General features: G+C 47.9%; 62 protein-coding genes and 1 pseudogene (2 of these 63 only partly in view). 18 read left to right on the forward strand and 45 right to left on the reverse strand.

Features of this window, described 5'->3' with window-relative positions; all coding sequences use genetic code 11:
• The 9 genes in view from rfbB to NYE28_RS19735 are tightly spaced (at most 27 nt apart) and all read right to left on the reverse strand, a layout consistent with a single transcriptional unit that may run on beyond the window.
• Nucleotides 1-596: the 5' portion of a dTDP-glucose 4,6-dehydratase gene (gene rfbB / locus NYE28_RS19695; RefSeq protein ID WP_160242398.1), read on the reverse strand. Its footprint begins 352 nt before the window's first position; 596 of the gene's 948 nt are visible here — the first part of the coding sequence; the start codon lies at nt 594-596; its stop codon lies beyond the left edge, outside the window.
• Between the two features lie 2 nt (nt 597-598).
• On the reverse strand, nt 599-1,336 hold the full coding sequence (locus NYE28_RS19700) for a sugar phosphate nucleotidyltransferase (RefSeq protein WP_012118722.1): 738 nt from the start codon (nt 1,334-1,336) through the stop codon (nt 599-601).
• 27 nt (nt 1,337-1,363) lie between these two features.
• Entirely contained in the window at nt 1,364-2,368 is a 1,005-nt protein-coding gene (locus NYE28_RS19705) for a glycosyltransferase (RefSeq protein ID WP_160242399.1), read from the reverse strand.
• Nucleotide 2,369: 1 nt separating this feature from the next.
• Complete coding sequence (locus tag NYE28_RS19710; RefSeq protein WP_168984750.1) at nt 2,370-3,110, reverse strand: spore coat protein; 741 nt, start codon at nt 3,108-3,110, stop codon at nt 2,370-2,372.
• Nucleotides 3,103-4,224 carry an N-acetylneuraminate synthase family protein gene (locus NYE28_RS19715; RefSeq protein WP_012118725.1) on the reverse strand — a complete coding sequence of 374 codons (1,122 nt, stop codon included), beginning with the start codon at nt 4,222-4,224 and terminating at the stop codon, nt 3,103-3,105. Before NYE28_RS19715 ends, NYE28_RS19710 begins: the two co-directional genes overlap by 8 nt.
• Nucleotides 4,224-5,087, reverse strand: coding sequence for a GNAT family N-acetyltransferase (locus tag NYE28_RS19720; protein WP_059367570.1), 864 nt, complete (start codon nt 5,085-5,087; stop codon nt 4,224-4,226). Before NYE28_RS19720 ends, NYE28_RS19715 begins: the two co-directional genes overlap by 1 nt.
• Complete coding sequence (locus tag NYE28_RS19725; protein ID WP_012118727.1) at nt 5,088-6,257, reverse strand: DegT/DnrJ/EryC1/StrS family aminotransferase; 1,170 nt, start codon at nt 6,255-6,257, stop codon at nt 5,088-5,090.
• Nucleotides 6,258-6,279: 22 nt separating this feature from the next.
• A complete protein-coding gene (locus tag NYE28_RS19730) occupies nt 6,280-7,704 on the reverse strand; it encodes a CDP-glycerol glycerophosphotransferase family protein (protein WP_076424702.1) in 1,425 nt (474 codons plus the stop codon).
• A 4-nt stretch (nt 7,705-7,708) separates the two neighbouring features.
• Nucleotides 7,709-8,479: a glycosyltransferase family 2 protein gene (locus NYE28_RS19735; RefSeq protein ID WP_015240806.1), complete on the reverse strand. Its 771-nt coding sequence runs from the start codon at nt 8,477-8,479 to the stop codon at nt 7,709-7,711.
• Between the two features lie 280 nt (nt 8,480-8,759).
• Here NYE28_RS19735 and gerQ point away from each other — a divergent pair, with 280 nt between their 5' ends.
• A complete protein-coding gene (gene gerQ, locus NYE28_RS19740) occupies nt 8,760-9,305 on the forward strand; it encodes a spore coat protein GerQ (protein ID WP_007614539.1) in 546 nt (181 codons plus the stop codon).
• 46 nt (nt 9,306-9,351) lie between these two features.
• On the opposite strand, the gene NYE28_RS19745 is transcribed toward gerQ, so the two are convergent.
• The 8 genes from NYE28_RS19745 to NYE28_RS19780 all read right to left on the reverse strand — a co-directional run bounded on the left by NYE28_RS19745 (nt 9,352) and on the right by NYE28_RS19780 (nt 14,734).
• Nucleotides 9,352-9,723, reverse strand: coding sequence for a DUF423 domain-containing protein (locus NYE28_RS19745; protein WP_003150969.1), 372 nt, complete (start codon nt 9,721-9,723; stop codon nt 9,352-9,354).
• Between the two features lie 63 nt (nt 9,724-9,786).
• A complete protein-coding gene (locus NYE28_RS19750; RefSeq protein ID WP_012118730.1) occupies nt 9,787-11,106 on the reverse strand; it encodes a purine/pyrimidine permease in 1,320 nt (439 codons plus the stop codon).
• An 18-nt stretch (nt 11,107-11,124) separates the two neighbouring features.
• Nucleotides 11,125-11,547 carry a YwdI family protein gene (locus tag NYE28_RS19755; RefSeq protein ID WP_015387535.1) on the reverse strand — a complete coding sequence of 141 codons (423 nt, stop codon included), beginning with the start codon at nt 11,545-11,547 and terminating at the stop codon, nt 11,125-11,127.
• Nucleotides 11,548-11,606: 59 nt separating this feature from the next.
• Nucleotides 11,607-12,290, reverse strand: a complete 684-nt coding sequence (locus tag NYE28_RS19760; protein WP_012118732.1) for a uracil-DNA glycosylase — start codon at nt 12,288-12,290, stop codon at nt 11,607-11,609.
• A gap of 14 nt (nt 12,291-12,304) precedes the next feature.
• Nucleotides 12,305-13,111 carry a glycosyltransferase family 2 protein gene (locus NYE28_RS19765; protein ID WP_007407698.1) on the reverse strand — a complete coding sequence of 269 codons (807 nt, stop codon included), beginning with the start codon at nt 13,109-13,111 and terminating at the stop codon, nt 12,305-12,307.
• 84 nt (nt 13,112-13,195) lie between these two features.
• On the reverse strand, nt 13,196-13,723 hold the full coding sequence (locus tag NYE28_RS19770) for a hypothetical protein (RefSeq protein WP_052827981.1): 528 nt from the start codon (nt 13,721-13,723) through the stop codon (nt 13,196-13,198).
• A gap of 44 nt (nt 13,724-13,767) precedes the next feature.
• On the reverse strand, nt 13,768-14,403 hold the full coding sequence (locus NYE28_RS19775) for a permease prefix domain 1-containing protein (protein WP_132105616.1): 636 nt from the start codon (nt 14,401-14,403) through the stop codon (nt 13,768-13,770).
• Entirely contained in the window at nt 14,396-14,734 is a 339-nt protein-coding gene (locus NYE28_RS19780) for a PadR family transcriptional regulator (protein ID WP_003150960.1), read from the reverse strand. The genes NYE28_RS19775 and NYE28_RS19780 overlap by 8 nt, the downstream gene beginning before the upstream one ends.
• A gap of 149 nt (nt 14,735-14,883) precedes the next feature.
• Here NYE28_RS19780 and NYE28_RS19785 point away from each other — a divergent pair, with 149 nt between their 5' ends.
• Nucleotides 14,884-15,696, forward strand: a complete 813-nt coding sequence (locus NYE28_RS19785; RefSeq protein WP_003150959.1) for a bifunctional hydroxymethylpyrimidine kinase/phosphomethylpyrimidine kinase — start codon at nt 14,884-14,886, stop codon at nt 15,694-15,696.
• A gap of 31 nt (nt 15,697-15,727) precedes the next feature.
• Here NYE28_RS19785 and NYE28_RS19790 read toward each other — a convergent pair whose 3' ends face one another.
• From NYE28_RS19790 to NYE28_RS19810, 5 genes are all read right to left on the reverse strand, one after another.
• Nucleotides 15,728-16,003 carry a hypothetical protein gene (locus NYE28_RS19790; protein WP_042635591.1) on the reverse strand — a complete coding sequence of 92 codons (276 nt, stop codon included), beginning with the start codon at nt 16,001-16,003 and terminating at the stop codon, nt 15,728-15,730.
• A 63-nt stretch (nt 16,004-16,066) separates the two neighbouring features.
• Complete coding sequence (locus NYE28_RS19795) at nt 16,067-17,506, reverse strand: sucrose-6-phosphate hydrolase (protein WP_337681133.1); 1,440 nt, start codon at nt 17,504-17,506, stop codon at nt 16,067-16,069.
• Nucleotides 17,503-18,885 carry a sucrose-specific PTS transporter subunit IIBC gene (locus tag NYE28_RS19800; protein WP_007614557.1) on the reverse strand — a complete coding sequence of 461 codons (1,383 nt, stop codon included), beginning with the start codon at nt 18,883-18,885 and terminating at the stop codon, nt 17,503-17,505. Before NYE28_RS19800 ends, NYE28_RS19795 begins: the two co-directional genes overlap by 4 nt.
• 218 nt (nt 18,886-19,103) lie before the next feature.
• On the reverse strand, nt 19,104-19,934 hold the full coding sequence (locus NYE28_RS19805) for a transcription antiterminator (RefSeq protein WP_007407705.1): 831 nt from the start codon (nt 19,932-19,934) through the stop codon (nt 19,104-19,106).
• Between the two features lie 23 nt (nt 19,935-19,957).
• Nucleotides 19,958-20,272 carry a hypothetical protein gene (locus NYE28_RS19810; protein WP_012118738.1) on the reverse strand — a complete coding sequence of 105 codons (315 nt, stop codon included), beginning with the start codon at nt 20,270-20,272 and terminating at the stop codon, nt 19,958-19,960.
• Nucleotides 20,273-20,797: 525 nt separating this feature from the next.
• Here NYE28_RS19810 and NYE28_RS19815 point away from each other — a divergent pair.
• The gene (locus NYE28_RS19815) at nt 20,798-23,209 is read left to right on the forward strand and encodes a S8 family serine peptidase (RefSeq protein ID WP_136396703.1); all 2,412 of its coding nucleotides are present in this window, start codon (nt 20,798-20,800) and stop codon (nt 23,207-23,209) included.
• 41 nt (nt 23,210-23,250) lie between these two features.
• Here the strand turns inward: NYE28_RS19815 and NYE28_RS19820 are convergent, their stop codons facing one another.
• From NYE28_RS19820 to NYE28_RS19835, 4 genes are all read right to left on the reverse strand, one after another.
• A complete protein-coding gene (locus NYE28_RS19820) occupies nt 23,251-24,252 on the reverse strand; it encodes an LLM class flavin-dependent oxidoreductase (RefSeq protein WP_059367565.1) in 1,002 nt (333 codons plus the stop codon).
• Between the two features lie 161 nt (nt 24,253-24,413).
• On the reverse strand, nt 24,414-25,163 hold the full coding sequence (nfsA, locus tag NYE28_RS19825; RefSeq protein WP_007407708.1) for an oxygen-insensitive NADPH nitroreductase: 750 nt from the start codon (nt 25,161-25,163) through the stop codon (nt 24,414-24,416).
• Nucleotides 25,164-25,265: 102 nt separating this feature from the next.
• Nucleotides 25,266-26,453: an FtsW/RodA/SpoVE family cell cycle protein gene (locus NYE28_RS19830; protein ID WP_007407709.1), complete on the reverse strand. Its 1,188-nt coding sequence runs from the start codon at nt 26,451-26,453 to the stop codon at nt 25,266-25,268.
• A 201-nt stretch (nt 26,454-26,654) separates the two neighbouring features.
• Entirely contained in the window at nt 26,655-27,113 is a 459-nt protein-coding gene (locus tag NYE28_RS19835; protein WP_042635595.1) for a GNAT family N-acetyltransferase, read from the reverse strand.
• 293 nt (nt 27,114-27,406) lie between these two features.
• Between NYE28_RS19835 and ywcE the strand changes: the two genes are divergently transcribed.
• Entirely contained in the window at nt 27,407-27,667 is a 261-nt protein-coding gene (ywcE, locus tag NYE28_RS19840; RefSeq protein ID WP_003150937.1) for a spore morphogenesis/germination protein YwcE, read from the forward strand.
• A gap of 43 nt (nt 27,668-27,710) precedes the next feature.
• On the opposite strand, the gene qoxD is transcribed toward ywcE, so the two are convergent.
• From qoxD to qoxA, 4 genes are read right to left on the reverse strand one after another with little or no spacing between them, the layout of a single operon-like run.
• Complete coding sequence (gene qoxD / locus NYE28_RS19845; protein WP_007407711.1) at nt 27,711-28,079, reverse strand: cytochrome aa3 quinol oxidase subunit IV; 369 nt, start codon at nt 28,077-28,079, stop codon at nt 27,711-27,713.
• Between the two features lies 1 nt (nt 28,080).
• On the reverse strand, nt 28,081-28,695 hold the full coding sequence (qoxC, locus tag NYE28_RS19850; RefSeq protein ID WP_003150930.1) for a cytochrome aa3 quinol oxidase subunit III: 615 nt from the start codon (nt 28,693-28,695) through the stop codon (nt 28,081-28,083).
• 14 nt (nt 28,696-28,709) lie between these two features.
• Nucleotides 28,710-30,659 (reverse strand): cytochrome aa3 quinol oxidase subunit I, encoded by a 1,950-nt coding sequence (gene qoxB / locus NYE28_RS19855; RefSeq protein ID WP_012118743.1) that lies wholly within the window; start codon nt 30,657-30,659, stop codon nt 28,710-28,712.
• A gap of 27 nt (nt 30,660-30,686) precedes the next feature.
• The gene (gene qoxA, locus NYE28_RS19860; RefSeq protein ID WP_087920812.1) at nt 30,687-31,652 is read right to left on the reverse strand and encodes a cytochrome aa3 quinol oxidase subunit II; all 966 of its coding nucleotides are present in this window, start codon (nt 31,650-31,652) and stop codon (nt 30,687-30,689) included.
• Between the two features lie 503 nt (nt 31,653-32,155).
• On the opposite strand from qoxA, the gene NYE28_RS19865 reads away from it, so the two are divergent.
• Nucleotides 32,156-32,401 (forward strand): GlsB/YeaQ/YmgE family stress response membrane protein, encoded by a 246-nt coding sequence (locus NYE28_RS19865; protein ID WP_003150926.1) that lies wholly within the window; start codon nt 32,156-32,158, stop codon nt 32,399-32,401.
• An 18-nt stretch (nt 32,402-32,419) separates the two neighbouring features.
• Here NYE28_RS19865 and galT read toward each other — a convergent pair whose 3' ends face one another.
• From galT to NYE28_RS19885, 4 genes are all read right to left on the reverse strand, one after another.
• A complete protein-coding gene (gene galT, locus NYE28_RS19870; protein WP_326142831.1) occupies nt 32,420-33,961 on the reverse strand; it encodes a UDP-glucose--hexose-1-phosphate uridylyltransferase in 1,542 nt (513 codons plus the stop codon).
• Nucleotides 33,951-35,135, reverse strand: a complete 1,185-nt coding sequence (locus NYE28_RS19875) for a galactokinase (protein ID WP_007407714.1) — start codon at nt 35,133-35,135, stop codon at nt 33,951-33,953. Before NYE28_RS19875 ends, galT begins: the two co-directional genes overlap by 11 nt.
• Nucleotides 35,136-35,186: 51 nt before the next feature.
• The gene (locus NYE28_RS19880; protein ID WP_032869853.1) at nt 35,187-35,573 is read right to left on the reverse strand and encodes a GtrA family protein; all 387 of its coding nucleotides are present in this window, start codon (nt 35,571-35,573) and stop codon (nt 35,187-35,189) included.
• Nucleotides 35,574-35,652: 79 nt separating this feature from the next.
• A complete protein-coding gene (locus tag NYE28_RS19885; RefSeq protein ID WP_015240820.1) occupies nt 35,653-36,276 on the reverse strand; it encodes a TetR/AcrR family transcriptional regulator in 624 nt (207 codons plus the stop codon).
• A 335-nt stretch (nt 36,277-36,611) separates the two neighbouring features.
• On the opposite strand from NYE28_RS19885, the gene NYE28_RS19890 reads away from it, so the two are divergent.
• From NYE28_RS19890 to NYE28_RS19900, 3 genes are all read left to right on the forward strand, one after another.
• On the forward strand, nt 36,612-36,773 hold the full coding sequence (locus NYE28_RS19890) for an anti-repressor SinI family protein (RefSeq protein WP_003150917.1): 162 nt from the start codon (nt 36,612-36,614) through the stop codon (nt 36,771-36,773).
• 215 nt (nt 36,774-36,988) lie between these two features.
• Nucleotides 36,989-37,669 (forward strand): class I SAM-dependent methyltransferase, encoded by a 681-nt coding sequence (locus NYE28_RS19895; RefSeq protein ID WP_337681131.1) that lies wholly within the window; start codon nt 36,989-36,991, stop codon nt 37,667-37,669.
• The gene (locus NYE28_RS19900) at nt 37,669-38,343 is read left to right on the forward strand and encodes a glycosyltransferase family protein (protein WP_342490227.1); all 675 of its coding nucleotides are present in this window, start codon (nt 37,669-37,671) and stop codon (nt 38,341-38,343) included. The genes NYE28_RS19895 and NYE28_RS19900 overlap by 1 nt, the downstream gene beginning before the upstream one ends.
• A 20-nt stretch (nt 38,344-38,363) precedes the next feature.
• Here the strand turns inward: NYE28_RS19900 and NYE28_RS19905 are convergent, their stop codons facing one another.
• From NYE28_RS19905 to NYE28_RS19930, 6 genes and pseudogenes are all read right to left on the reverse strand, one after another.
• The gene (locus NYE28_RS19905; RefSeq protein ID WP_326146375.1) at nt 38,364-38,966 is read right to left on the reverse strand and encodes a DsbA family oxidoreductase; all 603 of its coding nucleotides are present in this window, start codon (nt 38,964-38,966) and stop codon (nt 38,364-38,366) included.
• An 85-nt stretch (nt 38,967-39,051) separates the two neighbouring features.
• Nucleotides 39,052-40,308 (reverse strand): iron uptake transporter deferrochelatase/peroxidase subunit, encoded by a 1,257-nt coding sequence (gene efeB, locus NYE28_RS19910; protein WP_059367556.1) that lies wholly within the window; start codon nt 40,306-40,308, stop codon nt 39,052-39,054.
• Nucleotides 40,309-40,326: 18 nt separating this feature from the next.
• A pseudogene (locus NYE28_RS19915) lies at nt 40,327-40,616 on the reverse strand (Efem/EfeO family lipoprotein); the annotation flags it as partial.
• Nucleotides 40,617-40,721: 105 nt separating this feature from the next.
• Nucleotides 40,722-41,396, reverse strand: coding sequence for a thiamine phosphate synthase (gene thiE, locus NYE28_RS19920; RefSeq protein WP_039063815.1), 675 nt, complete (start codon nt 41,394-41,396; stop codon nt 40,722-40,724).
• Nucleotides 41,393-42,211 carry a hydroxyethylthiazole kinase gene (thiM, locus tag NYE28_RS19925; RefSeq protein WP_167340923.1) on the reverse strand — a complete coding sequence of 273 codons (819 nt, stop codon included), beginning with the start codon at nt 42,209-42,211 and terminating at the stop codon, nt 41,393-41,395. The genes thiE and thiM overlap by 4 nt, the downstream gene beginning before the upstream one ends.
• Nucleotides 42,212-42,213: 2 nt before the next feature.
• Nucleotides 42,214-43,122 (reverse strand): LysR family transcriptional regulator, encoded by a 909-nt coding sequence (locus NYE28_RS19930; protein ID WP_003150908.1) that lies wholly within the window; start codon nt 43,120-43,122, stop codon nt 42,214-42,216.
• Between the two features lie 106 nt (nt 43,123-43,228).
• On the opposite strand from NYE28_RS19930, the gene NYE28_RS19935 reads away from it, so the two are divergent.
• The 5 genes from NYE28_RS19935 (at nt 43,229) to NYE28_RS19955 (ending at nt 46,406) form a co-directional block, all read left to right on the forward strand.
• Nucleotides 43,229-43,615: a CidA/LrgA family holin-like protein gene (locus NYE28_RS19935; RefSeq protein ID WP_007407725.1), complete on the forward strand. Its 387-nt coding sequence runs from the start codon at nt 43,229-43,231 to the stop codon at nt 43,613-43,615.
• On the forward strand, nt 43,597-44,277 hold the full coding sequence (locus tag NYE28_RS19940; RefSeq protein ID WP_015240826.1) for a CidB/LrgB family autolysis modulator: 681 nt from the start codon (nt 43,597-43,599) through the stop codon (nt 44,275-44,277). Before NYE28_RS19935 ends, NYE28_RS19940 begins: the two co-directional genes overlap by 19 nt.
• Before the next feature lie 128 nt (nt 44,278-44,405).
• Nucleotides 44,406-44,600 (forward strand): YwbE family protein, encoded by a 195-nt coding sequence (locus NYE28_RS19945; RefSeq protein ID WP_003150901.1) that lies wholly within the window; start codon nt 44,406-44,408, stop codon nt 44,598-44,600.
• A gap of 155 nt (nt 44,601-44,755) precedes the next feature.
• Nucleotides 44,756-45,517 (forward strand): MerR family transcriptional regulator, encoded by a 762-nt coding sequence (locus NYE28_RS19950; protein ID WP_132106644.1) that lies wholly within the window; start codon nt 44,756-44,758, stop codon nt 45,515-45,517.
• A 46-nt stretch (nt 45,518-45,563) separates the two neighbouring features.
• Nucleotides 45,564-46,406 carry a DUF2268 domain-containing putative Zn-dependent protease gene (locus tag NYE28_RS19955; RefSeq protein ID WP_342490228.1) on the forward strand — a complete coding sequence of 281 codons (843 nt, stop codon included), beginning with the start codon at nt 45,564-45,566 and terminating at the stop codon, nt 46,404-46,406.
• Nucleotides 46,407-46,488: 82 nt separating this feature from the next.
• Here the strand turns inward: NYE28_RS19955 and NYE28_RS19960 are convergent, their stop codons facing one another.
• A complete protein-coding gene (locus NYE28_RS19960; protein WP_007407727.1) occupies nt 46,489-47,676 on the reverse strand; it encodes a class I SAM-dependent rRNA methyltransferase in 1,188 nt (395 codons plus the stop codon).
• A gap of 94 nt (nt 47,677-47,770) precedes the next feature.
• Between NYE28_RS19960 and NYE28_RS19965 the strand changes: the two genes are divergently transcribed.
• Nucleotides 47,771-48,154 (forward strand): VOC family protein, encoded by a 384-nt coding sequence (locus NYE28_RS19965; protein WP_012118757.1) that lies wholly within the window; start codon nt 47,771-47,773, stop codon nt 48,152-48,154.
• Between the two features lie 28 nt (nt 48,155-48,182).
• Here NYE28_RS19965 and celB read toward each other — a convergent pair whose 3' ends face one another.
• On the reverse strand, nt 48,183-49,517 hold the full coding sequence (gene celB / locus NYE28_RS19970; RefSeq protein ID WP_088461850.1) for a PTS cellobiose transporter subunit IIC: 1,335 nt from the start codon (nt 49,515-49,517) through the stop codon (nt 48,183-48,185).
• A 161-nt stretch (nt 49,518-49,678) separates the two neighbouring features.
• On the opposite strand from celB, the gene NYE28_RS19975 reads away from it, so the two are divergent.
• Nucleotides 49,679-51,424, forward strand: coding sequence for a S8 family serine peptidase (locus NYE28_RS19975; protein WP_342490229.1), 1,746 nt, complete (start codon nt 49,679-49,681; stop codon nt 51,422-51,424).
• Between the two features lie 54 nt (nt 51,425-51,478).
• Here the strand turns inward: NYE28_RS19975 and NYE28_RS19980 are convergent, their stop codons facing one another.
• From NYE28_RS19980 to NYE28_RS19990, 3 genes are all read right to left on the reverse strand, one after another.
• A complete protein-coding gene (locus tag NYE28_RS19980; protein WP_342490230.1) occupies nt 51,479-52,339 on the reverse strand; it encodes a glycosyltransferase family 8 protein in 861 nt (286 codons plus the stop codon).
• A gap of 259 nt (nt 52,340-52,598) precedes the next feature.
• Nucleotides 52,599-53,231 carry a GTP pyrophosphokinase family protein gene (locus NYE28_RS19985; RefSeq protein ID WP_007407732.1) on the reverse strand — a complete coding sequence of 211 codons (633 nt, stop codon included), beginning with the start codon at nt 53,229-53,231 and terminating at the stop codon, nt 52,599-52,601.
• Between the two features lie 131 nt (nt 53,232-53,362).
• Nucleotides 53,363-54,298 carry a 1,4-dihydroxy-2-naphthoate polyprenyltransferase gene (locus NYE28_RS19990; RefSeq protein ID WP_007614633.1) on the reverse strand — a complete coding sequence of 312 codons (936 nt, stop codon included), beginning with the start codon at nt 54,296-54,298 and terminating at the stop codon, nt 53,363-53,365.
• A 443-nt stretch (nt 54,299-54,741) separates the two neighbouring features.
• Here NYE28_RS19990 and NYE28_RS19995 point away from each other — a divergent pair, with 443 nt between their 5' ends.
• The 3 genes in view from NYE28_RS19995 to dltB are tightly spaced (at most 15 nt apart) and all read left to right on the forward strand, a layout consistent with a single transcriptional unit that may run on beyond the window.
• Nucleotides 54,742-54,891, forward strand: coding sequence for a teichoic acid D-Ala incorporation-associated protein DltX (locus NYE28_RS19995; RefSeq protein WP_003150882.1), 150 nt, complete (start codon nt 54,742-54,744; stop codon nt 54,889-54,891).
• A 15-nt stretch (nt 54,892-54,906) separates the two neighbouring features.
• Nucleotides 54,907-56,418, forward strand: a complete 1,512-nt coding sequence (gene dltA / locus NYE28_RS20000; protein WP_342490231.1) for a D-alanine--poly(phosphoribitol) ligase subunit DltA — start codon at nt 54,907-54,909, stop codon at nt 56,416-56,418.
• A protein-coding gene (gene dltB / locus NYE28_RS20005; RefSeq protein ID WP_012118762.1) for a D-alanyl-lipoteichoic acid biosynthesis protein DltB crosses the window boundary here: on the forward strand, nt 56,415-56,773 show its beginning. 823 nt of this gene lie beyond the right edge of the window; the window shows 359 of its 1,182 coding nt (coding positions 1-359); its start codon is at nt 56,415-56,417; its stop codon lies beyond the right edge, outside the window. The genes dltA and dltB overlap by 4 nt, the downstream gene beginning before the upstream one ends.

Consider the following 56,773-nt stretch of genomic DNA (forward strand, 5'->3'; position numbering starts at 1 on the left):
GCATGCCTGATAATGGTCGGAATCATTTTCTCGTGATGCTGGTACGGCCCGTAATTGTTGCTGCATCTTGTAATGATGGCAGGAAGCTTATGGGTTCTCACGTAAGACATGACGAGCAGGTCTGAGCTTGCCTTGCTGGCCGAATACGGATTGTTCGGAGAAAGCGGCGTCGTCTCCGTAAAAGCGGGATCATCCGGCGCCAAATCTCCGTACACCTCATCTGTGGAAATGTGAATCAGCCTGCCGGCTTTTCCCTGTAACACCGCGTCCGCCAGTCGGTATGTGCCCATCACATTTGTTGTGATAAACGGCTCTGCCTGATTTATGCTTCTGTCCACATGGGATTCAGCCGCAAAATGAATGACAGCGTCATACATTTGGGAAAAGACTTTGTCAATGTCCTCTTTTTCAGAAATGTCACCTTTGATAAAACGGAAACGGCCGTTCTTTTTCAAGGCTTCTATTTCAAGCGGCCTGCTTGCATACGTGAGATTATCCAGGACGGTAATCTGCGCGTCCGTTTCTTTCAGCATCATCTTTGTAAAGGTAAGGCCGATAAATCCGGCGCCCCCTGTAATTAAATATGATTTTGGCATGATTAATGCTCCTGTCCTTTCTGTAATGCCTGATGCGCCAGGCTTCCGGCGAGGTAGAGCGATTCATGCGTACCCGCATCCACCCACCAGCCCGTTAACACATCATACGTCAGCTCACTGTGTTCAATGTATAAATTATTGACATCCGTAATTTCCAGTTCGCCGCGTTTTGAAGGGGAAATTTGTTCAATATAGGAAAACACTTCTGCGTCGTACATGTAGATCCCTGTGACGCATAGTCTGGTCGGCGGCTGCTCCGGCTTTTCAATGATCGACTTGATCCGTTTGTTTTTCTCATCAATCTCGGCGATGCCGAAGCGCTCCGGATCGTCCACTTCTTTCAGCAGCACTTTCGCTCCTTTTCCCTGCTTTGCGAAACGCTCCGTATAAGGTTTTAATGAATCTTCAAAAATATTATCTCCCAAAAGCAGAACGAACGGATCGCGCCCGGTAAACCGCTTTGCGTATGATAAACCGTCGGATATGCCGGATGCGGCGGGCTGAACCTGATATGTGATTGAGACGCCGAGCTCTTCTCCGGTTTCGAGAAGTTTATGAAATTGCGGAATATATTCTTTTTGCGTAATCAGCAAGATATCTGTAATCCCCGCTTCTTCCAGCTTCATGACCGACCAGTAAATCATCGGATATGGACCGACAGGGAGTAAATGCTTATTGACCGCTTTTGTCAGCGGCATAAGGCGTGAGCCGGTGCCTCCGGCTAAGATAACACCTTTCACATGAACACTTCCTTACGTGTGGTTTTATCACAAATCATAAAGAATCGCCGCAGCCCGTTTGATGCCCCTGCCGTCAACCAGCGGCTTTCCGTTTTGATGAAGTCCGGTCCGCAGCGGATAATCAGCGGCCATGTCAGACATATGCCGTGCGAGAACGTCCGGTGATATGCATTCACCAAGGCCGAGATGAACGGCGGCCCCCCGTGCGGCGAATTTTTCCGCCGTCTCAGTTTGATGCTCCACTTGAGAAAGTACGATGCAGGGCACACCTGTACAAATGGTTTCATATAAAGTGATCCCGCCGGACACGACGGCCATATCAGCCCTCGAAAGAAGCGCGGCCATGTCATTTGTCTGCCTTACCATTTCGGCATAAGGCATTTGTGTAAGATGCGCGCGCACGTCGTCAGCATGAGGCGCGGCGCCGCCCATGACGATGATCACTCGTTTTCGATGAATGTCGGGGATGCGGCGGCATGCTTCCATCACTTTAAAGACAAGCTTCTTCGGGTCGCTTCCTCCTAATGAGACCAATATGGTCCGGCATTCTTTTCTCAGCTGATAGAGCTGTTTGGCTTTTTCAAAACCCGGATGAAGAATCATATATTCCGGGCCTTCATATACAGCGGCGCTGCCCATTTGGACCGTCCGGCTTTTCAGCCCGCCGTAAATGCCGTTTATAACGGCATCGCATAAATGAATGACATGTTCCCGTTTTTCTTCAAATAAGACGATGCGTGCCGATGAATGCTTTTTGACTTCCTCTAACCAGTCACACGGCATATCGAGCAGATCGAATATGAGAAGGTCAGGAGCCTGCCTGTTTATTTCCCGGACAATAAATTCCTTCTGTCCCTTGTCAGGCTTGATGATCACTTCCCATTGATCAGAAGACAGATAAGAAGAAGCCTCTTTATTTGTGCAGAACGTTATTGAGCAATTGTTCTTAATGGCACCGGCAAGCAGCTTCATCCGGACCGCGTGCCCCATGCCGATGTCACGGCCCCCGTCCGCGAAAATCAAAATCCGCATGCTAATCAGCCTCTTTTTGCCGGATCATTTGATTAATGGCCCTGAGCTCCGGATCACTATTCAGCAGATGGATCAATTCTTTTGCCGGAATATCAGGACGCGAGCCCGCTTTTACGTACAGCTCGCGGGCCAGCCTGTAGTCCTCTTCTGTATCGACGGTCATCCGCAAGTGAGGAGCCCGGAGTTCCTGCGGAGGCTCAGGAAAGAGAAGCCGGTACTTCCCAGGAGATTCTCTTATTAAAAGCGTGACATGCTCCTGGTATTTGTCCGCCAGCGTTTTGTCGGCATTGATCTCCGTTAAAAGGCGCGCGTTTACCGCCTCGCCGCCGATGCCGAGCGGTGTACCGCAAATATACGTGTAGTCTGCGTGCTGATCTAAATGCGATTGAATCAGAAAATCAAGCAGCGAAGGGTCGACAAACGGGTTATCCCCCGTCAGTCTGACTGCGATGTCCGGTTTAACTTGTTCGATGACTTGTGCAAACCGGTCAAGCACGCGCTGCTCGCTGCCGCGGTGCACACGGTAGTTCTTGCTGATGCAGTGCGCAGACAGAATGTCGTCGGTCTTGCTGTCAGACGAGGCGACGATCAGATTATCCCGCGATTGATCATAATACGCGCTTTGCCGAACCCTTTTGACAATCATATCGAGGATCGTATACCCGCCGATCGGTTTCAGCACTTTACCGGGAAGACGCCCGCTTCCCATCCGCGCCTGAATGATAAACAAAATGTCAGTCATCATATGGGCTGCCTTTCGTCAAAAGGTCATCCCAAGTGATGCCCGTGTCGGCGGGGATATCCCTGACCGCACGCGCGCCGTCAGTTAAAAGCTCAAAATATCTCGGGTGGAGCCCCTGCGGTTTTTGGCCGGGACGAAGGACGGCAAGGTTTTCCGCCGTAAAACATTCGCCTTTTTGAATCGGCGCTGTTGAAAAAATGCCTCTGTAAGCGAACCTTCTGATATCCCCTTCAATCGGTGTCGTCGTTTTATGGGAACTTCCCGACAGCACTTCCGGCACCGGAGCGTGATGCCCCTGCCGCAGCTCCGCTTCAACTGAGCGGATCGCCGCAACCATTTCTTTTAATTCATCCGGATTGAGGGCGAAGGAGTGATCAGCACCGGGCAGGTTTTTATCGATCGTAAAATGCTTTTCAATCAGTTTCGCTCCGAGCCTGACAGCCGCGCACGGCACATCATACGGATGGGCGCTGTGATCGGAGAAACCGATCACAGCATCCGGGAATGCGGCGGCAAGCATGGGAATGACGCTCAGATTGCTGTATTCAGGCGGCGCGGGATATTTCGCCACACAATGCATGATCGCAATTTCTGTGTTCCCCTCGCCGGTAATGGTTTGATAAGCCTCCTGAATATCTGAAATATCAGCGCCAGCGGTGGAAAAAATAATCGGTGTCTTCAGCCCCGCGACATATTTCAATAACGGCAGATGGTTCAGCTCGTAGGAGGCGATTTTAAAGGCTGAAGGGGAAGTCGCATACAGTAAGTCGGCAGAGCCTTCGTCACATACCGTGCTTAAAAACAGCACGCCTTTTTTCTTACAATATTCAAGCAGCGGTTCGATCCACTCGGCGGGCATTTCCATTGATTGCACCAAAGAAAAAATAGAGACGTTTTTTCCCGCAGCGGTTTTGTACAAGCCGGGGTCTTTCTGATACATTTTGTCAGCCTGAAACATTTGGAACTTGACCGCGTCCGCGCCGGCCTCACTGGCCGCATCTATCAATTCAAACGCCTGGCTCAGTTTTCCGTCATGATTAATTCCGGCTTCGGCGATGATGAATACGGGCGAACCTTCGCCGATTGACTTCGTTCCGATTTGGCATGATGCCATCAGTCCGCCTCCTTCCCGGGCCACACATGATAGTAGTAATAGGACGCATCCGCTTTAAATCCCATTCTTTCATACAGGCGGATGGCTCTTACATTGTGGAGCTGCGTTCCCGCTGATACAGTCTTATGCTGAAAGCGCAATGATTGTTCAATCACGTGCGCCGCTAAATGGAATCCCGCTCCCTTTCCTTCAAATCCCGGCTTTACCGCCATCAGATCAAGGACGAATTCATCGCCTTTAGACAGCCCCTGAACAAAGCCCACAGTCTCTCCCTTATATGTGGCGGCGAATTGTAACGAAGCTCTGCCTTCCGCATTATTCCGCGCCCACTCTTCAAACAGGCGGTTTGCACTTTCATAGCTGAGATGGGGGTCTTGGTAATACCTGCTTTTTGTAAAGGCGTCGCGGGCCAGCCGGCTGATCGCTTCCGTGTCGCCGGGTCCGGCTTCTGTAATCTCAAACGGCGGCGTGCTGTTATATACACGCACCGGACTGACGAGCTTGAGCAGACTCCCTACAAAATAAGCGTTCGGAAGCTGCTGAACGACCTGCATCGCGCCGATATCTTCAGCCGGTATTTTAATAAATATAAAATCAGTGCCTGCCGCCCGCCTTGCCGCGTAAAATTCCTGAAACAGCCTTTTGAGCTGTCCGGCGCTGTTTGCGGCTGCAAGCTTCACATTGATGATATTTTTTCGGAACAATTGACTTTCCCACGAAGAGTTTTCATATAAAATCACGCCTTGAAGGCTGTTTTCTCCCAATAAACAGAGCGACGATTCATAGGCTTCCGGCTGGATGCCCTTCTGATGCAGGAAGGTATGAATCATGTCCTGCGCAAGATTTTCCCTCAGTCTGTACACCTAATCAGCCCCTTTGACGATATCCGTAACGGCTGCAATGACGTATTCAACGTCGTCATCTGTCATTGACGGATAAAGAGGGAGTGACACGGTGCGGTGATAATACGCGGCCGCGGCCGGAAAGTCAGTTTCCTTATACCCGTACGTTTTTTGATAATACGGATGGAACGGAACCGGAATAAAATGAACACTTGTGCCGATATTATATTGGTCTTTTAAAGCAGAAATCAGATCGTTCCGGCTGACCCCGGCCTCCTGCTCCTCTATTTGAAGAACATACAGATGCCATGCATGCCGCCCGTCATCACTGACATGCGGGATGGTCAGCCCTTTCATGTGTCTGAAGGCGTCCTGGTAGCGGCTCGCAATGTCGGCTCTTCTTTGCTGCATGCTGTCAATCCGTTTCAGCTGATGAAGCCCAAGCGCTGCCTGAAGATCAAACATATTCATTTTATAGCCGGGCGTTTCGACCTCGTAGTACCAGCTTCCGTTTGAAGAATAGCGGTTCCACGCGCCTTTGCTCATGCCGTGAAGGCTGAGCACCCTGATCTGATCGGCAAGCCCGTCATCGTCCGTCGTCAGCATGCCGCCTTCACCGGTTGCCAGGTTTTTTGTCGCGTAGAAGCTGAATGCCGTCGCATCACCGATTGATCCGATCATTTTCTGTTTGTAAGTGGTATACACGGCATGTGCGGCATCCTCTAAGACAAATAACTGATGCTTTTCGGCAATGGCCAGAATCTGATCCATATCACACGACTGGCCGGCGAAATGAACGGGTACAATCGCCTTTGTCCGCGGGGTGACGGCCGCCTCAATTTTTTCAGGGTCTGCATTCAGCGTAAGCGGATCGATGTCAACAAACACCGGAACGGCGCCTGTGTGCACGATTGTATTGGCTGTTGAACTGAACGTCACGGCAGAAGTGATGACCTCGTCGCCGGGACCGATCCCTTTCGCCTTCAGGGCCAAAAACAAAGCGGCGGTACATGAGTTCAGCGCGATCGCGTGCTTTGCCCCCGTCCAGGCGGCAAAGGCTTTTTCAAACGCCTCTACTTTCGGTCCCTTTGAAAGCCAGCCCGATTCAAGCGTATCAATAACCTCCTGAATTTCGTCCTTCCCGATCATGGGCAATGAATAGGGAAGAAAAGCTGATCTTTTTTGCACCATTTTCTTTGCGCTCCTATCTTTTTTATGAAGGGTCAACCCGTCTGAAGCTGACTCCGGTTTTTTCCTGAAGCACTTGGCATAAAGCGGCAAGCGAATCCTGAACCGGGTAGTTCGCGGCGACAAAAGCACGGCGCGCCTGTTCCGCTTTTTGATATTCTGCGGGGCTTTCGCATATCCGGATTAATTCCTGAGCGAGTGCCTGCGGGTCCTCAAAGACAAATTCTCCAAGTGAGTGATAATAAGGGTATCTGCGGGTTCCCGCTGATTTTCCGATCAGCACGGGCTTTTGAAACAGCATCGCTTCAAGACCGACCGTTGATGTCTGTGTCACCGCAGCGTCAACATACGGGAGAATATCATACAGCTCCATCTCTTTTTTGATGATTTTGCCTGCTTTATATTTCCGCAGCACCTGATTGTAAGCATCCAGCTTGTTTTTGCCGATTTCCCATGGATGCGGTTTAATAATGAGCTGCATGTTCTTTTGGCCGGCAAGCTCTTCAAGCACGCCCGTATAAAATTCATCAGAAAACGGCTGCGTGGCGATCAGCACCGTCCGCTGTGACGGGAGAAAAGAAAGTTTGCGGTAAAACGTGTCCTGATCTATCGGCTCTCTTGAGAAAATCTCGTCGAAACGGGGATGCCCCGTGATGATGATTTGTTCATCCCTGCAGCCTTTTGCTTTATACCACTCCGCTTCATAAACCCCGAATACGGCCTGATAGTCCGTAAATACGGGCAGAAACGCTTCATCTCCCATGAGCGCTCCGTGCTGAAGACAGATGCTGACGGCGTTTTTTTTCGCGGACATCAGCGCCAGCACACGGCTGTAAATATCCTCCGTCGTGCCGACTACAACGGCGGAAATCTTTTCGGCCGTAAACAAAATATCAATGGCGTCAATCGCTTCAATAAATAACGGGATGTCTTTATACAAACGTTCCTGAAATTCTCTGTTTCCGAAAGCGGGATGGCTGTGAAGCTCTTTCAAAATGGAATGGGCTTTTTCAATATAAGGGACGGGGTTCCCTTTTTGCCCCATTCCCGTCAGCTCCAATTTGCAGATAACGGGCAGCCCGTAATGGTCAGGCAGACTCCATCTGGCCAGTACCGCTGTTTTTGCCGGGTCAAACTGCCGGTAGTTTCCCTCGGTGAACCGAAGATGATCGAAATGCAGAATGACTTTTCCGTTTACCGGTTTCTCATCTGTTTTCTTAATGTTTTGCCTTTTTTGATCATAATATGGCTGTATACCGGCTTCAGGAATATGCTGATCAGCCGGACCGAAAAGCTCTGGGTTCTGCTCCATGCTCTCCCGAAGCGCCGGACTGATATATTGATAAAAATTACTGATCAATGCGAGCGGGATGTCTTTGTAGCGAAGTGACTGAAAAAGGTCAATATACTGCCGGTACAGCACCCAATAGTTCGCTAAGTATGCCGACAAGCCCTCACCCCTTTCCAAGCTTTTTTAATGATTCCCTCAGCTCCCGGCACGTGGTCTGCTGCGGAAGGCTGTTCACAAACTCGTTTTTCTCCGCCGCGAAAAGCTGATAATGGATGGATTGATCGGTAATATAATTGATATCAAGCTCCTCAGAAATCGGGTAAAACGGATAAAAATGATTCACTCTCCAGAAGAAACGGGCGTCACCGATCCGGTAAAACGCGGGGCTTTCATCCCAATAGGAACCGAATGCCGATTTGACCTGTTCCAGCACGGAAAACCGGTGCATGACCGAACAATGGTCAATGGCGCACGGCGCGTTCCACACGATCCGTTCGGCGGGCCTGGCCGTCTCCTTCACCGTCTCTTTCCGCTGATTCAAATGATAGGTTTTGGAACTTGAATACACGACGGCTTTTTCCGGGTCTTCATCAAGCTCTTTCACCATTTTCTCAAGCCGTTCCGGCACATACGTGTTGTCGTCGGTCGCATACGTCACGTACTCGCCCTCCGCCATTTCTATTGCCTGATTAATCAAGGCGGCGTAGCGTGTTTTTTCCGTTCTTTCTTTGACGCCCGATACATCGCTTTGATAAAACCGGATGCGGTCATCCGTGAGAAAAGGACGTATTTCCGCCAATGTCGCTTCATTTGAGTTGTCATCCATAATGAACAGCTCAAAGTCCGTAAACGTCTGAGACAGAATACTTTTAATAGAGCGGGCCACATAGTCACTTTTGTTATAGCTCGTCATGATCACTGACACTTTAGGCAACTCGTCACCCCCTTTTCGCACCTGAAACTACCGCTATCATATGTTCCTTATGCGGAAGATGCGCTAGGAATACAGACTATTATGTGAAAAGTCAGCATTGCGCGCACAAAAAAAGCCGGCTCTGATGCCCGGACTCATTGGAGCGTATTTTCTTTTTTCGCATAAATCTTTCTTTGGGCTCATATGGTGGAATAGATAAAAACAGCAGCCGCTCTGTCGGCTGTCTGATACTTGTCAGGAGGTTTCAGCATCAAGAGGTTTTCATCAAAGGAGGAACAATATGAAACCGAAAAAGAATCAATATCAGCAAATGCAGGGGATGGGGATGGGAATGGATATGCAAGGATACCAGCCGCAGCTCGGGCCTAATCCTTATCCGCAGCCTCAGGGCCAAGGATCACAAATGATGCCGATGCAGCAGCAAATGACAATGCCGATGCAGCAAGGCCAGCAGAGCTTCGGCGGGGGGTTCCCCGGCCAGCCGCAGCAGCAGGGCGGCGGCAGCTTTCAGATTCCGTCAGGCCCATCATCGTCACAAAACGTTCCCGGCATGCTGCCGATTGAAGAGTCATACATTGAAAATATTCTGCGGTTGAACCGGGGCAAAACGGCGACGATTTATATGACATTTGAAAACAGCAAAGAATGGAATTCAAAGATTTTCCGCGGTGTGATTCAGGCGGCGGGACGTGACCATATCATCATCAGCGATCCGAAAACGGGCACCCGCTATCTGCTTCTGACCATTTACCTTGATTACATCACGTTTGATGAGGAAATCGCTTATACTTATCCGTACTCCATGTCTTCTTATTCTCCGAGATAAATCAAAAAGCCAATCGCTCACTTGACAGAGGATTGGCTTTTTTTCTTTATAAATATTTGACGGCCGCGACGATAATCATAATCCAAGAGATGATAAACGCCACGCCGCCGAGCGGTGTAATCGCGCCGAGAATGGAAATCTGCGTCACGCTCAATACGTACAGGCTTCCTGAAAACAGAACGATGCCCGCAAACATCAGCCAGCCCGCAACAGAAACACTGCCTGCGCCAGAAAGCTTTTCGGCCAAAAACGCGACAGCCAGAAGACCGAGCGCGTGATACATATGATATTGCACGCCTGTGTGCCACACCTGCAAATATTTATCGGGGATTTTCCCTTCAAGCCCATGCGCGCCGAAAGCGCCCAGCGCCACGGCCAATAAAGCGTTAATCGCACCAAGAATAATAAACACTTTCATCTATTTTTCTCCCGCCTTTTCGTTAAAGTTTCCAATTCAATCATAACCCAACATCGGCAAAATTCAACGTCCGCCGTCCGATGACACGAGATTGTCGGATTTTTTCTTTTTGATAAGCTGGATTCGGTCAATCGCTATCGCCAGCAGCGTTCCGAGCACAAGACCGTTGCTTAAGAGCGAAATCAGGATCGGATGCATCCCCGATAACGCGCTCTCCGGCACAAACATTACACCGACCCCCGTCAGGAGCGCCAGACCGATAATGGAGCGGATTCGTTTTTGCTCCTCTCTCTCATAAGAGTCAAACTCCGTAAAGGCGAGACCGGCCATCGTGGAGAAAACGACGAAGTTTACCGCAAAGCCGACCGGTGAGGGCAGACTCGCAAACGCATTCATAAATAGCGGAATCATACTGATGATCACGACAAATACACTTCCCAAAAGAAACGGCTTTTTCGAAGGAAGCTTCGTCGTCTCAATAAAACCGGCCGCCCCTGAAATCGGCACAGGCGCAATGCCCCCTGACAGTCCGCTCAAAAGGTGGCTGATCGAAGCCGCAAACCCAGCCGGACGCTCACGCCGTTTCCCGACGGTGCCGCCGAATTTTTTCACCGCCGCTTCTACAACCCGGATGCTCGCGAGCATGTTGACAATCAAAAGCACGGTAATGAAGAGTGACGTAATAATCAGGCCGCTGTCAAACACGGGTTTTCCAAACGGAAAAAGAGCCGGCAGCTGAATCACGCGGTCCGGTATTTGAATCGGTTTGGCAGCGCCGAAGACGGCGAATAAGATCCATCCGCCGGCAAGCGAAAGGAGAATCGCATACTGTCTTAAGAACGTAACATTCGATCGGGACATGATGAACATCGCCGCCGTCACAACCATGGCGAGCCCGAATACAAGGCCGTCGACGCTGTTTTTTAAATAGCCGATGCCCAAAAGGCCTTTCACAATCGGCTGACTCAGCTGCATGACCAACAGCAGCAGATACACACCGGTCACAACCGGCGTAAACAGCACGGCCAGCCGTTCAATCACTTTAAAAAGACTGAACAAAAAGAAAAAGACAGCGCTTAATAACAGCGCCCCCTGCAGCGCCCGCAGCGTCTCGCCGAATGTCGCGAACACCGTGCCAGTCAGTCCGCCGTAAATCGTGTATACGCCCCACCATAAACCTGCCGGGCTTTCATTAATCGGCAGACGATGTCCCTGGAGACATTGGATGACCGCGGCGACGCCAAGCACAAAAAATGTGCTCTGAATCAATGCGGCAGAATCGGCATGGTTCAAGTGAAATGATTGTGCGATGGCGACAGGAACTACAATCGCAGCCGCAATCATAAATGCCGTCCATTGCAAACCCCCGAGTATCAGTTTCAAGTCAATCAACCTCTCCTGTTAAAAATCGAAAATGGAATCCCCGTTTCCGTCTTCCTCACGTTCGTCTTTCGCTTTTTTCTGATATTGGTTCAGCCCGGCGCTGCCCATCATTTTTTCAAGCAGCAGCGGGTCTGTCGAAGGAGACGCGGAAGGTTTCGGCGCCGCTTTCGGAATCGGATTCTGCACAGGCGCCGGAGCGGTGTGCGTCTGAGTGCCGAGCACGACATCACACAGAGAGCGGATGGCGGCCGCGTGCATTTTGACCTCCTCGGTGCGGGTCGCCGTTTTCGCCTGCCTCAGTTCTTCTTCCATCTTCTGAATCAAAGCAGAGATATGTATGTTCATGAGTAAATCCTCCAGCAGTAATTTGTCTTCTTCCTGCATTTTATCAAATTTCTGAGCGAATCGCAGAATTGAGTTTGTTATTTTTTCTGACGGCATACCGCCCTGAACGTCAAAAAAGACGCTTCCGCCGGGCGGAAGCGCCTCAAAAAAACCGTTTATTGCGGCAGGTCGGGGATGCACCAATCGATCGGCTGCTCCCCCATTTTTTCAAGGGCGGCGTTTGTACGGGAAAACGGTCTGCTCCCGAAAAAACCGTTCCTTGCCGAAAACGGGCTCGGATGAGTCGATTCAATAATAATGTGTTTCGATGTGTCAATGCGCTCTTTTTTCATCTGCGCGTGACGCCCCCATAGGATAAAGACAATCGGCTTCTCTCTTTCATTCACCACATCAATGATGCGGTCAGTGAGCCGCTCCCATCCCTTGCCTTTGTGGGAATTGGCCTGACCGCGGCGAACCGTAAGCACTGTGTTTAACAAAAGCACTCCCTGCTTCGCCCAGCTGACGAGCGATCCGTGGTTCGGTACGGAGCAGCCGATATCGTCCTGAAGCTCTATGAAAATATTTTTCAAAGACGGCGGCTGCCTGACCCCGGGCTGAACGGAAAAACTAAGCCCGTGCGCCTGTCCTGGCCCGTGATACGGGTCCTGTCCGAGAATGACCGCTTTTACATCCTCATAGGGCGTATAATGCAAGGCGTTAAAAATATCATGGCTGTCAGGATAAATCGTTTGGCTGCTGTATTCTTGTTTCAGCATTTCTCTCAGCTCTTGATAATACGGTTTGTCAAATTCATCTTTCAGCTGATTCCACCAGCTGTCTTTTAAAAGCTGCTTCAAACTGTCCGTCCCCCTTATGAACTGTGCAGTCTTGAATGGACGGGCTTTCCGTCCCACACAATGTCAGTCGGCGCCTCCCGCCTCTTCATGTCCGGCTCTTCAAGAAGAACCGCGAAGTTTTTCGTCGGGAGCTCCCCAAGCCCGTGCTTTTCGCTTAACCGGTCTAAGTACCTCTTCCGTTTGCCGCCGAGATCCGCGGACTGATTGCCGCCTCCCTCAAAAAACGCATATATGACGCTCGCGCAAGGAACACGCTTCACACGGTGCTGTTTTGCGGCGCGCAAATAAAAGTCCCAGTCCCAATAATTATGGACATCCGGATCAAAATACCCTAACGTGTCATGCAGAGAACGCCTGTACATGCTGCCTGACGGAACGTACGTGGAAAATACCCGCATATCCGCATAATCCGCCGTATAGGCGAAAGGCTTTCGTGACACCGGGTATCTCGTGCCGCCCCGTTCTTCAAATGACACAATTTCCGCGTCAGAATGGACAAAATCCGCATCAGCAAGTGCAGCCGCCATTCTTTCCAAATGGCCCGGCGTAATGAAATCATCATCATCGCACAGCATGATACAATCACCCGACGCTTTTTTCACACCTGCGTTCCGAGCTTCCACATGTCCGGCATTCTGTTCTAAATCAATAATCTGAATCGGCAGATCGCTGTACAGCTGCTTCGCTTGTTCGACCGATTCTCCGGCATCATTTACAATGATCACTTCATAAGGCTTTATGGTCTGCATGGAAATCGACTCCAGCAGTTCACACAAAGCCGGAATCCGGTTATACGTGACTATGACAATTGATATATTCATGACCCGCTCCTTCTGCTTTTTCTCATGTTCTATTAAAACATAAAGCGGCGGAGAGATCAGGGGGGATTTTTGATTTCGGCCCATTCAGAAACAAATCCAGGTCATGCCCGCCAGCAAAACGAGAATGATCAGAAGGTCTCCCCAAACAGTGCATACCGCCTTGGCATTAAGTCTGCCCGCCTCCATGGCGTTCCAAAGTTTTGATTGATAAACAGGCACCAACACCATCGCATAGCATGTGCATAAACAGACAAAAGCCGGCGGGACAAGCGCACATCCATCCTCATTCCAATCATGAATCAGTTCCGGTATACTCACCCCGCTGTCAATGTACAAGTATAATATACCCGCCAGCGGAATGAGCGAACTGATCTGCAGCTCGAAAAGTTTCACCTTCCACTCACGCGCAAACGAAACGGCCCAAATCCATCCCAGCGCATAAAATAATAGAAGAAGCAAAATACTGAAAACAACAAAAATAGCGTCTTGCATCCCATTCAGAACCATAATAAAAAGACTTACAACGGGCAATGCAAGAACCAAGCCGCAGACGGTAAATACGGTAACGGCTATTTGGGCGCACGCGCCGTACATCCACGAACCTAATCTCATTTTAACACCCCTATATAGATTCCCTATGTATATAGTGAAAAAGATCAGGCAAGCCTCTGCCTGCCTGCGTAAAAACCTAATTTGCCGCAAAACGGAAAACATACCGTCACAACGGCGCATACTGCCGCAAAACTCGGTGTGACCGCCGAAGGAAACAGCCCAGCCGGAACCAGATTGAACAAAAAGACAAACATAAAACATAGATTCGGCACCATTGAAGCCCATACCGTCCGCTCAGCAAGCTTTTTGCCGCCAGCCCCGAACTCTTTGCCAGCTTGATAGCCGATTTGGAACCAATACAGCACATAACCGATCATAATCAGCCATACTGACACGGAAATCCCTTTCCACAGCGCGTCAACAGCGGGATGAATCCTCCACGCGTGCATCATCGTAATCATCGCCCCCATCACAAAAAGACCGCAGTTGCAGAACAGATAAAAGAGCATAAAAGTCCGCGCGGGCACCGCCGAAGCTTTTTGAAAAGCAGAGATAATCTCAGACGGAGTCCCTACTTCCCGCAGAATAAGCGCCATCGCTTCGCTTTCGGTTTTGCCTTTTTCCAGATGATCACAAATGGCATGATGAATATGGCTTTCGATTTCTTTTAATAATTCACGGCTTCCGGCCTTGCCTTCCAGCCCTTTTCTGATTTCCTGCACATAAAGGTCTTTATCCATTCTGCCCGCCCCGCTTCAGCATCCGGTCCATCAGAGCAGAGAACAGATTCCATTCCTTCGTCCGTTCGGCTAGAATGTTTTTTCCTTCATCGGTGATCCGGTAATATTTTCGGTCCGGCCCTTTGGTCTGCTTTTCCCAGTAAGAAGAAATATAGCTTTGGCGTTCAAGCTTATGAAGCGATGGGTACAGCGTGCCTTCCTTCATTTGCAGTTCATTCCCGCTTCTTTTCTCCATTTCTTTCACAAGTTCATACCCGTACATGGGCCGTTCATTCAGCAGCGTCAGCACCAGAATGACCGTGCTTCCCTTTACAAGCTCCCTGTTGAGCATTTATTTTCTCACCCTTACCTAGTAATCTTATGTAGGTATTGTACGCACATCCTCCGCGGCTGTCAAATCATTCCTCCAAGCCTTCCGTATTGTGATCGGAAGAAAATCTAACTATAATGAGATATAAAACACTGATGGAGGCCATTGATATGTCAATGCACAAAGCACTTACTATTGCCGGTTCTGATTCCAGCGGCGGCGCGGGAATTCAGGCCGATTTAAAAACATTTCAAGAAAAAAACGTATACGGAATGACGGCTTTGACCGTGATCGTAGCGATGGACCCGGAGAACAGCTGGGATCATCAAGTATTTCCGATCGATGCCGATACGATTCGCGCACAGCTGGCGACGATTGTTGACGGAATCGGCGTAGACGCCATGAAAACGGGAATGCTCCCTACCGTGGAGATCATAGAGCTTGCGGCGAAAACGATTAAAGAAAAACAGCTGAAGAATGTCGTTATCGATCCTGTCATGGTCTGCAAAGGAGCGAACGAAGTGCTGTATCCGGAGCATGCCGAAGCGCTTCGCACCCAATTGGCGCCTCTGGCAACCGTCATCACGCCAAACCTGTTTGAAGCAAGCCAGCTGAGCGGTATGGATGAATTAAAAACGGTGGAAGACATGAAAGAAGCGGCCAAGAAAATTCACGAACTCGGCGCGAAATATGTATTGATTACAGGCGGAGGCAAATTGAAACATGAAAAAGCGATCGACGTGCTGTATGACGGAGAAACCGCGGAAGTATTAGAAAGCGAAATGATTGATACACCTTACACGCACGGAGCCGGATGCACATTCTCCGCCGCCGTGACGGCAGAACTGGCCAAAGGCGCTGAAGTGAAGGAAGCCATCTATGCGGCAAAAGAATTTATCACCGCGGCAATCAAAGAATCCTTCCCGCTGAACCAATACATCGGACCGACTAAACATTCGGCGATGCGTCTTAGCGGAAAATAAAATAAATATCCCCCTCATTACCCGAGGGGGATTATTTCATTTTTTTCGCGGATGACCGCAAAAACATCTCAATAGACTGCACAAACAGCGCATATTCCTTCATCTGTTCATATGTATGCATCAGCCGATCACTCCATTCATTGTGCGGCTCAGCTCTCTTGAGCATGCGATTCAGCTGAAGCAATACTTCTTTATATTCTTCCCGCTTATCTTCCACTTGCTCTGCGGCTTTGACAAGTAAACATTTCGGCGTCATCTTCTGATTTTTCAAAACTGAGAAAACAACTCCTTTTATTCCTGGAATCATTGGCTTTCGTTTGAAGAATAGCACAGATGGCATAGGTTTCACATAAGAAAAAAGAACGATTTTCTACAAAAGTGTCCAAATTGAGCCATTTATTTCCGTTTTTCCTGCCGAAGTGACGGTTACGTCATCATTTCCCGGGAAAGGAAAATATCTGGCGCTGAATACCTCTTCTCCATCATTCAAAAACAATTCAATCGAGGATGCATCCAGAAAGAGCTGCACGGAATGCACCTCGCTGATGGCGCAGCTTCTCTTTTCTTTTTCTTCTCCGCTGAAAGCGGTGCGCTCCAGCACAGCCAGCCCCTCTTCCTGATGAAATATAAACCGGGCTGCGCCCCGAATTGAGATTTCAAAACCAGATTCGCAAGTGATGTCCTCCAGCAGCACTTCAGCCCGGGACGCATCTTTCACCGGGAGGCTTACAGACGAGCAATTCAATTGAAGACGGTGCTTTTGTTCATCCGTGCGGCGTGATTTCATTTCCGAAAGCGGGCGCTGTATGATTCTGCCGTTGGACAGTGACAGCTGTCTCGGCATCGTTAAGCAGTGAATCCAGTGATACGCATGGGTCGGATGTTTGTCCTCATGCTGATCCGGAACGCCCATCCACGCGAACAGAATTCTCCGTCCCTTATCATCTTCCAGCGTCTGCGCCGCGTAAAAATCAAATCCTCTGTCAAGCTCCGTAAATTCACCGTGCTTAAATTCTGGCGGCTCTGTATGCAGCCTGCCGAGGAAATAGCCCGCCTGGTGGCTGTTATGATATTCTATCCCGTCGGCTTCAAGCCCCTGCGGACATACGAGCAGCACGTCGGTTCCGTCAAGGGAAAACAGGTCGGGACATTCCCACATATAGCCGACTGACCCGAGACCGCCGGAGTCCGCCCCCGCAATCGCACCGAGAAACGTCCAATCCGTCAAGTTCTCTGATGTGAACAACACAGCGCTTCCGGTGAGCTTTTCTGTCTGCGCGCCAAGCACCATGTAATACGCTCCGTCTTTCTTCCAAACCTTCGGATCACGGAAATGAGCGGTATAGCCTGCCGGGAGACGCGCGACAACTCCTTTTTTTTCAAATACGATCCCGTCTTCGGATACGGCGAGGCATTGATACGTTTCCCGATTGCCTTCTCCGTCACGGACATTGCCTGTGTACATCAGGCAGAGCCGCCCGTCTTTTTCGATGGCGCTTCCGGAATAACAGCCGTTTTTGTCATACCACTCACCCGGCGCAAGCGCGATTTCTTCCTCTTTCCACTCAACGAAATCCTTCGTCGTCACATGCGCCCAAAATTTCGCGCCATGCCCCGTATGAAATGGCTGCCATTGAAAAAACAAGTGATATACGCCGTTCCATTGGATCACGCCGTTCGGATCATTTAAAAGCCCGACCGGCGCCATAATATGATAGTTCTGGCGGTATGGATCTGACGCGGCTGTTTCTCCCCGCTTCTTTTTCGCTTCCTCAGCCTGCAGGCGCAGCTCTTGATCCGGTGTCCTCATTTGACGGCCTCCTTTTCTTTAGCTCCCATAATGTAAGCGGCAATAAACGCCGAGACAGAGGCGATGCCCATTCCGATCAGATAGTTTATAAGATTTCCTAAACCGAGCGGAGCCGTGATGGCAATCATCGGAATTCCGGTCAGACCGTAGGCATTGGCGGCGACGCCGGTCACCACGACATAGGCTCCTCCCAGCGCTCCGCCAATCATTCCCGCGATAAACGGCTTACGGTACCTTAGGTTCACACCGAAAATGACTGGTTCGGTTACACCGAGAAAAGCGGAAAATGCGGCCGGCAGAGCGATTTCTTTCATTTTCGCTTTTTTCGTCAGGAAAAATACAGCCAGTCCCGCCGCACCCTGAGCGACATTCGCCATCGACCAGATAGGAAGGATATAGTTTCTGCCCAAATCAGCGATGAGGCCGGCCTCAATCGCATGAAAGCTGTGATGCACACCGGTAAGCACAATAAGCGGATAAAGACCGCCGAAAAGCAGTCCGGCAACAATTCCCGCATGATCATACACATATGTCAGCGAGACGGTAATGCCTGATCCGATCGCCCTGCCAAGCGGACCGATTGCGATAAAGGTGATAAATCCTGTGACAATCACCGTGACAAACGGCGTGACCAATAAATCGAATGCGTGAGGCACAATTTTTCTCGTGCCCTTTTCCACTTTGCTCATAATGTAAACGGCTAACAGTACGGGGATGACCGTCCCTTGGTAGCCGAGCAGCGCAATGTCGAAGCCGAAGAGCTGCATAAAATCAGGCGATGCATCCGCAAGCCCCCATGGATTCAAAAGCGCCGGATGGATCATAATTCCCCCGAGCACGGCACCGAGATAGGCATTACCGCCAAATTCCTTCGCCGCGCTGAACCCGATGAATACGGGCAGGAAGATAAACGCCGCGCTTGAAAACATGTCTAAAAGCTTAAACAGTGACGATTGTTCAGACACCCAGTGAAAAGCCTTCATCATGCCAAGCAGCCCCATTAAAAGTCCGCTTGCCACGATAGCCGGAATGATGGGAACGAATATGTTAGACAGTGTCTTCGCAAATCTTGCGGCCGGATTCAGCTTTTTTTTCGCTGCGTCCTGATGTGTCTCACGATCCTCCCGCCCCAAATCGGCTTCTTTTGAAAAAGCGTCATACACTTTATTCACAAGGCCGGTGCCGAATATAATCTGATATTGCCCCGAGCTGCTGAAAGCCCCTTTTACGCCTTCTATTTCTTCAATGCCGGCCTGGCTGATCTTCTGTTCATCTTGAATGACGAGCCTGAGCCGCGTCGCGCAATGTGTCGCGCTGATGATATTTGATTCCCCTCCGATATGTTTGATAAGCTGTTTTGCCGTTTCTTGATAATTCATGATGTATCCCCCTTTCTAAAATCAAAAAAGACCTAAAATTCGCCAACGAAAAAGGTCAGCATAATCCCTTTTTCATGTACGCAAATTTTAGGTCTTGCCTGCATTACCAGTCACAATCCCGCCGGATTCAGTTTTTTAATGCGCTTTCATTCTATTCCATGATAGCGCTTTCGTCAATATGTTTTCAAAAAAAAAGTCTGTTTCTCGAAACAGACGCGTTATTCCGGGTTTTTTTGCAGACGCTGGACATGCAGCGTGATATAGCCGGCCTCGGATTCCGGCAGTTCCAAATCATATTCAGTTTTTAAAAACGCCGCCAGTTCAAGCGCACACCGATAAGCAAACGGATACTTTTTTTGGATGAAATAAAGCATCTCCTCGTCCATGGAATGGAGTGCTTCATTTGAGTCCAACCGGCTGACCGCATACCGTAAGTGCGTGACGAGGCGCTGATAGGAAATACTGTCTTCATCCACCTTCTGTTCGAAAAAGGATTCGATCTTTTCGATCATTTCTTTGATCATGGTTGTATGCTTCATCGCCGAATACATGCTTTTGGCATCCGCCTTGGCAGTGTGGATATGAAGCGCGATATACCCCGCCTCATCATCAGGCAATGATATACCGAGGGTTTGTTTCACGTGTTCAACCGCCCAGCGGCCGATCTCATATTCTTTTTTATAAAGCGCCTTAATTTCATGAAGCAATCGGTTATGCACCTGAAGGCCGTTTTGAATCCTTTCGATCGCAAAGGATAAATGGTCCGCCAGCGCAATGTGGATGTGATCGCTCAAAGGTGCCGCAAGCTCTCCCTCCGCATGGCTGATGATATCTTCAGCCGCCTCTATATGCTCTTCGGGAAGCGTTTCTAACACTTGTTTGAACTTTTCATTTTCGTCGTGCACGACAAATATTTTTTCAATTTTATGTTTTTGAATCACATCATTTTTTCTCTTTTGAAAAGCGATTCCCGGACCCATTACGATCTTTTCCCGTCCGTCTTCTTTTATTAACGCCGCATTGTTATTTAATACTTTGTCTATTCTCAAGAGGTTCGCTCCCGTTCATATGTTTAGTGGGATTGTACCCTCTTTTTCATATGATGTAAAGTTGCCGGACCCGCGCGCTCCCGTTTCGGCAATTCTTTGCGAACAGGCATCCATCGGTTTTTATCCAGCCTGCCGCGGGCCGATTTCGTTTCATCGGTCAAATCCGCCGATCGGACATGGCTCACAAACGAAAAAGCCCCAGCCGTCCGCTTCGCTTTCTTATGATAAGCCGCTTGGTTTCCGTACACGGCGGCTAATGGATATCTTCCGTTACCCGGCGCCATCCAGTTCATCAGAAAGACCATCCACACCCGTAAAGATACTAGCAAACGTTTCATTGCAAATCATCCCTCCGCTTCTTTTTGACAGACAGCTTGTTCGCAGGCCTGTTTTTCTCTCCGCTTTAACGGAAAAGGCGGCCGATCCTTCTCCGCTAAAAACTAGCGGGTCTAGCAACCCTATGACTCTATGATAGACGCGTCCGGGCGAATTGTTTGTCACAATATGAGTGAAAAAACAAACTAGTTTTCAGAAGTTTTGTTGAAAGCTGATGGAAATGACCTGAAAAATGGAAAAGCCGATAAAAAAAGTTATACACACCTTATCCCTTGGTTAAGCACAGCTTAAACACAGGGTATATCCACATATCCACAAACTCGATCTATATTTTGTATAAGAACACTCGTTCCCAACAATATATATACACAAATTTATTCAGTTATACACAGGATTCTGTGTATAACTCCCTCCTTATTCACAGACCAATTTCCATAAATGAGTCATATGTCACAAGGATTATTTTGAATTTTCAAGAAATATATACTAGATTTCTAATTTAGATAAAGAAAAAGGGGGAAACACGATTGAAAAAAGGAATCATCCGTTATCTGCTTCCGGCTTTTGTCTTATCCTTTACCTTATCCACAAGTTCACAGGCTGCGCCGGCTTCAAAACCGCAAACTCCTGATCTTGAGAAGGCTGAGGTGTTCGGTGACATTGATATGACCACCGGCAAACAAACGACAGTCATCGTGGAGCTCAAGGAAAAGTCACTGGCGGAAGCAAAGGAACTCGGCAAAGCACAGACAAAAAGCAAGCTGAAAAGCGAACGCGCAAAAGTGAAAAAGAAAGCGCTCAAAACCATTAAACACGGAAAAATCAACAGGGAATATGAGCAAGTGTTTTCCGGCTTCTCCATGAAACTCCCGGCAAATGAAATCCCCAAACTGCTGAGTGATCAGGATGTCAAAGCGGTTTATCCGAATGTCACCTATCATACCGATCAGCTCAAAGATAAAGACATCACCCTATCTAAGGATGCCGTGTCTCCGCAGATGGATGACAGCGCGCCTTATATAGGGGCAAATGACGCGTGGAAGCTCGGCTATACGGGTAAAGGCGTCAAGGTTGCCATTATTGACACCGGTGTCGAATATAAACACCCTGACTTAAAGAAAAATTTCGGACAATATAAAGGATACGATTTTGTGGATAACGACTATGATCCTGAAGAAACGCCGTCCGGTGATCCGAGAGGCGCGTCGACTGACCACGGAACCCATGTCGCGGGCACGGTAGCGGCAAACGGAACGATTAAAGGCGTCGCGCCCGATGCTACACTCCTTGCCTACCGTGTGCTCGGTCCGGGCGGAAGCGGAACAACGGAGAACGTCATCGCCGGCATCGAACGCGCCGTACAGGACGGAGCGGATGTCATGAACCTTTCTCTCGGCAATTCTGTGAATAACCCAGACTGGGCGACAAGCACGGCGCTTGACTGGGCGATGTCAGAAGGCGTCACGGCCGTTACATCAAACGGAAACAGCGGGCCGAACAATTGGACCGTCGGCTCTCCGGGAACGTCCAGAGAAGCCATCTCCGTCGGAGCGACACAGCTGCCGCTGAACGAGTACGCCGTCTCCTTCGGTTCCTATTCCTCAGCGAAAGTAATGGGCTACAACAAAGAAGATGACATAAAAGCACTGAATAAAAAAGAAACAGACCTCATAGAGGCGGGTATCGGCGAGCAAAAGGATTTTGAAGGCAAAGATCTGAAAGGAAAAGTCGCGGTCGTCAAACGGGGCAGCATCGCCTTTGTGGATAAAGCAGACAACGCCAAAAAAGCGGGCGCGATCGGTATGGTTGTGTATAACAATGCCCCGGGAGAAATTGAAGCCAACGTACCGGGCATGTCCGTGCCGACGATTAAGCTTTCATCAGAAGACGGCGAAAAACTCGTCAGCCAATTAAAAGCGGGCGGCACAAAAGCGACATTCAATTTATCCGTGGCTAAATCGCTCACTGAACAAATGGCAGACTTTTCGTCACGCGGTCCGGTTATGGACACGTGGATGATTAAACCTGACGTCTCCGCTCCCGGCGTAAACATCGTCAGCACCATTCCGACCCATGATCCGGCCGACCCGTACGGCTACGGATCGAAGCAGGGAACGAGCATGGCTTCCCCGCATGTAGCCGGCGCAGCTGCCGTCATCAAGCAGGCCAAACCGAAATGGAGCCCGGAACAAATAAAAGCAGCTCTCATGAACACGGCGGAAACCTTAACGGACGCGGACGGTGACGTATACCCGCATAATGCGCAAGGCGCCGGAAGCATCAGAATCATGAAGGCGATCAAAGCAGACTCCCTTGTCGCCCCGGGAAGTTATTCTTACGGAACGTTTATGAAAGACAAAGGCAATGAAACGAAAAAAGAAACCTTTACGATTGAAAACCAATCGTCCATCAGAAAATCATATCAGCTCGAGTACTCTTTCAACGGCACGGGCATTACCGTTTCGGGCACAGACCGGGTCGTGATCCCCGCTCATCAAACCGGAAAGGTCAATGCGAAAGTAAAGGTCAATGCCAAAAAAGTAAAGGCAGGCACCTATGAGGGAACCGTCACAGTGCGTGAAGGCGGAAAAACAGTCGCAAAAGTGCCGACGCTGCTGATTGTAAAAGAGCCGGACTATCCGCGCGTGACGTCAATCGACGTGCAGGACGGCACAACGCAGGGAACCTACCAAATTGAAACCTATCTTCCGGCGGGAGCCGAAGAGCTTGCCTTCCTTGTATATGATAGCAATCTTGACTTTGTCGGCCAAGCCGGCATCTACAAAAAGCAGGATAAAGGCTATCAATATTTCGACTGGAACGGCAAAGTCAATGGTGACACCGCACTGCCGGCAGGAGAATATTATATGCTGGCCTATGCCGCGAACAAAGGGAAATCAAGCCAGGTGCTGACTGAAAAACCTTTTATCATTGAATAACCGAACAACCCTGCTGGAGCATCAGCAGGGTTTCTTCCTGATCATTCGGCAAAAGCTTCACGAAGCAGCCGGTATGACTGAAGTTTATCTTCAAAGTGATGAGTAATGGTCACAGCCATCACTTCTTCCGTTCCGTATGCTTTACTGAGAGCCAGAATCTGTTCTTTCACTTGTTGCTTCGTTCCGATGATCATTCGATTCCGATTATCGGCAATTCGTCTTTGTTCATACGGTGTGTACGTATTGCCGCGGACGGTTTCGTAAGACGGTACGCCGTGAAGCGGAATCCCCTGTTCACCCGCAAGCAGCGTATAATCCATGACGGCCGCGAGTTCCTCCGCTTTCTCCTCCGTGTCCGCGCACAGCACAAACACCGCCACGGCTGTTTTTGGTTCTTTTCCTAATACAGAAGGTTTAAATCTGCGCTTATATTGTGCTGTCGTGCTTTCTCCGCCTTCTCCATTAATAAAGTGAGCAAACATATAGCCTGCTCCCATTTCTGCGCTCAGAAGCGCGCTTTCCCCCGAAGAACCGAGAAGCCAGACTTCCGGCGCCGTCTTAATAAGGGGTGATGCGGTCAGATTCGGAAAACGGTGATTGTCGTCGGCTGCATCATGCAAATACATCGCCAGCTCACGAAGCTGCTGCGGATATTGATCAGCGTTACGCTTCCCGCCGTCATTCAGCGCCCATGATGCGATCGGCATTCCGCCCGGCGCTCTCCCTAATCCGAGATCGATTCTGCCCGGCGTCAACCCTTCAAGCACGCGGAAATTCTCCGCCACCTTATATGCGCTGTAATGCGGAAGCATGACACCGCCCGAGCCTACACGAATCTCATTCGTTTTCGCCGCAATATGGCTGATCAGCACTTCAGGGCTTGAACCCGCCAACCGCTCTGAAAAATGATGCTCTGACACCCAAAACCTCTTATATCCGAGCTTTTCCGCCTCCTGCGCCAGTCTTACTGTATTCCGCAGAGCACTTTCCGCGGAACTCCCTTCTGATACAGGAGATTGATCTAATATGCTTAATGAAATCATCACTGTCACCTCATCAACATCGTACCACTGCTAAGCCGTTTTTTCTTTCTGCATGCTTATAAGCATCCCTGATGATAAACATTTATATACCTTGTTCCATTTTGTCGAAATATGTTACACGTGAAACATAAAAACCTCTCCCGGTCAGGAGAGGTTTTTTCTTAATTCTTTTGAAAACCTTTATCTTTTACATATTGATTTAAATAGGTTCTCGGTTTTTGTTTCATGAACTGCAGGATTTGATCAGACCACGTTTCAACCCGCTTGCCGTTTGTCCGTTTATCATAATAAGCGGAAATGGTTTCATCATATTCCTTCATATAACTGCGGAAGTGTTCTTCATTCGTATCGTACGTGTTTTCATGATATACGGCTTGTTTCGGCAGGCGCGGCTTTTGACCGGACGGATGAGCGGGATGACCGACTACCAAGCCGAACAGCGGCAGCACATGGTCAGGTGTACCAAGCACTTCCGTCACCTGATCAAGTTCATTTCGAATGCCTCCGATATAACAAATGCCAAGTCCCATTGATTCCGCGGCAACACTTACGTTTTGTGCGGCAAGTGCGGCATCAATGACGCTGACCATAAACATTTCTGTATTCTCAAGAAGCTCGGTAATGTTTTCGCCTTTTTCCTCAGCAAGTTTTTTATGGCGGTACAAATCAGCGCAAAATACAAACAAGTGCCCGTTATTCTCGACGTAAGGCTGGTTTCCGGCCAGTGCCGCCAGCTTCCGCTTTTTCTCCTTATCAGTTACGCCGATGATGGAGTAAGCCTGCACGTAACTGGACGTTGACGCCGCCTGGGCGCTTTTCACTAATGTATCTATCTCTTCTGCTGTCAGAAGCTCGTCAGTAAATGATCGGATCGACCGATGATTAAGTATGGTTTCGATGGTATTGTTCATATAAAAGCCTCCTTCTTTCTATATCATATCCGAAAGGGAATCATGTCAAAAGCGAAATGCTCTAAACAAAAAAAGACAGCCCGAAAAACGAGCCGTCTCACATTAAGAATTGAACAAGTAGCTTTTATATTTCGTCAGCTGCACACTTGCGTTATATACGATCCCGAAGCTGATTAATGTAGAAAGCACCGAGCTCCCCCCATAGCTGACAAACAGCAGCGGAATACCGGTAACCGGCATAATGCCGATATTCATCCCGATGTTCTGGAAGGTGTGAATCACGATAAGTGCAGTAAATCCTACGCAAAAAAACGCGCCAAATCGGTTAAACGCATGCAAGCGGTCAATCAGCACCACAAGCCTGTAAATTAAAAAGAAAAACATGACAACCGCAATGGCGCAGCCTAAAAATCCAAAACTTTCACCCAAAATCGCAAAGATAAAGTCGGTCTGTCCCTCAGGTACGTACACCTTCAGATTATGAACGCCGTTTCCGGTAATGCCGCCCGATCCGATCGCCATAACGGCCTGATCCACCTGCCAGCTTTTATCGCTCTCTGCCTGAGTCGTTGCCGCACTGGAGTCAGACATCCACGATGTAATCCGGTTAATTTGATAATCCGCAATGCCGATTGAATTCGCCACGTGGGGAAATTCAATCACGAGAACTAAGAAAAGGCCAAGCACAAGCGCGGCCGAACCGCCGATAATGGTGATCAGCTTCCAGTTTACACCTGACATAAACACCATCACCATAACGATAAACAGACAGATCGCACCCGTTCCGGCATCCTGCAAAACGATCATCCCGATCGGAATAACCGTCCATGCCGCAATTTTCAAAAGCAGATTGACATCTTCCCGAAGTGACCTTTGATCCTTCGGGCCCGCCTTCGATATAATGGACGCGACCATCATCATAATTCCTATTTTCGTAAACTCAGAGGGCTGGAGGGTAAAGTTTCCGATTTGAAACCAGCTCTTCGCTCCGTTTTTAATCGGCGCGATGGATTCCGGCGCCACACGCAAAAGGAGCAGCGACAGCACGCCGGCAATCAATACGTACAGACTCAGTTTCTCAAGCTGCTCTAAATCAAAGTACAGCAATAATCCGATGAATCCCGCACCTATAACATAGAAGACAATCTGTTTCATCCAGGCACTGCCTCCGTACTGCCCGAACTGTCCGGCCGCATAAATCGCCGCAACACTAATTATTAAAAACACACCAAATATAAAAATCAAATCCCCCTGATAATAGGGATTTTGCTGTTTCTTATATCGACTCATTCTATCCCGCCTTACATTTTCATCGGAAGTCACTATTGTTTATTATACATGAACACCGTTCAAGAAAACATGATGAGGTTGCTTCCTTTTTATTTTTTACGGTTTGGGGACTACACGACATATGACGTGTCAGAAAAGGAAATGTTTCGGTCATGATGAAACTTTTCCGATAAAAAACCCCTTCTCGTCAGAAAAGGGGTTTCAGCTTATGTTTAACGTCATAAACAAGCTGTTCGGGTCCTCTTTATAATGTGCAAACGGATCACAATATTGAAACCCGGCTTTTTCATACAGGCGTCTGGCGGGGAGAAAAGCCTCCATAGAACCGGTTTCTAAGCTGATCCGCTGATAGCCCCGCCGCCTTGCTTCTTCAAGCATATGGCGGAGGATCCGGTTGGCAACGCCTTTTCTGACATGATGCGGAGAGGTTTTCATTGATTTGATCTCACCGTGCCGGCTGTTTAGCTCCTTTAAGGCACCACAGCCGAGCAGGATGCCGTTTTCCCTCGCACTCCAAAACGTAACGTCAGGCTGACGCAGCCGGTCCGCATTGAGCGCATGTATACTTTCCGGAGGAGAATGCATGGTCATGCTCTTCAGATGATCCTGCAAAAGCGCAAAGACATCCGGCGCTGTGACATCTTCTTTCCTTACGTCCACTTCAAACCACCCTTGCTGTGCATATTTTCTATTGACCATAGCAAAGGTTCACAGCCTGCGCCATTCCATTGTCCGGAAATGTGACAGGGTATTTGGCCTTTCCGGTTTCTTGTACCTATCCAAAAATGAGGCAATAGTTGCAATACATTTCTCTAAAAAGCGGTATCAAAAATTGGAAAACATGGTATAATAATTGTAACAAAATGTTCAAAAAACGACCACAAAACAGACACATTTTATTCTCTGTATTTCATTTTGGAAACGCTCCCATAAAATGAAAGGAGACATGTAAGATGGACATGTTTTTTGCTTATTTACTGGTCGCAAGCGCAACACCCCTCTTTATCTGGCTGGATAACAAAAAAGTCGCTCTTTCGGCCATACCGCCAATTATTCTCATGTGGGTTTTCTTCTACTTTTACGCAACCAGCAGCCTATCCCCTCTCGGCCACACACTTATGATCATCCTGTTTGCCGTCAACGTCATCGTTGCCCATATCGCCGCCTTTATCATTTACGGCCTTCCGCGCCTGCGCCGGAGAAGAAGCCAATAAAGGCACAAAAAACCCTCTTCGCATAAACGAAGAGGGTTTCTTTTTATTCCTGATGTTCGGAATGATGCTTTGCACCGCCAGGAGGGTTTCCATCCATATGGTCACCGTGATGGTAGTGCGCCGCAAAGATCCAGATGGAACCAAGGATGATAACAATCGCTCCGAAAAATCCGAAGAGCGTGTTTCCGACTTGAATTCCGCCGTTTTCGCTTTCTGTCATGTGCATGAACATGAGAAGCTGAAGACCGGCTTGGATAAATGCGAATCCGAAAATGATCCAGAGTTTTGCTGATGGGCTTAATTCCGTATATACTGCAACCCAAAGGGCCAGCAGGGTCAGAATAATAGACAACGCAAAACCTACGATATGCTTCCACGGAAAGTGGCTGTGTTCAGCAGATTTGTTTGCCATATTATAGTCCCCCCAATCCGATGAGATAGACGCCTGTAAAGATGAAGATCCAAACAACGTCTAAGAAGTGCCAGTATAAACTTGAGATAAAGATTTTTGAAGACGTCTGCGGCGTTAATCCGCGTTTCTTCAATTGCAGTAAGATGCCGGCAATCCAGAAGATACCGATCGTTACGTGCGTTCCGTGCGTTCCCAGAAGGACGAAGAATCCAGACCAGAAAGCACTTGTACCGAGAGATGCTCCTTCATGTACATAGTGGATGAACTCGTTAAGCTCACATCCGACGAAGCCCGCGCCAAGAAGAAGCGTAATGATCGTCCAAATGACGACGCCTTTTAAACTTCCGCGACGCATTTCATGAACAGCGATCCCGCAGGTGAAACTGCTGATCAGAAGCAGGAATGTCATGATCATGACAAGCTTCACTTCAAATAATTCAGCCGGTAAGACTCCTCCTGCTGTTCTTCTTTGAAGAACGAAGAAGGTTGCAAATAGTGTTGAGAACAACACAATCTCTGCCCCTAAAAAGATCCAAAACCCGAGAATATTGAGTCTGCCGGTTTCAGATTGATATTCCATAGGCGCGTTAGAATTGCCGTGTTCTGCATGTTCCATAAATCACGCCTCCTTTATTCGGAAATCTTTCTTTCCGTCTCTTTTATTTCTTCAACAGGTATATAGTAGCCATTGTCATATTCAAATGAACGAAGCACCATGCAAAGCAGAATGCCGATCAAGCCGACAATGCCCATCCAGAACCATTCAAATACAAGTCCGAAGCCTGCAATACCGAACGCCACTGACATAATAAGCGGTCTTCCGGAGTTGTGCGGCATATGGATTTTCTTGAACTTGCTTTCCGGATGAATATCCGTTTTGTCTTCTTTCAATTGCAGGTACGCATCTTGAGATTTCACTTCAGGAAGCACCGCAAAGTTGTAATGCGGCGGAATCGCAGATGAAGTCGCCCACTCAAGCGTACGTCCCACGCCCCATGAATCTCCGCTGATCTCGCGAGTAGAGTAGCGGAAGCTGTAGTAGATGTTGTAGCAAAGGATTAAGAATCCGACACCCATCATGAAGGCTCCGACAGTTGAAATAAAATTCAATGCAGTCCATCCGTCATTCGGTCCGTATGTGTAAATACGGCGAGGCATACCTTGCAGCCCCAAGAAGTATTGAGGGAAGAAACATACATTAAATCCGATCATAAAGATCCAGAAGAACCATTTTCCGATTCTTTCGTTCAGCTTGTGGCCGAACATTTTCGGATACCAGAAAATAAATCCTGCGAAACATGCAAATACCGTACCCGCGATCAGCACATAGTGGAAGTGAGATACGAGGAAGTACGTATTATGGTATTGATAATCCGCTGCAGCCATCGCAAGCATAACCCCTGTTACCCCGCCGACAACGAAGTTCGGGATAAACGCGAGCGCCCACAGCATCGGTGTTGTAAAACTGATCCGGCCTTTATACATCGTAAAGAGCCAGTTAAAGATTTTAACCCCGGTCGGAACCGAAATCGCCATCGTTGTAATCGAGAAGAAAGAGTTAACAGACGCACTGTTCCCCATTGTGAAGAAGTGGTGAGTCCATACAAGGAAACTCAGGACGGAAATGGCGATAATTGAGCCGACCATCGCTTTGTAACCGAATAACTGCTTTCTTGCAAACGCTGAAATAATTTCAGAGAAAATACCGAATGCCGGTAAGATAACGATATATACTTCAGGGTGTCCCCAAATCCAGAACAAGTTAGCCCAAAGCATCGGCATACCGCCGGCTTCCAGCGTGAAAAAGTGAGCGCCGAACAAACGGTCAAATGATAACAGCGCCAATGCCACTGTCAAAACAGGGAAGGCGAATACGATAATAACCATTGTAATCAGCGTCGTCCATGTAAACATCGGCATACGCATCAGCGTCATGCCTTTCGTACGCATTTTCAGGATCGTCACCATAAAGTTGATACCCGTCATCAGCGTACCGATACCGGCAATCTGAAGACCGAGCAGGTAGAAGTTCTCACCAGGCCCGGGACTCATGTCGTTGCTTGCCAGCGGCATGTAACTCGTCCAGCCTGCGTTCGGAGAACCTCCGATAACGAAAGAAATATTGAAAAGCATCGCACCTACGAAGAACGTCCAGAAACTCAGGTTGTTCAAGTAAGGGAATGCTACGTCGCGCGCACCGATCTGCAAAGGTACGACAACGTTGATCAGACCGATTAAAAACGGCATCGCCATGAAGATAATCATGATCGTACCGTGAGTCGTAAAGATCTCATTATAGTGGTTTGAGTCTAAAAAACTGTTATTAGGAAGCGCTAACTGGGCGCGCATCATCAAGCCGTCGACCCCGCCGCGGAACAGCATGATAACAGCAGAGATAATGTACATGATTCCAAGTTTCTTATGGTCTACAGACGTCAGCCATTCAGACCAGAGCCATTTCCACTTTTTGAAGTATGTGAGTACAACGATGATAGCGATAGTGGAAAGCGCAATGGAAACTTGTGCGCCCAGAATTAATGGGTCACCTGTTACAAAAAATTCATCCCATCTCAATTTCATTCGGGCTTCCTCCTTTCTTGTTCAATTTCAATCTTGTTTATCGTCGGATACTTTAAATTCGTTTTTCTTTACATTTTCCCACGGATCTGTTTTAGAGTGCGGTGATACGGCTTTGTAGCCAAGGCGTTTGCGCGCCTCCATCGCATATTCGGCATCTTGGCCGTGGTCAACGTATTTTAAGTGTGTAGAAGAGAACGTTAATTTACCGACATTCTCCGGAAGCATCAGTTCGTCATACTTCTCTTTCGTCAGCTTTGGAGAATCGCTTTGGGCTTTTTTCACCCAGCTGTTAAAGTCTTTTTGCGTAACAGCTTTTACGTTGAATTTCTGGTCGGCAAAGTGTTCGCCGGTGAAGTTCGCGTTGCGGCCTTCATATGTTCCCACTTTGTCAGCCTGTAAGTATTGATCCATCAGCATTCCCGCCATCGCGTATTTTTGCCCCCCAAGCTGAGGAATCCATAGCGATGCCATTGAATCGGCTGAAGAAATTTTAAATAAAACCGGACGGTCTACAGGAATGTTCAGGTAGTTAACCGTCTCAATATCCTGCTCTGGGTAGCTGAATACCCATTTCCAGTCTACCGAAGTAGCATAAACAACAAGAGGCTCTTTATCCTTTGTCGCTTCAGGCGCTTTTTCTAACGAATATATCGTCTGTACGGTAGGCACAGAAAGTGCAATAACAATTAAAATTGGGATCACTGTCCAGACTACTTCTAAGAACGTGTTGCCGTGCATCTCGGGCTTGTAATTTCCGCTGTCTTTGCCTTTGCGGTCGCGGTATTTCACTAAAATGATTGTAAATAGTACGAATACGACGCCGACAATGAACAGCATAAATCCGATTGACAAGAGAATCAGATCTTTCTGCTGGTCTGCTACAGGTCCTTTCGGATCTAAAACGGAAATGTCGCTGCATCCGCCCAGTACGAAAACAACAGCCAACATCGCTATTAAAAGTAACGGTTTAAATGCTCTGAACAAGAAGATCACCATCCTTCCTATTGATGTAGTGAATCTGAAATGTACTTTCTCAAAATCTTTTCTCTATCTACCTTGTTATGCTATCAAAATCTGCCCTTATTAGCTTTATTTTTTTCTAAAGTTCATCTTTTTTTCGACCTAATGTCACAAAATCGTCAAAAAATGCATGAACTTTTTCCACTTGCGCAAATCAAACATAAAAAGTTTTAGATCATTTAGCATATATAGAGAAAAAAGATAGTGAGAACGAAATAATACCAAATAAAGGTTTACCATAATAAAAAACGCTGGTCAACAAAAAGTTTCATTTTGTTAAACATTCTACAAAAGAAATATTTTTTCCTTTGCTCACACCTTTTCACACGGTTTCCATTTTAACGCAACGCATTATGAAAAAAAAGACCGGAACGCGCCTTGATATGTTCATTATAAAAAACACATTTATATGTTTAATATGGACAAAACGAAGGAAACATATAGGCATAAATAATAAAAAATAGGAAGTGATATTTATGGGTTTTATCGTATCTCTGATTGTCGCTATTATTATCGGCTGGATCGGAAGTTTATTTGTAAAAGGCAGTATGCCCGGGGGAATCATCGGGTCAATGATCGCCGGTCTGATCGGCGCATGGATCGGGCACGGACTGCTCGGCACATGGGGTCCTCACCTTGCCGGCTTTGCCATTATTCCGGCAATCATCGGAGCTGCGATCGTGGTGTTCTTATTCAGCCTGATCGCCAGAAGCAGAGGATAAAAAAAAAAGCCTCGTCCCTTATGGGATGGGGCTTTTTTCCGGTAGAGCGCCCAAATGGCGGATAAACCGCCGGAAAGCCGCTCTGCCTTCTTCTGTTTGTTTAAAGACGCCGGCATGCTCCAGTATCCGCGCAAAGGCATGGCCGATTTCCTCTTTCAGAATCTGTTCCGCGTTTTCTTTCGTTACCTTCCGCTTATGCAGCACACTGAGCGCCCAATCTTTATGCGCTGCCGCAGAAGGGTCTGCCGTTAAGACCGCTTCCGGGTCCGGTGAGCACAGCGCTTCAGCCGTGTATTTCATTTCTTGTTCAAGGCGGCCCGGCAGAATCGCAAGCCCCATTACCTCAATCAGTCCGATATTTTCTTTTTTCAGGTGATGAACTTCCTGATGGGGATGAAAAATTCCCAGCGGATGCTCATCAGAGGTGCGGTTATTTCTGAGGACGAGATCTAATTCGAATAAACCGTTTCTCCGCCGGGCAATCGGCGTAATTGTATTGTGCGGTGTTTCTCCTGAATGGGCGAGGAGATCAGCCGCCTCATCGGAATAACCGCGCCACGCCCGCAGGATGGCATCCGCCGCGCCGGAAAGCTCAGACGCACTCTCGCTTTGCAGGCGGATGACCGACATCGGCCACTTCACAATTCCCAACACCGTTTTCGGATAGTCAGGCAGCCTGTACCGGCTTTCTGTCTCCGCCCGCGCCATCGGGAATTCATAATTGCCCCCCTGAAAATGGTCGTGGCTTAAAATACTGCCGCCGACAATCGGCAGATCAGCATTGGAACCGAGAAAATAATGAGGATACTGGCTGACGAACGACAGCAGCCGGTCAAACGTTTTTTTACTGATCTTCATCGGTTCGTGCCGGTCTTTCAAAACGATGCAATGCTCCCGGTAATACACATACGGAGAAAATTGCAGAAACCACTGCTCATCGCCGAGAAGTACCGGAATGACACGAAGGTTTTGACGCGCCGGGTGATCCGGTCTCCCCTCGTACCCGACATTTTCTTTACAAAGAACACATCTCGGATAATCGGATTGCGGCTGCTCTTTGGCAGCGGCAATTGCTTTCGGATCTTTTTCCGGTTTTGAAAGGTTGATCGTGATGTCCAGCTTTCCGTAAGCCGTCTCAGCCGTCCACCCGGCATTCCGCTTTATTCTGTCCGAACGGATATAATACACATCCTCTGAAAATCGGTAAAACGCCTTTGTCGCCTGCTCCGGTCCGTGCACCGCCTTTGTTTCTTCAAAACGACGGACAATCTCGGACGGCTGCGGGGCAAAGCAGCCCATGATCTTCGCGCTCAGCAGGTCGCGATAGGTGTCTGTATCGGCTGCAATCCGGCCCGTTTCTGCCGCCCATTCATAAATCGGGGCCAATAAGTCCGGCAATGATGCCGCCGATACATTTTCTTTCTGTTCTGGAACCTCCGGATGGGTGATATGCAAAGCTTCATACAAACGGTTTCTCGTATATTCAATATCAAGAAATGAAATCAGCTCTTTTTGCAATCCGTACCGGATTAAACGTTCCACGTGCCGCTCAATTGCCATCGTCATCCCCCTTTAGTTCTCTCGCTCCGGCTCCGACATCCGCCGTGTAAAAGTCAGCTTTTCTCCCTGTCTTCTCCTCATAGCGGGCCCCTGCCGTTTCAATAAAATCCGAAACCGCATCGTCCTTGACGATACTGACTGTACAGCCGCCGAAACCGGCTCCCGTCATCCTTGATCCGATCACCCCGCCGTGGCGCCAGGCCGCTTCAGCCAGTGTATCCAGCTCATGACTCGTCACCTCGTAGTCATCGCGTAAAGAGAGATGCGAATCCCTCATTAATTCACCGATATGATGAAGCTGATTGTTACTGAACATGTCGGCGGCCTCTATTGTGCGGTGATTTTCATAGACGGCGTGTTTCGCCCGGCGTCTGTTCACTTCATTCTGAATCAGCTCCGCATGGGCGTCAAAAGCGGAAGGGGTCAGCTCTCCCAGTGATTGAACGGAAAGATGCTTCTGAAGATCACAAAGCGCTTCCCCGCACTCCTTGAGCCTCGTATTATAGCCTGAGTCTGCAAGCGTTCGTTTTTTATTGGTATTTGCAATAACGATCGACAGCCCCGACAGCCCGAGTTTTGTATATTCAAAGCTGAGCGTCCCGCAATTCAGCAGAATCGCATGATGTTTCTTTCCCATTCCGATGGCGAATTGATCCATTATTCCGCAGCTGACGCCGATAAAGGAATTCTCCGCCGTCTGAGCGAGCTTCACCAAGTCGAGCATATCCGCCTCAAGCTCATGGCATTCCTTGAGAATGACCGCCGTAACAAGTTCAATCGAAGCCGAAGATGACAGCCCGGCGCCGTTCGGGATGTTTCCCCAGAACACAATATCGAAGCCGTGCGGAAGGGAAAAACCGCTGCCGAGACATTCCGCCATGACCCCTTTCGGATAATTGGCCCACCCGTCCTCTTTTTGATAACGGATATTATCGAGACTGCATTCCTTTATGCCCGCATCTTTAAAATGATGAGAGTACATTCTGACGAGCCTGTCCCCTCTCTCCCGGACGGCTGCATATGTACCGATCGTCAGCGCGCAAGGAAAGACGTGGCCCCCGTTATAATCCGTATGCTCTCCGATGAGATTCACTCTGCCGGGCGCAAAGAAAATGCGCAGGTCCTCCGATTCCCCGAATACATCAGCAAACGCTTTCTTTATTTTGTGCTTCATACGCATCCCCTTTCACCATTACACTTTCCCCCGGGGCGCGGAAAGAAACCGTTATGACACGCCCTCTTCTTTCGCTTTTCTGAAGACAATCCACTTGCTGGCCGCATAGTTGACGACTACGATAATGACGTTATCGGCGATTTTCGCCAACGTTTCGTTCATATGAAATTGACTGACCAGAAGAATCATCATGGCGAGATCGATGGCTAGAGACAATACCCGCACGCTGAAAAAGGCCGTCAATTCTTTCATCAGACTCCGCATCCCCGCGGTCTTTTGCTGAAATACATACAGTTTATTCGTGACATATGCAAATAGAACGGACAGAACCCAAGCAGCGACAGTCGCCGCCTTGTAATCCATCTCAAATGCCGACGTCAGAAAGTAAAAACTGGCGATATTCACGATGGTCGTGAATATCCCCATAATGATATACATCATAATTTCTCTGTAGCGCATGGCAGTTCCTCGCTTTCTGAAAGACTTTTCTAAACCTTTTGTCAAATCAAGAAGAACGTTACCCTGATTTTCTGCCGCTGACAAAAACATAGAGCGCGTCAAACATGCTGCGGAAAGTAACCGGCCTTCCCAGCACATTGGATTGCTTAATCATCCCGTCGATGAGCGCGCACATCATGTTAGCGGTATGCTCGGTATCTATATGGTCTTCTATTAAATTTCTCGATTTGAGCCAATTTATGTACATGGTGCTTTCTTCTATCCATAACTTATAAAGACGGATATAAGCTTCATATTCACTGACGACTTTGTAAGTAGGCATATGAACGGCAAAAGACACAACATTCCAGGCAGGCTTGCTGTTTACAAACCGCATCAGCAGGCTGGCCGCGCTTGCCGCAGCTTCACAAAGCGTCAACGGCTGCGCTTTTTGCTTTTCTAATTCATCGAGATAGCCGGTGATGATCCTTTTTTTAATCTGACGCCTGTCTAATAAATGCTTCAGAAAATCTTCCTTGCTTTCAAAATGAACGTAAAACGCGCCTTTGCTGAAACCCGCCGCTTTACTGATGTCATCGATTGAGACTGAATCGTAAGCTCTTTCAATCAGGAGATGAAGGCCTGCGTCAATAAAACTTTCAAATGTTTCTTCTCTCTTAATTTGAAATTTGTTTTTTTTCATTTTTTACCCCAGCTGTTTGATCATTCACTTTATCTTACACCGAATCATTCTTTTGCGGTATTTTTTATGCAAAAAGAATATGCTAGTCGACGCTTTGAGGGTAAATGTTAATAGGTCATATGATTTATTTTTATTTGCATACTATCCAGTCAGTATTTATTTGTTTATTATTATACGTAAGAATTCTTGAAGGATTTTGGTTATTTCAGTCATTTTCTTAGGGAATAGGTAGGTGAATTCATCTTCAATTTGGGATTACCGGCCAACTATGTGTGATATTTGTTATACATTGGCTGCTGTAGCTGGGCAAATCAATTTTTCAATTGGAGGTTCTTATGAAAACTCATGTAATGAAAGATATAGATCAAGATTGGCAATTGTTAATTCAAGAGGCTAGAATCATGGGTTTGCACATTGACGATGTGAGGCGCTTCTTAAATACTGAAAAAGCGGTGAAGAAAAAAACACCAATGAAAAACACCATCCGCCAGCGGTAAGATTACAGGCGGATCCTTTTACTATATGACCTGCCACAGTCCGCCCGCACCCGAGTTTTCAAAGGAACATCCGCAATAAGAGGGGAATCAGAGAACAAACCGTATACCGGACAACCATTCCCGTCCGTATTCCGCAATTGAACAGCCAAACATGGTGATATGAGATCCCCCGCTGCATATCTTGTGTATATGCCCATTTATGAGGTGATACACAGATGGATACGAATCCCTATTATGATGAAAAACAACAGAACTACTACGAAGGCCTGAATCCTTATTTATTGAACAAAATAGACGAAAACTGGCGGACAGTGCTTGATGTCGGCTGCGGCACAGGCAATTTAGGAGCGGCGATCGAAGACCGCGGAATAACGGTTTACGGCATTGAAGCGTATCCCGAAGCCGCAAAAAAGGCGGAAAGCAAATTGAGCCACGTGCTTTGCGGCGACATTGAATCCGCCATTCTTCCGTACGAATCAGAACAATTCGACTGCATGCTGTTCGGAGACGTTCTTGAGCATCTTATCGATCCGTGGTCCGTGCTGAAAAAGCTTCGTCCTTATGTAAAAAAAGACGGCACGGTGCTTGCATGCATACCGAATGTCGGCCACATCTCAGTGGTGCTGGAGCTTTTAGCCGGCAAATGGACTTACAGTGACGCCGGATTAATGGATCAGACCCACCTGCGTTTTTTTACCCGTGAAGAGACGCTTTCATTATTTAAAGCCGCCGGTTATGAGGTGAAACGCATTGAGGCGATCCGCGTTGATCACCCCTCTTATCACAAAGCCATCGCAGCATTGCACGAAGTATGCATACAGCTTGGCATAAGGCATGACTTTATGGCAGAAGCATCGGCGTATCAATATGTGATTGAGGCCGAGAGGAGCATGTAATGGATTCACATTCATTTCTGTTTGTCGTCTGTGTGAATGACGAGCCGCTCTACTCCCGGTGCAAGAGCCATATCATGCAGCTTACCGTCCCCCCATCATACTCCGTTGATATCATGCCGATATACGATTCAGCAAGCATGGCCTCGTCCTACAACAAAGCGCTGAGACACCCCTCCAAATATAAAATTTATCTGCATCAGGATACCTTTATCATTCATCAGCATTTCCTTCATGACATGCTTCATATCTTTCAATCTCATCAGGAGCTCGGCCTTCTCGGTGTCGCCGGCTGCAAAACCCTGCCGCCGAACGGTATTTGGTGGGAAAGCGGAGAGCAGATGGGAAAAGTGATTGAATACCGGGGGAATGCTTATCACCCGCTGGACTTTGAGCACGGCGATGAAGACGGCCTGTTTACGCCCGCTGACGCCATTGACGGCTTGTTAATGGCGGCTCAATATGACGTGGAGTGGCGGGAGGATTTGTTTCGCGGCTTTCATTTTTACGACACATCACAGTCGCTTGAATTTCAAAAACACGGCTATCAAGTCGGCGTCGCCTGCCAGAAAGACCCTTGGTGCCTTCATTTTTGCGGCGACTCATTTGACGCCGCGGCATATGAAGCGGACAGACAAACATTTGTCAAACACTATATGGCAAAGCCCTCTCGCTGATCGAGAGGGCTTTTTTCGGGTTAACGTTTATTCAGTTCCCGCTCAATGATTTGTTCAAAGGTTTCCTTTCCCGCCGCGCCAGGGATTCTCTCATCGCCGATGATAAACGTCGGCACTGCCGTAATGCCGGCTTCCTCATAAGCATGGCGGAGCGCTTCCCGCTGTACGTGTCTGTACGCTCTTGTCTCAAGCGCCTCTTTAAAGGGAGCGCCGTCAAGTCCGGCTTCTTCCGCAAGCTTTGTCAGCACGCCAACGTCACCGATATTTTGCTCTTCCTGAAAGAACGCCTGAAAAACGCGTGTATGGTATTCGCTTCCTTTCCCATGTTCCTTTGCGAAATGAAAGCCTTCAAATGCCAAATCCGTGTAAGGATGCGGTGACACGCGGGGGAACGTGATTTCAACGCCTAACGACTGCGCCATCGGCTCAATGGAGTTTTTCCACATCTGCCGCTTGGCGGGATCATTCACCGGATCAAGTTTCGGCGAGGGGCTCGGACGCAATTCAAACGGCATCCATTCCACCTGTACGTCCTTGTCCTTGATTGCTTCTTCAAACGCCGCTTTGCCGACAAAGCAAAACGGACATACATAATCAGAATATACTTTAATCTGCAGTGTCATTGTAAGTCTCCTTTCCTTTTCATTTTAAGTTGTAACACATATAGTTACAAGTGTTTTTTTAAAAACACCCTCCATATGGAAGGTGTCACGATTCCAGCAGCCTTTGGGCGATATATTCTCCTTTTTTACAGCCGCCGGGACAGGCGAATAAGGAAGAGCCGATCGTTTGTGTGTATTCATTCAACGCATCCTTTGCCGCCAAAGCCTTCAGCATCGGGACAAATTGGCGGTCCGGGTCTTTTTGAAAGCAGATAAACAGCAGCCCTGCGTCAACATAGCCCGTCTTTGGATCAATTCCGTCCGTATAGGAAAATGCCCGGCGCAGAATCTGTCTGCCGGTTGATTTTGCCACGCTGACATGCGAGTCGGCGGGAATTTGATTCAGCTTCACGGGATCGGTTTCCTTTTTTTGTCCGAAAGGCGCGCCCGAGCTTTTCACCCGTCCGAACGTGTCCTCTTGTTCCTTCAAGGATGAACGGTCCCATATATCTAAAAACATCTTAATTTTCCTAAACGCCATGTACGTGCCGCCCGTCATCCAGTCCGGCTCTCCTGATTGAACCCAAACGATCGAATTCATCAGGTTTTCATCCTTCGTGCTTTGGTTGCCGGTGCCGTCTTTGAATCCGAAGAGGTTGCGCGGTGTTTCCCCGTTTTTCCCGCCGCTTAAGAAACCTTTATTGAGAAAGCGGACTTCGCACACCCCCGATGCCTGTTTCATCAGGTTGCGCACCGCGTGAAACGCCGTTTGTTCATTATCCGCGCAGACCTGTATGACGATATCACCGCCGCCTTGTTTCTTATCAAGCTTGTCGTTAGGCATCGGCGGAATATCGGCGAGGTGCTTCGGTTTTTTATCTTTCAGTCCGAAGCGGTCCTTCCCGTCTTTCTCGAAAAACCCGGGGCCGAAGCCGAAGGTAACGGTCAAATTCGCCGGTGCCAGATCCTGCGACTCCCCGGTATCCTGCGGAGGCATATATTTATTTTTCTGTTCGCCCGACGGGACGGCGCCTGAAGTCAGCAGCTGCGTCAGGCTTGTCCATTGTTTGAAAAGGGAGATGACATCGGCTTTGTCGCTTGACATGACATTAAGCGCCGCAAAATACACATACGTCTGATGCGCCGTTGTGATTCCTGCTTGGTGCTTCCCGTAAAAAGGAACGATTTGATCACGATCCCTTTTTTCATCATTTTTCTTTGAAGCGGTGGCCGCCGGTTTGAAGAGCGGGGCGAGTCCTCCGAGGCCGCTCGCTCCGACAGCGACGGCGGCGCCCGCGACGGCGCCCCACTTCAGGACATCCCGTCTGTGGATCTGTTTTTCCTTGTTTTGTTCATCGCTCATGCTGCGTCTTAACTCCTTTTAAAGCACATCGGCAATCTTCGACATGGTTTCAGAAAGAGCCGTCAGCTTCGTGCTTATCTCTCTGATTTGATCTGTACTTAATGTATCACAAGACATATACGATTGATCGCACGTTTTGTATTTCGACATCAAAACTTCAAATTCGCTGAATTCCGCATCAAGTTTTTCCGTGATCTCGAAATGATCTCTCACTGCGAGCTTTTCACTGTTTCGTAGAGGGCTTTTAAGCCTTCGGCGCCGGCGGTGATTGGTTCAGTCATCACTTTGAGCGAAGCGATAGAGCCGTCAAACACTTCGGTCGATATTGCAAGCTGATTGCCCTGTTCTTGACATACGGCTTATATTCTCCAAGTCCGTCACTGCCTTTTTGCGCACACAGAAAAAGGGCCGCCCTATCGGGACAGCCCTGCTTTGGAGCGCCGAATTTCCTCTGAAAACTTCCGCGCCGCCGCTTTTGGATCTTCGGCTTGGCTGATGGCGCTGATCATGCTGACGCCGTCTGCACCCGCTTCAATGACGGGCGCCGCGTTGTCAGCCGTAATGCCGCCGATTCCTACAATCGGAATGGTGATGCCCTGACGCCGCACCTCTTCAATCAATGTAACGCCCTGCACGGCTTCAGCATCTTTTTTTGTTTCGGTCGGATAGACCGGGCCCATTCCGACGTAATCGGCTCCGGCTTCTTCCGCCCGCTTCACCTCGGAGACGTTATGTGCCGACACACCGAGAATCATATCGCCGATTGCCGCTCTCGTTTCTTCGGCGTCTGCGTCATCCTGCCCGATATGCACTCCGTCCGCCTCAAGGCGCAAGGCCAATTCGACATCATCATTAATGATGAAAGGAATCCCGGCCTGCCTGCAGACATCCTGCACCCGCTTCGCGAACAGAACACGTTCCTCCCCTGTTAAAGAACCGCTCCCCTTTTCCCGAAATTGAAAAAGCGTAGCGCCGCCCTCAATGGCTTTTTTCACCACGGAAACGGGGTCTGCGCTTGTATTGTTTGATCCCATAATAAAATAAACCGATAACATATCCTTCATCATTTCCCGAGAAATACGCGTCATTTTTCTATCACCCTTTCAATTGCGGCAAGCTCGGCCGCTTCTTGTTCTGAGATGCTTGCCAGCTTGTTTAAAAGCTCAATCTGGAAGCTGCCCGGCCCCTTATGGGAGGTGTCCAGAGCGGCAAGCTGAGCGGCGCTTCCGTATACAGAAACGGCTGAAACGGCCGCTTGCAGAACGTCCTGCTCCGCTGCGCAGAAGGCTCCGATTACAGACGTCAGCAGGCATCCCGCCCCCGTCACCTTCGTCAGCAGTTTATCACCGTTATGTACGGCGTATGTGTCGTCGCCGTCGGAGATGACGTCGGTTTTTCCGGTAATCGCAATGACCGTCTTCAGCCCGCTTGCAGCCGTCTTTGCGAGCTGAACCACATCTCCTCCGGCTTCCCCCGCATCCACGCCTTTTATCTTCCAATCAGGGGCGCCGGCAATATTGGCGATTTCCGCGGCATTTCCGCGAATGGCGGACAAGCGGACCTCCTGTATGATCTTGCTGGCTGATGCCGTCCGAAACGGCGTGGCGCCGGCGCCTACCGGATCAAAAATGACCGGAACGCCGTTTTCATTGGCCGATTTTCCGGCTGCGATCATAGCTTCAACCGACGCCGAACTGAGGGTGCCTATATTCAGGACGAGCGCTCCTGCGATTTTCGCCATGTCGGCTGCCTCCTCAATTGCATAAGCCATAACGGGCGATGCGCCGAGCGCGAGCAGTCCGTTAGCGGTGAAGTTCGTGACGACATTATTGGTGATACTGTGAACGAGCGGGTTTTGATCCCGCACTTTACTCAAGTGTTGAGCTGCGGTTTGTGCGTCCATGCTTAATCATCCTTTTTTCTCTTTTTCGGATTCCATAAATACGATTTCGTATGCTCCAGCCAGGCTCTGGCGGCAAAGGACATATAGCGGTCTTTCCGCCAAATGATGGCTAAATGCCACGGAATGACCGGATGAACGAGCGGAATGGTTCTGACTTTGTCCGGATCAAGACCGCGGCAGATTCTTTCCGGCAAGAGGCCGATACCGAGATTGGCGGATACCATTTCGCTGATAAAGTCCCACTGTGACGTTTCATAAATGACGTGCGGCCTGAATCCGGCTTTCACGCATTCCGTCATAATTCGATTATGAAGGACAAAATCCTCCCTGAAAAATATGAACGGCTCTTCTTTTAATTCGTGAAGACTGCATTCTTTCTCGTCAGCGAGCCGATGTGACGGATGGACGACGAGCATAAGGGTTTCCTTGACGATTGTGAACGTATGAAAAATCTCTTCATTTGCGGGAAGCACGACGACCCCGATATCAAGCGAGCCGTCCTCCACCCCTTGCTGCACTTTAATAGAGCCGTCCTCAACAAGCTGAAACGTCACATCGGGATATGTGACGCGGAAGTCACCGAGCACTCTCGGGAAAAAGCCGGACCCGATCATCGGCGGAAGACCAATGCGGACGTGCCCTTTCTTCACTTCCATAATATCGTTCAGCTCTGACGTCAGGTTTTGGAATGACTTTGTGATTTCCTGCGCCTGCACATACATGCTCTGCCCGGCGTCAGTCAGTTCAACTTGCCGGCCATTGCGGTAAAACAGCTTAATGCCGAGCTCCGTCTCCAGGTTTTTAATCATTTTTGAGATTGTCGGCTGTGAAACATACAGCGACTGTGAAGCCTTCGTAAAGCTTTTCAAACGGGCCACTTCCAAAAAATACGTTAAGTGCCGGATATCCATTACATTTCATCCTTTCTATAGACAAAAGGAATACACATTATTCTTTATATGTATTTTACCTATAGCAAAACCTTCTGTACAATATAAATATAAGGGAGGCATCATTATGAAAAAATTGCTGCTTACCGTTATTCAAATCGCTCTGCTGTTTATATTTGCGCGTCTGATCAATTGGGTCACGGCGGCTCTTCATATAAATATTCCCGGCAGTATAATCGGGATTGTGATTCTTTTCACATTATTGCATTTCAAGATTATCAAACTTGAATGGATTGAGCTTGGCGCAGCATGGCTCCTCGGTGAGCTGCTGCTGTTTTTCATCCCGTCTGCCGTCGGAGTGATTGAATACGGAGATATTATGTCTAAATTCGGCGTAAGCATTTTACTTGTCGTCGTCATCAGCACATTTGTCGTGATGGTTTCAACAGGTACGCTTACACAGCTGATAGCAAAAAGAAAGGAGAAAAAACAAACGTGTTCATCGGAGTCATAAGTTTATTCTTAACTGTCTTAGTATATTTGGGCGCGAAAAAACTCTACATTCGTTTTCCGCGGGTGTATACGTCGCCGCTTCTGATTACGCCCGCTGTTTTGGTCGTACTGCTGCTTCTTGTCAATGTCCCGTATCAGACATACAATCTCGGCGGCGGACTGCTGACCGATATGCTTCAGCCGGCAACAGTGGCGTTCGCCATCCCGCTTTATAAATATTTCCCGATTTTAAAGAAATACGCCGTGGAAATTATTTTGAACGTAGCGGTCGGTTCATGTATCGCCATTCTGTCAACGGCCTTTATCGCGAAATGGTTCCATCTCGGCAGCAGCTTAGTCGACAGTCTCGTGCCGCGATCCGTGACGACGCCGATTGCCATGAACGTTTCAGAAATGATCGGCGGGATGCCGGCCGTTACAGCGGTTTTCGTCATTTTAACGGCTTTATTGGGAACGATCATTGGGCCGATGGTCATCCGCTATTTCCGCATTGATAACGAAATTGCCCGGGGCGTGCTGCTCGGAACTAGCGCGCACGGAGCGGGAACATCTAAAGCATTTGAGCTCAGCTCCGTATCAGGAACGATCTCAAGCGTGTCCATGATTCTCGCCGCAATTATGACGCTGTGCGCGGCCCCGATTTTGCTTTCGTTTATGTCATAAAAGACTGCTCCTTACAGAGCGGTCTTTTTTTATTTGCCACTCAGATGGATTTGTCTGTCCTTCATAAAAAGACGAAAACACGATATGATAAGATATGAAGTGAAAAGACTGAAGAACGGATGTGTCATATGAACGGCCAGCAGCGAAGCAGCATCAGAAAAGGACTTGAAGTCGATATCGTCCTGAAAGCCGATCAGCGTTCAGGAAAGCTGACAAGAGGAATCGTGAAAGATATTTTGACGAACTCAAGCTTCCACCCGCGCGGCATTAAGGTCCGCCTTGAAGACGGACGAATCGGCCGGGTGCAGCACATTATTGAATAGAAAAAAGCCGGAGCTTCACGCCCGGCTTTTTTTCTTTAATTTCAGCAATGAAATCCTCATATGTTCTCCCTTTATATACAAAAAATTTTAAACCAACTATTGACTCTTACGTTGCGTAATACTTTAGAGTAGCCATTAAGGAGGCGGCAAACGTGATGGGTATGAAAGTAAAAGAAGTAGCTGAACTGATTGGAGTAAGCATACGTACTCTCCATCATTACGATCAAATCGGATTATTGACTCCTCAGGAAACGACCGATTCCGGTTATCGGCTTTATTCTGAAGAGAATCTTGAACAGCTGCAGCAGATACTATTTTTCAAGGAGCTCGATTTCTCCTTAAAAGAGATTAAAGAAATCATTAATAGTCCTTCATTTAACCGAAGGGAGGCATTAATTTTACAAAAGAAAATGTTGATTGAGAAACGGAATAGAGTCGATAAAATGATTGAAACCATCGATAAATCAATCAAACATTTGATGGGAGAGATTTGCATGACGAACAAAGAGCGGTTTGAGGGAATGAACTTCAATCATAATCTTTATGAACAAGAAGCTCGCAAACGGTGGGGTGATCAACCTGTCGATAAGGTAAATATTAGATTGAAAAACATGACTGATGGTGAGCAAAAAGATTTATCTGATAAGTGGACTGCAATGTTCAATAAATTTGCACTCCTTATTAACCAATCTCCCAAGTCCCCAGACGTACAAACAGCTATCAAAGAGTGGTTTGATTTTCTCAATGAAAATTTTGGTGAATATTCTTTTGATGCCCTTTACGGATTAGGTCAACTCTATATTGAAGATAAACGCTTCACTAAGAACATCGATCAGTATGGTGAAGGGTTGGCGAAGCTCATGAGTGATGCCATTACAATTTATATAGATCATCAAAAAAAGGGTGGTACCCATTAAAATCATTATCGAGGATACAATTGGGCAATACGAAACGTTATTTTCAATGATTGAAAATAGAGAAGATTATTATCGGTATTCAATGATGAAACCTTTTGAAGATATGTGGAAAAAGATGAATGTTCCCTTAAAGGCAAAGCAACCTAACGGATATGATGTAATCATGGCTGCAAATATGCTGGGCTATCTGAGGATATTTGATACGGAAACCGGAAGAAAAGCATTAGAGAATTTAAAAGAAATTCAAGCTCTTCAAATTGCATATGGCACTTTAACTCATTGTGTAGAATTTATCAAACAAAACCGCTTAAAAATAAATGCTGATGAAATAAGGTTTGGGATGTATCTGGCCAATCAAAAAAAGCTTGAGTTACATAGAGGGTATTGTGGATTCGGAGGAATTCCGGGATTTATTCAAGTTTCAATATTCCCCAATTCTTATAACATACCGAGACTGCCTGCTGTAATCGCACATGAATTTCATCATAATATTCGTTTTTCGTATTTCAATTGGGATTATGGGAACGTAACGGTTGGTGATTACTTAATTATAGAGGGGTTGGCAGAATCGTTTGCCAAAGAACTTTACGGAGAAGCTCTGTTAGGTCCTTGGGTTACTTCTTTTGAAAAAGAAGACTTAGAATACTCAAAAGAAATCATCAAAGACTCGTTAAATAAGAAAGGGTTTGCTGAGGTCAGCAGTTACATGTTTGGTGACACCTTTGCAGCCGAACAAGGTTATCAGCCTGTCGGCTTATCACCGTTTGCAGGTTATGCGGTTGGCTACCAAGCGGTGCAATCCTTCATGAAAGCCAACAATGTGGGGATTAGTGAGGCCACTTTACTTGGCACAGATGAAATACTAAGTAATAGCGGGTTGTTTCTTTAAGATATGAAGATTATTTTATCCCGTATTAACGCGATGGAAGAGGGTTTTCTTTTCCCCTCTTTCCACGCTATAAATGATCATCCTATTTTTTCCGCAAGAAAACAACCTTCAAATAGTTCCCTTCTTTAAACGCGGGAATCGTTTTGAAATCTTCCGGAAGCGTGTATTCTTCCAAAATGTCGTAACGCTCATTTGTTTCTTTAAAGGCGGTCTCTATAAAGCCTTTAAATTTCTTCATATTGAAGGCGCTGCTGTTTGTCGAAGCGACGATGATGCCGTTTTTTGCGGTGATGGCGATCGTTTCCTTCAGCAGATTTTTATAATCTTTCGCCGCGCTGAACGTCCGTTTTTTTGTGCGGGCGAAAGAAGGCGGATCAAGGATGATGAGGTCAAACTCCAGCCCTTTTTTCTCCGCATAGCCGAAGTATTTGAAAACATCCATGACTTTAATGTCATGCGCCTCATAATCAATTCCGTTGGCGCTGAACTGTTCAATCGTTTTTGCGAGACTGCGGTTGGCGACATCGACGCTGGTCGTTTTCTCAGCTCCTCCAAGCGCCGCCGCAACGGAAAATGCCCCCGTATAAGAGAACGTATTCAGCACCCGTCTGCCGTTTGCATACTTGTCCCGAATCGCTTTGCGCACATGACGCTGGTCTAAGAAAATGCCCGTCATCGCCCCGTCGTTTAAATCCACCGCGTACCGTATGCCGTTTTCTTGAACAATGACCGGAAAATCTCCTCTTTCGCCTTTGACAAAATCGTCGTCTTCCACGTATTGCCCGGCAGTATCGAATCGTTTCTTTTCATAGATCGCTTTATAAGAAAGCTCCAGTCCGTCAATCGCCTCAATCATGCTGTCCTTATAAGCGTAAATGCCTTTACTGTACCATTGAATCAGCAGATAACCATCATAAAAGTCAATCGTGACGCCGCCGATGCCGTCGCCCTCACCGTTGAACAGCCGGAACGCCGTCGTGTCGGGCGCCTTAAACAGATGGGCTCTTGCTTCAGCCGCTTTTTTCAGCTTGTCCAGAAAGAAACGTCCGTCGATCCGTTCATCTCTCGCGCGTGACAGCACCCAGCCGACTCCTTTATTCTGCAAACCGTAATAGCCTTTTCCGATAAACTCACCCTTCTCGGATGTCACATCAAAAAGATCGCCCTCTGTTAAATGAGCAGAGCTTCCGGACAGAGCGTCTTTTTCAATCAGGGGGAATCCTTTTTTCAGCTTTCCGGCAAATGTATCTTTCACTGTAAGTAGCTTCATTGTGCATTCCTCTTTCGTTTTGCTTTCTCTTATCGTACCATAAAACATGATCAACACCGCATTGTCCCGAAAAATTCAAAACAGGGGGAAAACCATGACAGCCAAAAGAATCGACCATACAGGCATTATGGTCAAAGATATTGAAACATCCATCGCCTTTTATCAAGACGTTCTCGGTATGCAGTTAAAGGATCGTATCACTCATACGAACGGCATTATTGAACTTGCCTTTCTCGGCTTTCAGGAAGGGCCTGAGACAGAAATTGAGCTGATCCAGGGCTACAGCAGCGAGCTTCCCGCAGAAGGAAAAGTTCACCACTTCGCTTTATTAACTGAAGATATCGCGGCGGAGTTCACGCATGCGAAGCGTCAGGGCGCCGTATTTATCGATGAAGAAATCACGACGCTTCCGAACGGGTACCGCTACTTTTACATTGAAGGACCTGACGGCGAATGGATTGAATTTTTCCAGCGTTAAAAAAAAACGGGCGAAAGCGCCCGTTTTTTTATGTTTCTTCAGTGACGTTTTGTTCCGCCGCCCGTTCCTCTCTCCATTTTTGAAGATCCCAAATTCGGAAAAACGGATAATAGATGATAAATGTAATCAGGAGATTGATCAGCTGCATGACCGAACCGGAGATTTTCCCGCCCGTCGCTAAATAACCGGAAATCAGCGGCGGCATCGTCCACGGCACGGCGATTCCCGCCGGTTTTGCCACCATCCCCGTGCTCATCCCGATGTACGTCGCCGTAATGGTCAAGAGCGGCGCAATGATAAAAGGCACGATTAACAGCGGATTCATGACGAGCGGCATCCCGAAAATAATCGGTTCGTTAATGTTAAAAATCGCGGGCCCGATGCCGAGACGGCCGAGCTGTTTCATCTGTTTGCTTCTGGAACGCACAAGCATGGTCAGCACAAGGGCAAGCGTCGCTCCGCTTCCGCCGACATTAATCCATATTTGAAAGAACTGTGTCGTAAAAATGCTCGGCAGCGCCTCTCCCGCCTGAAAAGCCAAACGGTTGGCGTCCATCGCCCCGTACCAGATCGGCGACATGACGCCGCCGATAATGGACGCGCCGTGTATGCCGCACGACCAAAGCAGCATTTGCACGAATTCGGCGATAAGACTTCCGCCGAGACTCCCGCCCAGAATAGACAGCGGGGTGCCCAGCAGATCGCCTACGACATTGTGGAGGCTTTTAAAAGGAGTTATTTCAATAAACAGACGGGCCAGCCATACAAGCGTAATAACAATGAAACCGGGGATGAGCGCAACGAACGATTTGCTGACCGCAGGCGGCACTCCGTCAGGCATCTTAATGACGATATTTCTTTGTATGATAAACCGGTACACTTCCGTAGACAGCATTGCAATGATCATCGCGACAAACAGACCCTTGCTTCCGAGCAGCGAAATCGGAATGCCGCCTCCCACCATAATCTCTGTTGCCGAGCCGTCAGGAATAAACGGAATCTGATACGGCGTCGCCAATAAAAAGGCGGCAAGGGCAATGGCTCCCGACGACAGGGCATCCACCTCATAGCTTTCCGCAAGCCGGTAGGCAATCCCAAAGGCGGCGACAAGCGCCATAATGTCAAAGGACGCATTCACGGGATACCCGAGCTTTTCAACCCAATTTTCACCGAAAAGACCAGCCATAAAATCGGCATAACCGGGAATCGGAAGACTCGTCAGAATCAGAAAAACCGATCCGATGATGATAAGCGGCATCGTCAAAATAATGCCGTCCCGCAAAGCTCTTAAGTGCCTTTGGCCGGCGACTTTTCCGGCGACAGGCATGATTTTTTCTTCCATGACCCGATTGAACGTGCTCATTTATCAAAAACCCCCTTTTTGAGTTCATTGCGCAGATGTCTTAAAGCATTTTCTCCATCATATTTTGGAAACGCTTACATTTGCATACAGAAATTTTCCTTATCCCTCAGGAAAAAAAGAATTCCGCACTGCCGATATATAAAGAAAAAGGGGGAATTGCAATGTATCACACCCTGAAACCGATAATGGCCGCGGCCTTGTGCGTCGGCCTGTTCTCCGCCGCGGCGCCCGCGCACGCCGAGACGCACGACCGGGACGTTATCGTGGTGTACAAAAATCAAAACGGCAAAGAATCCGCCATAGACAGCGGAGCGGATGTGGAACAGACCTATCAGCATCTCCCGGCAGTCGCCGTGTCAGCCGATTCACAAACCGTGAAAGACCTGAAACAGGACCCTGACATCTTATATGTAGAAGACAATGTATCCTTTCAGGCAGCAGGCGGTTCTGATATCCGCCCGTTATCAGCGGCCCAAAGCAGCAGTTACGCGCTGCCGCAATGGGATATAGAACCGACTCAGGTCAAGCAGGCGTGGAAAGAAGGCTTGACGGGAAAAAAGGTGAAAGTGGCTGTCATTGACAGCGGCATTTATCCTCATGATGATCTGTCCATTGCAGGAGGCTATTCCGCAGTCAGCTATACTTCCTCATACAAAGATGACAACGGACACGGGACGCATGTCGCCGGAATCATTGCGGCCAAACATGACGGATACGGCATTGACGGCATCGCGCCGGATGTCCGGTTATATGCGGTTAAGGCATTAGACAGAAAGGGTGCAGGGGATCTTAAAAGCCTTCTTAAAGCGATCGACTGGTCGATCGCCAATAAAATGGACATCATCAATATGAGCCTCGGAACTAACGCAGACAGTAAAATTCTTCACGACGCCGTAGATAAAGCATACAAAAAAGGAATCGTGATCGTAGCCGCCGCAGGAAACGACGGCAACAAAAAACCCGTCAATTATCCGGGTGCCTACAGCAGCGTAACGGCAGTCTCAGCGTCAACTGAAAAAAACGGGCTCGCGGCTTTTTCCACGACCGGAAAACAAATTGAATTTGCCGCACCCGGCACCAATATTACGAGCACGTATCTGAATCAAATGTACGCCACGGCTGACGGCACATCTCAAGCCGCGCCCCACGTCACCGGCATGTTCGCGCTGCTCAGGCAGAAATATCCCGAGGAAACAAATACACAGCTCCGGCAGCAGATGCAGCAAAACGTCAAAGATCTGGGCGCTCCCGGACGTGACAGCCGATTTGGGTACGGCCTGGTGCAATATCATGTAAAGCAAAAGAGCTTTGCCGAACGGGCCGTAATAAAAGCGGAAAAGACGAAAAAACAGGCAGATATCAATCAAGCAAAAACGGCCGTCAGCAAGCTGTCCAAGTCAAAGGGAAAAACCGCTCTCGAGTCCCGGATCAATAAAGTTCAGACGGCAAGAAATGTGACGGACGCAAGAGACAAAGTCCGGACTGCCGAAAAACAAAAGAAAAAAACCGCCGTCAATGCCGCACAAAGCGCCATTCGCAAATTACCGGCCGGTTCAGAGAAAAAAGGGCTGCAAAAGCGGCTTAACGCTGTCAACTCAAGCCTTTTGAAAACAGCTGAGGCCAGCGTCAAGCAGGCGGAAAAAAAGACCTCTGAGGCCAGCACCGCAAAAGCCCAAAAAGCAGTCAGCGAAATCCAGCCGGGAAAAGAAAAAAACGCTCTGGAAAAACGGCTTGACCGGATAAAAGATAAACTCAACCGGCAGCAGGCTAGAGACAAAGTAAAAACGGCTGAAAAAACAAAGACGAAAAAAGCAAAATCAGCGGCGCAAACGGCAGTCAGCCGATTGAAGCCGTCTGCCGAAAAGACCGGCCTGCAAAAACGCGTGCGTGCGATTCGGGTGAAATAGCAAAAAACGCTTATGAGCCGGATAACGGCTTCACAAGCGTTTCATCACACCTGCCTATTGGTTCATGGCCGGGCGGCCGATCGTGTTCCATTTCGTAAAGGACATATATCGGAAATAATGATCACGATACGGGTGCGAGGTGCCTGTATTCCAAGGCTTGTCGCTGCCGCAGAAATGGACGATGGCCGGTTCGGCACGTGTTTCTCTGTAACGTATACGGTCGATCAGTTCAGGAGGCGTTTTCTCGTTCATGATAATATGCGTCTGCGCGTTCCAGCGCGGATGCAGTTCATGCCATTGATCATATAAGATCGCGTTAAGCGCGTCCTGATCATGAAACACGAGAAAATCCTCCGAGCTGTTTTCGTTGATAAAATCAATCACCTTTTCGGAAATATTTTGTTTTCTCCAAGGTTCGAAATCTATAATCATAATGCCGGAATTAAAATACTTGGCAGTTTCGCTGATATTCATTTTTTTCAGTCTTTCATGCTGTCCGGCGTCTTCTACTGCCGCAACTATTGCCGGGGAAATATCCAAGTCCCATAAAACCGAAATATCTTCCATCACAATTGCATCGCAATCAATGTAAATCATCCGCTTTACGGACTTATCCTTAATTAAATCAGGGATGGAAATGCGGTAATAAGCCGCTTTTGTAATGTGGCTGCTTTCGACTGCATGCTTGTATTGATCAGCGTCTACTTCTAAAAATTCAAGCGGCGTCCCGAATGACATCGCGGTCTGTTCAAGCTTGTCCTTGTTTTCGGCAGTAATTCCGCCGTCGATTACATATAATTTTGCATCCCTTGTTTTATCCATATTCATCAATAAAGAAGCGAACATCCCACCCAAATGACGAGCATAATGATCATCGGCACATGATACGATATGCATTGTTTCATTCTTTCCCACTGATATTCATCTCCCTTTTTGTTGTACAAATGTCTTTCCCTTTTTTAAAAAAGTAAACCTCGATCTTACACATTTTTTCTGCGGGAATGTGCTGTTTGCAATTTGATATCTTTTGCATTCCCTGTTCAAATTCAATCAGGATTTCAGCCTGAATCATCGTCAGAATATATCGCGCAGGAAAGCGAAAACACGTAAACATAAAAACAACCAGCCGGACTGCACATAAAAGCGGTCCGGCTGGTTGTGATGCGTCAATCGTTTAATCGACTTCTTTCTTAATCCCAAGCATCTTTTCGTCTAAATAATGGGCGATGTCCGCCGCTTCCTTCAGCTCGTCGGTCAGATGCTTTGGGACTTCGTTATTTAATTTGTAATAAATTTTATGTTCAAGACTCGCCCAAAAATCCATGGCGATGGTGCGGATTTGAATTTCCGCCTTCACATATTCCACACGATTCGTCAAATAAACGGGAATTTCAATAATCAAATGCAGGCTGCGGTAGCCGTTCGGCTTCGGGTGTTTGATATAATCCTTCACCTTTACGATCTTCAGGTCCTTATGCTGCTTCAAAACCTCAGCGACATTATAAATATCGGAAATAAAGGAACAGATAATCCTGACACCCGCAATATCATGAATATGCTCTTTCATTTCCTGCGTCGTCACATCGCAGCCTTTGCGCATCAGTTTATTGACGATACTCTCGAAACTTTTTACGCGTGATTTTGTATGCTCGATCGGGTTATGCCCGTGAATCAGATTATATTCCTGGCTGATGATAGAAAACTTCGTATCCAGCTCATCTAAAGCGAATTTATAAACTAATAATTCATTTTTCCAATCTTCCATGACCGTTTTCAAATCATCCATATGGGCTGTTGACAAGTCCATTTTTTTCATCTCCTTGCTTTGCTGTCCATATATGAGACGGGTCAGTCCGCGGTCAGGTTCTTTACAATATCGTGAAGATTATGTCATAAAAAAAAGCAAATGCCGGTTATGGCATTTGCCCTTTCATTTGATCAGCGGAAATAACTGATCAGGAGTCCGATGGAAAGCAGGAATCCGAAGAATGTATTGGTTTGCGCCGTTGATTTCATCGCAATAATCATGTTCATCGGCATTTCGTTTTTCACAAAGCCTTTCACGGCCTGAACGGGTTTCGGCACGCTCAGGAAGACCAGGAACAGCCACGGGCTTGTGTAACCCATGATGACAAGACCGACAATCCAGATGTAAGCGATGGCAAAAGATGCGGCCAGTATCATAACGGCCCCTCTATGCCCCATCAAAATGGCCAGGGTTTTACGTCCGCCCTTTTTATCTTCCTCAATATCACGGATATTGTTGGACAGATTAATGGCTCCGACCAAGATGGCGATCGGGATGGAAATCAAAATGCTCTGTTCATTAATTCTGCCTGTCTGAATGAAGAAAGAAATAAGGACAAATACAGAGCCCATGCAAATGCCGGAGAACAGTTCCCCGAACGGTGTATACGCAATCGGCAGCGGGCCGCCGGTATACAGATAGCCGATCAGCATGCCGGCAAGGCCGATAACCGCAAGCCACCAGCTGCTGCTCATGCAGATATAAACACCGAGCACGAGGGCAATCGCATAAGAGCCGAGCGCCAGCTGCAGAATTGTTTTCGGCTTCATGCCGTGGCGGACGATCGCTCCGCCGATACCGACGGAATCTTCCGTATCTAAACCGCGTTTAAAATCGTAATATTCATTGAATAAGTTCGTGGCGATCTGGATCCAAAGGCAGGAAAACAGCATGGCCAAAAACAGCAGGAAATCAACCTTTACGTAAAACATCGCCAATACGGTGCCGAGAAGTACGGGCACAAACGATGCCGTCAATGTATGAGGGCGGGTTAGCTGCCACAAAATGCGGCCCATGCTTTCTTTCTCGGGCGTCTTTTGGCTGCCCCCCATATTGTTTTGATTCATTTTCCTCTTCCTTTCTATTAAAAGGCTTTCACAGTCAGCCGATAACAGTAGTGTTGAATTGGGGTTTTCACGTTTTCTGCTACCTTATCTATCATAATAATTTCTTCCTCATTTCACAAGATGCGGCGCTTTATCGGCTATCCTGCCGGAAACGGCTTTTCGCCCTTCTCCATTGGGGTTCGGCACAAGCCTGCTTAAGAAAAAGCCGCCAAATTTTTTTTACCTCGTTTATATTTACGATAAGTTAAAAATCCCGCCTGAACAGCGCCTTTTTAGTATGATCATTTGCCAATTTATACATGCGTGTTTTCCATCCTTTTGTTTCTCATTCATTTTTAAGGAAATTTTAAGCTTAGGATATTAGACATATTTTGAAACTTTTTGTTAATCTAATCGTCATATACTGGTGTAATTATTGAATACGCGGGGAAGGAATTTTGAATATGATGCAAAAATTAAAACGTGCTTATGAAAATACATTGATCAAATGGACGTTTCATACGGGCTTTTATTTTCTGATATTAGTATTGCTCTTTTGGATGTATGGATTTCATACAGCGAATACCGGCACTTATATTTACAACGATTTCTAATCGGGGAGGATAACTATGAAACTACTTGATGCTATAAAAACATACGCAGACGCCAAGCCGCAGGCCGAAGCGTTTCGTTCCTTAGATCATTCCCTCACTTACGGGGAATTATGGGATTTGTCGGAGCGGGTTGCGTCCGGCATTCAAAAACATACAGCTGACGGTTCGAAAGCGCCTGTCCTGGTTTACGGACATATGGAGTCGAATATGATCGTTTCTTTCTTAGGAAGCGTCAAAGCGGGCCGCCCTTACATCCCTGTCGATGTTTCCATTCCGGCGGAGCGGATCGTCAAAATCATTGAAAGCTCAGGCGCAGAGCTGCTTATCAGCGTATCGGGCGATGCAGTCGATACGGGAAGCAATCTGATTAAAACCGTTACGCCCGAAGAGCTTGCAGCTGACGGAGATGCAGACCTCAGCCGTGAGAACTGGGTAAAAGAGCTGGATACGTTTTACATTATTTACACGTCCGGCAGCACGGGAAATCCGAAGGGCGTGCAGATATCGGCTGATAACCTGCAAAGCTTCACTGACTGGATCTGCAGGGATTTTCCTGTGGGCGAGGGTAAGACATTCTTAAACCAAGCTCCGTTTTCTTTTGATTTATCTGTCATGGACATTTTCCCTTCGCTTCAAACGGGAGGTACACTGCATTGCGTAACGAAAGACAAAATCAATAAACCGAAAGTACTATTTGAAGAGCTGGAGAAATCCAAACTGAACGTCTGGACATCGACGCCGTCTTTCGTCCAAATGTGTCTGATGGACCCCGGCTTTACGCAGGAGCTCCTGCCTGAGGCAGAAGTATTTATGTTTTGCGGAGAAGCGCTTCCGGCTGCCGTGGCACAGGAGCTGTTAAACCGTTTTCCGAAGGCCCGCGTATTCAATACATACGGCCCGACTGAAACAACGGTTGCCGTCACCTCCGTTGAAATCACGCAGCAGATCATTGATGAAAATGAATCTCTGCCTGTCGGTTTTGCAAAACCCGATATGGATATCTTCATCATGGATGAAAACGGGAATAAGCTTCCGGACGGAGAAAAAGGGGAAATCATCATCGCGGGCCCGAGCGTAAGCAAAGGCTATCTCGGAGAACCTTCTCTGACGGAAAAAGCGTTTTTCCCGATCGACGGCCAGTGGGCATATCACACGGGTGATGCCGGTTATGTTCAGGATGGTCAGATTTTCTGCCAAGGACGCCTTGATTTCCAGATTAAGCTTCACGGCTACCGCATGGAGCTGGAGGAAATCGAAGTACATGTAAGGCAGTCTCAATATGTGCGCACGGCGGTTGTCATCCCGTATCAGCCTAACGGACCTGTCGAATATTTAATTGCCGCCATCGTGCCTGAAAAACATGATTTTGAAAAAGAATTCCAGCTGACAAGCGCCATTAAGAAAGAACTGGCCGCTTCGCTTCCGGCCTACATGATTCCGAGAAAATTCATTTATCAGGATCACATTCAAATGACTGCGAACGGAAAAATCGACCGTAAACGCATTGGCGAAGAGGTTCTTGTATGACGCCTTACAGCTCGTTTTTCTTCTTTATCTTACTTGGAATCCTTCTTTTGCCGACGATTATTTTAGGGCTGAACGGCAAGAGATTCCAAGGATACAACATGTTTATATCCATCATCGTATTGGCTTTGATTTTCGCGCATGATCTGCACGGCGTGATCGCACTATGTATCTTTACGCTGTGGCAGGTGCTTTTAATCAGGGGTTATCTCGCTTACAGACTGAAAGCCAACAGCGGCTTTGTCTTCAGTATGGCCGTGATCGCGTCCATTTTACCCCTGTTCTTATCTAAATTATGGCCGTTTTTCTTTCCGCCGGCGCCTCATCACCCGGTTCATAACCTGATCAGTTTCTTAGG

The sequence above is a fragment of the Bacillus sp. FSL R5-0443 genome, from assembly GCF_038608285.1.
Classification (GTDB): domain Bacteria; phylum Bacillota; class Bacilli; order Bacillales; family Bacillaceae; genus Bacillus; species Bacillus velezensis.

Coding starts and splice junctions, on each gene's coding strand:
- NYE28_RS19705 (WP_160242399.1), bottom strand. CDS start 2,368: ATGCGGATTTTGATTTTCGCGGACGGGGGCCGTGACATCGGCATGGGG.
- NYE28_RS19710 (WP_168984750.1), bottom strand. CDS start 3,110: ATGACTGACATTTTGTTTATCATTCAGGCGCGGATGGGAAGCGGGCGT.
- NYE28_RS19715 (WP_012118725.1), bottom strand. CDS start 4,224: ATGGCATCATGCCAAATCGGAACGAAGTCAATCGGCGAAGGTTCGCCC.
- NYE28_RS19725 (WP_012118727.1), bottom strand. CDS start 6,257: ATGGTGCAAAAAAGATCAGCTTTTCTTCCCTATTCATTGCCCATGATC.
- gerQ (WP_007614539.1), top strand. CDS start 8,760: ATGAAACCGAAAAAGAATCAATATCAGCAAATGCAGGGGATGGGGATG.
- NYE28_RS19745 (WP_003150969.1), bottom strand. CDS start 9,723: ATGAAAGTGTTTATTATTCTTGGTGCGATTAACGCTTTATTGGCCGTG.
- NYE28_RS19755 (WP_015387535.1), bottom strand. CDS start 11,547: ATGCCGTCAGAAAAAATAACAAACTCAATTCTGCGATTCGCTCAGAAA.
- NYE28_RS19765 (WP_007407698.1), bottom strand. CDS start 13,111: ATGAATATATCAATTGTCATAGTCACGTATAACCGGATTCCGGCTTTG.
- NYE28_RS19770 (WP_052827981.1), bottom strand. CDS start 13,723: ATGAGATTAGGTTCGTGGATGTACGGCGCGTGCGCCCAAATAGCCGTT.
- NYE28_RS19775 (WP_132105616.1), bottom strand. CDS start 14,403: ATGGATAAAGACCTTTATGTGCAGGAAATCAGAAAAGGGCTGGAAGGC.
- NYE28_RS19780 (WP_003150960.1), bottom strand. CDS start 14,734: ATGCTCAACAGGGAGCTTGTAAAGGGAAGCACGGTCATTCTGGTGCTG.
- NYE28_RS19785 (WP_003150959.1), top strand. CDS start 14,884: ATGTCAATGCACAAAGCACTTACTATTGCCGGTTCTGATTCCAGCGGC.
- NYE28_RS19790 (WP_042635591.1), bottom strand. CDS start 16,003: ATGATTCCAGGAATAAAAGGAGTTGTTTTCTCAGTTTTGAAAAATCAG.
- NYE28_RS19795 (WP_337681133.1), bottom strand. CDS start 17,506: ATGAGGACACCGGATCAAGAGCTGCGCCTGCAGGCTGAGGAAGCGAAA.
- NYE28_RS19800 (WP_007614557.1), bottom strand. CDS start 18,885: ATGAATTATCAAGAAACGGCAAAACAGCTTATCAAACATATCGGAGGG.
- NYE28_RS19810 (WP_012118738.1), bottom strand. CDS start 20,272: ATGAAACGTTTGCTAGTATCTTTACGGGTGTGGATGGTCTTTCTGATG.
- NYE28_RS19820 (WP_059367565.1), bottom strand. CDS start 24,252: ATGATTTCATTAAGCATATTAGATCAATCTCCTGTATCAGAAGGGAGT.
- nfsA (WP_007407708.1), bottom strand. CDS start 25,163: ATGAACAATACCATCGAAACCATACTTAATCATCGGTCGATCCGATCA.
- NYE28_RS19830 (WP_007407709.1), bottom strand. CDS start 26,453: ATGAGTCGATATAAGAAACAGCAAAATCCCTATTATCAGGGGGATTTG.
- ywcE (WP_003150937.1), top strand. CDS start 27,407: ATGGACATGTTTTTTGCTTATTTACTGGTCGCAAGCGCAACACCCCTC.
- qoxD (WP_007407711.1), bottom strand. CDS start 28,079: ATGGCAAACAAATCTGCTGAACACAGCCACTTTCCGTGGAAGCATATC.
- qoxC (WP_003150930.1), bottom strand. CDS start 28,695: ATGGAACATGCAGAACACGGCAATTCTAACGCGCCTATGGAATATCAA.
- qoxB (WP_012118743.1), bottom strand. CDS start 30,659: ATGAAATTGAGATGGGATGAATTTTTTGTAACAGGTGACCCATTAATT.
- NYE28_RS19865 (WP_003150926.1), top strand. CDS start 32,156: ATGGGTTTTATCGTATCTCTGATTGTCGCTATTATTATCGGCTGGATC.
- galT (WP_326142831.1), bottom strand. CDS start 33,961: ATGGCAATTGAGCGGCACGTGGAACGTTTAATCCGGTACGGATTGCAA.
- NYE28_RS19875 (WP_007407714.1), bottom strand. CDS start 35,135: ATGAAGCACAAAATAAAGAAAGCGTTTGCTGATGTATTCGGGGAATCG.
- NYE28_RS19880 (WP_032869853.1), bottom strand. CDS start 35,573: ATGTATATCATTATGGGGATATTCACGACCATCGTGAATATCGCCAGT.
- NYE28_RS19885 (WP_015240820.1), bottom strand. CDS start 36,276: ATGAAAAAAAACAAATTTCAAATTAAGAGAGAAGAAACATTTGAAAGT.
- NYE28_RS19890 (WP_003150917.1), top strand. CDS start 36,612: ATGAAAACTCATGTAATGAAAGATATAGATCAAGATTGGCAATTGTTA.
- NYE28_RS19895 (WP_337681131.1), top strand. CDS start 36,989: ATGGATACGAATCCCTATTATGATGAAAAACAACAGAACTACTACGAA.
- NYE28_RS19900 (WP_342490227.1), top strand. CDS start 37,669: ATGGATTCACATTCATTTCTGTTTGTCGTCTGTGTGAATGACGAGCCG.
- NYE28_RS19905 (WP_326146375.1), bottom strand. CDS start 38,966: ATGACACTGCAGATTAAAGTATATTCTGATTATGTATGTCCGTTTTGC.
- efeB (WP_059367556.1), bottom strand. CDS start 40,308: ATGAGCGATGAACAAAACAAGGAAAAACAGATCCACAGACGGGATGTC.
- thiE (WP_039063815.1), bottom strand. CDS start 41,396: ATGACGCGTATTTCTCGGGAAATGATGAAGGATATGTTATCGGTTTAT.
- thiM (WP_167340923.1), bottom strand. CDS start 42,211: ATGGACGCACAAACCGCAGCTCAACACTTGAGTAAAGTGCGGGATCAA.
- NYE28_RS19930 (WP_003150908.1), bottom strand. CDS start 43,122: ATGGATATCCGGCACTTAACGTATTTTTTGGAAGTGGCCCGTTTGAAA.
- NYE28_RS19935 (WP_007407725.1), top strand. CDS start 43,229: ATGAAAAAATTGCTGCTTACCGTTATTCAAATCGCTCTGCTGTTTATA.
- NYE28_RS19945 (WP_003150901.1), top strand. CDS start 44,406: ATGAACGGCCAGCAGCGAAGCAGCATCAGAAAAGGACTTGAAGTCGAT.
- NYE28_RS19950 (WP_132106644.1), top strand. CDS start 44,756: ATGGGTATGAAAGTAAAAGAAGTAGCTGAACTGATTGGAGTAAGCATA.
- NYE28_RS19955 (WP_342490228.1), top strand. CDS start 45,564: ATGATTGAAAATAGAGAAGATTATTATCGGTATTCAATGATGAAACCT.
- NYE28_RS19960 (WP_007407727.1), bottom strand. CDS start 47,676: ATGAAGCTACTTACAGTGAAAGATACATTTGCCGGAAAGCTGAAAAAA.
- NYE28_RS19965 (WP_012118757.1), top strand. CDS start 47,771: ATGACAGCCAAAAGAATCGACCATACAGGCATTATGGTCAAAGATATT.
- celB (WP_088461850.1), bottom strand. CDS start 49,517: ATGAGCACGTTCAATCGGGTCATGGAAGAAAAAATCATGCCTGTCGCC.
- NYE28_RS19975 (WP_342490229.1), top strand. CDS start 49,679: ATGTATCACACCCTGAAACCGATAATGGCCGCGGCCTTGTGCGTCGGC.
- NYE28_RS19985 (WP_007407732.1), bottom strand. CDS start 53,231: ATGGACTTGTCAACAGCCCATATGGATGATTTGAAAACGGTCATGGAA.
- NYE28_RS19990 (WP_007614633.1), bottom strand. CDS start 54,298: ATGAATCAAAACAATATGGGGGGCAGCCAAAAGACGCCCGAGAAAGAA.
- NYE28_RS19995 (WP_003150882.1), top strand. CDS start 54,742: ATGATGCAAAAATTAAAACGTGCTTATGAAAATACATTGATCAAATGG.
- dltA (WP_342490231.1), top strand. CDS start 54,907: ATGAAACTACTTGATGCTATAAAAACATACGCAGACGCCAAGCCGCAG.